The organism is Rhizobium sp. S163 (assembly GCF_030380805.1).
Lineage (GTDB): Bacteria > Pseudomonadota > Alphaproteobacteria > Rhizobiales > Rhizobiaceae > Rhizobium.
Genome location: NZ_JAUDSA010000038.1, coordinates 1 through 57,671, shown reverse-complemented (window position 1 = coordinate 57,671; position 57,671 = coordinate 1). Strand labels below are relative to the sequence as shown.

The 57,671-nt window shown below is 62.5% G+C and carries 47 protein-coding genes and 1 tRNA gene; 29 read left to right on the top strand and 19 right to left on the bottom strand.

Annotated features, from left to right (window positions below):
• Nucleotides 1-15: 15 nt before the first annotated feature.
• The 5 genes from prfA (at nt 16) to QTL96_RS29195 (ending at nt 6,500) form a co-directional block, all read left to right on the top strand.
• Entirely contained in the window at nt 16-1,098 is a 1,083-nt protein-coding gene (prfA, locus tag QTL96_RS29215) for a peptide chain release factor 1 (RefSeq protein WP_289730210.1), read from the top strand.
• On the top strand, nt 1,095-1,976 hold the full coding sequence (prmC, locus tag QTL96_RS29210; RefSeq protein WP_289730209.1) for a peptide chain release factor N(5)-glutamine methyltransferase: 882 nt from the start codon (nt 1,095-1,097) through the stop codon (nt 1,974-1,976). Before prfA ends, prmC begins: the two co-directional genes overlap by 4 nt.
• A gap of 343 nt (nt 1,977-2,319) precedes the next feature.
• Nucleotides 2,320-3,228 (top strand): DUF4167 domain-containing protein, encoded by a 909-nt coding sequence (locus QTL96_RS29205; RefSeq protein WP_289730208.1) that lies wholly within the window; start codon nt 2,320-2,322, stop codon nt 3,226-3,228.
• A 325-nt stretch (nt 3,229-3,553) separates the two neighbouring features.
• Nucleotides 3,554-5,311 carry a PAS domain-containing methyl-accepting chemotaxis protein gene (locus tag QTL96_RS29200; protein ID WP_018901549.1) on the top strand — a complete coding sequence of 586 codons (1,758 nt, stop codon included), beginning with the start codon at nt 3,554-3,556 and terminating at the stop codon, nt 5,309-5,311.
• Nucleotides 5,312-5,768: 457 nt separating this feature from the next.
• The gene (locus tag QTL96_RS29195) at nt 5,769-6,500 is read left to right on the top strand and encodes a hypothetical protein (protein ID WP_113009455.1); all 732 of its coding nucleotides are present in this window, start codon (nt 5,769-5,771) and stop codon (nt 6,498-6,500) included.
• Nucleotides 6,501-6,706: 206 nt separating this feature from the next.
• Here the strand turns inward: QTL96_RS29195 and QTL96_RS29190 are convergent, their stop codons facing one another.
• The gene (locus tag QTL96_RS29190) at nt 6,707-7,483 is read right to left on the bottom strand and encodes a DUF3108 domain-containing protein (RefSeq protein WP_209191818.1); all 777 of its coding nucleotides are present in this window, start codon (nt 7,481-7,483) and stop codon (nt 6,707-6,709) included.
• Between the two features lie 259 nt (nt 7,484-7,742).
• On the opposite strand from QTL96_RS29190, the gene rpmB reads away from it, so the two are divergent.
• Both rpmB and QTL96_RS29180 read left to right on the top strand, forming a co-directional pair.
• Entirely contained in the window at nt 7,743-8,042 is a 300-nt protein-coding gene (gene rpmB / locus QTL96_RS29185) for a 50S ribosomal protein L28 (RefSeq protein ID WP_026283561.1), read from the top strand.
• 114 nt (nt 8,043-8,156) lie between these two features.
• Nucleotides 8,157-8,795: a queuosine precursor transporter gene (locus QTL96_RS29180; protein ID WP_289730207.1), complete on the top strand. Its 639-nt coding sequence runs from the start codon at nt 8,157-8,159 to the stop codon at nt 8,793-8,795.
• Between the two features lie 30 nt (nt 8,796-8,825).
• Here QTL96_RS29180 and QTL96_RS29175 read toward each other — a convergent pair whose 3' ends face one another.
• Nucleotides 8,826-9,758: an AraC family transcriptional regulator gene (locus QTL96_RS29175; protein WP_289730206.1), complete on the bottom strand. Its 933-nt coding sequence runs from the start codon at nt 9,756-9,758 to the stop codon at nt 8,826-8,828.
• Nucleotides 9,759-9,884: 126 nt separating this feature from the next.
• Here QTL96_RS29175 and QTL96_RS29170 point away from each other — a divergent pair, with 126 nt between their 5' ends.
• Nucleotides 9,885-10,775, top strand: a complete 891-nt coding sequence (locus QTL96_RS29170; protein ID WP_289730205.1) for an SDR family oxidoreductase — start codon at nt 9,885-9,887, stop codon at nt 10,773-10,775.
• Nucleotides 10,776-10,784: 9 nt separating this feature from the next.
• Here QTL96_RS29170 and QTL96_RS29165 read toward each other — a convergent pair whose 3' ends face one another.
• The 4 genes from QTL96_RS29165 to QTL96_RS29150 form a co-directional block, all read right to left on the bottom strand.
• Nucleotides 10,785-11,792 (bottom strand): esterase-like activity of phytase family protein, encoded by a 1,008-nt coding sequence (locus QTL96_RS29165; RefSeq protein WP_289730204.1) that lies wholly within the window; start codon nt 11,790-11,792, stop codon nt 10,785-10,787.
• 54 nt (nt 11,793-11,846) lie between these two features.
• Nucleotides 11,847-13,748, bottom strand: a complete 1,902-nt coding sequence (gene cobT / locus QTL96_RS29160) for a cobaltochelatase subunit CobT (protein WP_018901557.1) — start codon at nt 13,746-13,748, stop codon at nt 11,847-11,849.
• 12 nt (nt 13,749-13,760) lie between these two features.
• Nucleotides 13,761-14,753, bottom strand: coding sequence for a cobaltochelatase subunit CobS (gene cobS, locus QTL96_RS29155; protein WP_018901558.1), 993 nt, complete (start codon nt 14,751-14,753; stop codon nt 13,761-13,763).
• Nucleotides 14,754-15,061: 308 nt separating this feature from the next.
• Complete coding sequence (locus QTL96_RS29150; protein WP_289730203.1) at nt 15,062-15,676, bottom strand: J domain-containing protein; 615 nt, start codon at nt 15,674-15,676, stop codon at nt 15,062-15,064.
• Nucleotides 15,677-15,781: 105 nt separating this feature from the next.
• Between QTL96_RS29150 and QTL96_RS29145 the strand changes: the two genes are divergently transcribed.
• Nucleotides 15,782-16,063 (top strand): BolA family protein, encoded by a 282-nt coding sequence (locus QTL96_RS29145; protein ID WP_289730202.1) that lies wholly within the window; start codon nt 15,782-15,784, stop codon nt 16,061-16,063.
• A gap of 58 nt (nt 16,064-16,121) precedes the next feature.
• On the opposite strand, the gene QTL96_RS29140 is transcribed toward QTL96_RS29145, so the two are convergent.
• From QTL96_RS29140 to QTL96_RS29125, 4 genes are all read right to left on the bottom strand, one after another.
• Nucleotides 16,122-16,595 carry a DUF2938 domain-containing protein gene (locus QTL96_RS29140; protein WP_018901561.1) on the bottom strand — a complete coding sequence of 158 codons (474 nt, stop codon included), beginning with the start codon at nt 16,593-16,595 and terminating at the stop codon, nt 16,122-16,124.
• 73 nt (nt 16,596-16,668) lie between these two features.
• Nucleotides 16,669-17,979 (bottom strand): HlyC/CorC family transporter, encoded by a 1,311-nt coding sequence (locus tag QTL96_RS29135; RefSeq protein ID WP_018901562.1) that lies wholly within the window; start codon nt 17,977-17,979, stop codon nt 16,669-16,671.
• Nucleotides 17,976-19,106 (bottom strand): 3-dehydroquinate synthase, encoded by a 1,131-nt coding sequence (gene aroB / locus QTL96_RS29130; RefSeq protein ID WP_289730201.1) that lies wholly within the window; start codon nt 19,104-19,106, stop codon nt 17,976-17,978. The genes QTL96_RS29135 and aroB overlap by 4 nt, the downstream gene beginning before the upstream one ends.
• Complete coding sequence (locus QTL96_RS29125) at nt 19,106-19,693, bottom strand: shikimate kinase (RefSeq protein WP_289730200.1); 588 nt, start codon at nt 19,691-19,693, stop codon at nt 19,106-19,108. The genes aroB and QTL96_RS29125 overlap by 1 nt, the downstream gene beginning before the upstream one ends.
• Nucleotides 19,694-19,839: 146 nt before the next feature.
• Here QTL96_RS29125 and QTL96_RS29120 point away from each other — a divergent pair, with 146 nt between their 5' ends.
• From QTL96_RS29120 to QTL96_RS29100, 5 genes are all read left to right on the top strand, one after another.
• Nucleotides 19,840-20,016, top strand: a complete 177-nt coding sequence (locus tag QTL96_RS29120; protein WP_018901565.1) for a hypothetical protein — start codon at nt 19,840-19,842, stop codon at nt 20,014-20,016.
• Between the two features lie 4 nt (nt 20,017-20,020).
• Nucleotides 20,021-20,974 carry a site-specific tyrosine recombinase XerD gene (gene xerD, locus QTL96_RS29115; RefSeq protein ID WP_289730199.1) on the top strand — a complete coding sequence of 318 codons (954 nt, stop codon included), beginning with the start codon at nt 20,021-20,023 and terminating at the stop codon, nt 20,972-20,974.
• A gap of 62 nt (nt 20,975-21,036) precedes the next feature.
• Nucleotides 21,037-21,990, top strand: coding sequence for an acetyl-CoA carboxylase carboxyltransferase subunit alpha (locus QTL96_RS29110; protein ID WP_018901567.1), 954 nt, complete (start codon nt 21,037-21,039; stop codon nt 21,988-21,990).
• A 206-nt stretch (nt 21,991-22,196) separates the two neighbouring features.
• A complete protein-coding gene (locus tag QTL96_RS29105; RefSeq protein ID WP_112982372.1) occupies nt 22,197-23,444 on the top strand; it encodes a murein L,D-transpeptidase family protein in 1,248 nt (415 codons plus the stop codon).
• A 6-nt stretch (nt 23,445-23,450) separates the two neighbouring features.
• On the top strand, nt 23,451-23,675 hold the full coding sequence (locus tag QTL96_RS29100) for a sulfurtransferase TusA family protein (protein WP_018901569.1): 225 nt from the start codon (nt 23,451-23,453) through the stop codon (nt 23,673-23,675).
• 27 nt (nt 23,676-23,702) lie between these two features.
• On the opposite strand, the gene QTL96_RS29095 is transcribed toward QTL96_RS29100, so the two are convergent.
• Both QTL96_RS29095 and QTL96_RS29090 read right to left on the bottom strand, forming a co-directional pair.
• A complete protein-coding gene (locus QTL96_RS29095) occupies nt 23,703-24,899 on the bottom strand; it encodes a GTP-binding protein (protein ID WP_289730198.1) in 1,197 nt (398 codons plus the stop codon).
• Nucleotides 24,900-24,944: 45 nt separating this feature from the next.
• A complete protein-coding gene (locus tag QTL96_RS29090) occupies nt 24,945-26,069 on the bottom strand; it encodes a D-alanyl-D-alanine carboxypeptidase family protein (RefSeq protein ID WP_289730197.1) in 1,125 nt (374 codons plus the stop codon).
• A gap of 154 nt (nt 26,070-26,223) precedes the next feature.
• Between QTL96_RS29090 and QTL96_RS29085 the strand changes: the two genes are divergently transcribed.
• On the top strand, nt 26,224-27,387 hold the full coding sequence (locus tag QTL96_RS29085) for a M20 aminoacylase family protein (RefSeq protein ID WP_289730196.1): 1,164 nt from the start codon (nt 26,224-26,226) through the stop codon (nt 27,385-27,387).
• 105 nt (nt 27,388-27,492) lie between these two features.
• Here the strand turns inward: QTL96_RS29085 and QTL96_RS29080 are convergent.
• A tRNA-Arg gene (locus tag QTL96_RS29080) sits at nt 27,493-27,569 on the bottom strand.
• Between the two features lie 311 nt (nt 27,570-27,880).
• Between QTL96_RS29080 and QTL96_RS29075 the strand changes: the two genes are divergently transcribed.
• The 6 genes from QTL96_RS29075 (at nt 27,881) to QTL96_RS29050 (ending at nt 34,135) form a co-directional block, all read left to right on the top strand.
• Nucleotides 27,881-29,653: a type I secretion system permease/ATPase gene (locus QTL96_RS29075; RefSeq protein ID WP_289730195.1), complete on the top strand. Its 1,773-nt coding sequence runs from the start codon at nt 27,881-27,883 to the stop codon at nt 29,651-29,653.
• On the top strand, nt 29,650-30,969 hold the full coding sequence (locus QTL96_RS29070) for an HlyD family type I secretion periplasmic adaptor subunit (protein WP_289730194.1): 1,320 nt from the start codon (nt 29,650-29,652) through the stop codon (nt 30,967-30,969). The genes QTL96_RS29075 and QTL96_RS29070 overlap by 4 nt, the downstream gene beginning before the upstream one ends.
• A gap of 143 nt (nt 30,970-31,112) precedes the next feature.
• On the top strand, nt 31,113-32,546 hold the full coding sequence (locus tag QTL96_RS29065; protein WP_289730193.1) for a family 16 glycosylhydrolase: 1,434 nt from the start codon (nt 31,113-31,115) through the stop codon (nt 32,544-32,546).
• 130 nt (nt 32,547-32,676) lie between these two features.
• Entirely contained in the window at nt 32,677-33,030 is a 354-nt protein-coding gene (locus tag QTL96_RS29060) for a hypothetical protein (RefSeq protein WP_289730192.1), read from the top strand.
• A 302-nt stretch (nt 33,031-33,332) separates the two neighbouring features.
• Nucleotides 33,333-33,845 (top strand): DUF992 domain-containing protein, encoded by a 513-nt coding sequence (locus QTL96_RS29055; RefSeq protein ID WP_018901578.1) that lies wholly within the window; start codon nt 33,333-33,335, stop codon nt 33,843-33,845.
• Between the two features lie 140 nt (nt 33,846-33,985).
• Nucleotides 33,986-34,135, top strand: coding sequence for a hypothetical protein (locus QTL96_RS29050; RefSeq protein ID WP_183795259.1), 150 nt, complete (start codon nt 33,986-33,988; stop codon nt 34,133-34,135).
• Between the two features lie 3 nt (nt 34,136-34,138).
• On the opposite strand, the gene QTL96_RS29045 is transcribed toward QTL96_RS29050, so the two are convergent.
• Together QTL96_RS29045 and QTL96_RS29040 are read right to left on the bottom strand one after the other, a co-directional pair.
• Nucleotides 34,139-34,426: a BON domain-containing protein gene (locus QTL96_RS29045; RefSeq protein WP_289730191.1), complete on the bottom strand. Its 288-nt coding sequence runs from the start codon at nt 34,424-34,426 to the stop codon at nt 34,139-34,141.
• Nucleotides 34,427-34,479: 53 nt separating this feature from the next.
• Nucleotides 34,480-35,130, bottom strand: a complete 651-nt coding sequence (locus QTL96_RS29040; protein ID WP_289730190.1) for a hypothetical protein — start codon at nt 35,128-35,130, stop codon at nt 34,480-34,482.
• Nucleotides 35,131-35,486: 356 nt separating this feature from the next.
• On the opposite strand from QTL96_RS29040, the gene dxr reads away from it, so the two are divergent.
• Nucleotides 35,487-36,662 (top strand): 1-deoxy-D-xylulose-5-phosphate reductoisomerase, encoded by a 1,176-nt coding sequence (gene dxr / locus QTL96_RS29035; protein WP_289730189.1) that lies wholly within the window; start codon nt 35,487-35,489, stop codon nt 36,660-36,662.
• A 22-nt stretch (nt 36,663-36,684) separates the two neighbouring features.
• Here the strand turns inward: dxr and hemA are convergent, their stop codons facing one another.
• Nucleotides 36,685-37,899, bottom strand: coding sequence for a 5-aminolevulinate synthase (hemA, locus tag QTL96_RS29030; RefSeq protein WP_018901583.1), 1,215 nt, complete (start codon nt 37,897-37,899; stop codon nt 36,685-36,687).
• 348 nt (nt 37,900-38,247) lie between these two features.
• On the opposite strand from hemA, the gene QTL96_RS29025 reads away from it, so the two are divergent.
• The 3 genes from QTL96_RS29025 (at nt 38,248) to QTL96_RS29015 (ending at nt 46,781) form a co-directional block, all read left to right on the top strand.
• On the top strand, nt 38,248-38,505 hold the full coding sequence (locus QTL96_RS29025) for a YMGG-like glycine zipper-containing protein (protein ID WP_113239255.1): 258 nt from the start codon (nt 38,248-38,250) through the stop codon (nt 38,503-38,505).
• Nucleotides 38,506-38,677: 172 nt separating this feature from the next.
• Nucleotides 38,678-40,606 (top strand): autotransporter assembly complex family protein, encoded by a 1,929-nt coding sequence (locus QTL96_RS29020; protein ID WP_289730188.1) that lies wholly within the window; start codon nt 38,678-38,680, stop codon nt 40,604-40,606.
• A gap of 64 nt (nt 40,607-40,670) precedes the next feature.
• On the top strand, nt 40,671-46,781 hold the full coding sequence (locus tag QTL96_RS29015; protein WP_289730187.1) for a translocation/assembly module TamB domain-containing protein: 6,111 nt from the start codon (nt 40,671-40,673) through the stop codon (nt 46,779-46,781).
• 22 nt (nt 46,782-46,803) lie between these two features.
• On the opposite strand, the gene QTL96_RS29010 is transcribed toward QTL96_RS29015, so the two are convergent.
• Both QTL96_RS29010 and QTL96_RS29005 read right to left on the bottom strand, forming a co-directional pair.
• On the bottom strand, nt 46,804-48,510 hold the full coding sequence (locus QTL96_RS29010; RefSeq protein ID WP_289730186.1) for an adenylate/guanylate cyclase domain-containing protein: 1,707 nt from the start codon (nt 48,508-48,510) through the stop codon (nt 46,804-46,806).
• Between the two features lie 134 nt (nt 48,511-48,644).
• Entirely contained in the window at nt 48,645-49,073 is a 429-nt protein-coding gene (locus QTL96_RS29005; RefSeq protein ID WP_047508503.1) for an Lrp/AsnC family transcriptional regulator, read from the bottom strand.
• 147 nt (nt 49,074-49,220) lie between these two features.
• Here QTL96_RS29005 and rocF point away from each other — a divergent pair, with 147 nt between their 5' ends.
• The 4 genes from rocF (at nt 49,221) to clpB (ending at nt 55,004) form a co-directional block, all read left to right on the top strand.
• Nucleotides 49,221-50,156 carry an arginase gene (rocF, locus tag QTL96_RS29000; protein ID WP_289730185.1) on the top strand — a complete coding sequence of 312 codons (936 nt, stop codon included), beginning with the start codon at nt 49,221-49,223 and terminating at the stop codon, nt 50,154-50,156.
• A gap of 34 nt (nt 50,157-50,190) precedes the next feature.
• Complete coding sequence (gene rocD / locus QTL96_RS28995) at nt 50,191-51,390, top strand: ornithine--oxo-acid transaminase (protein WP_289730184.1); 1,200 nt, start codon at nt 50,191-50,193, stop codon at nt 51,388-51,390.
• A gap of 245 nt (nt 51,391-51,635) precedes the next feature.
• On the top strand, nt 51,636-52,115 hold the full coding sequence (locus QTL96_RS28990) for a chemotaxis protein CheW (protein ID WP_047508497.1): 480 nt from the start codon (nt 51,636-51,638) through the stop codon (nt 52,113-52,115).
• 291 nt (nt 52,116-52,406) lie between these two features.
• Nucleotides 52,407-55,004 carry an ATP-dependent chaperone ClpB gene (gene clpB, locus QTL96_RS28985; protein WP_289730183.1) on the top strand — a complete coding sequence of 866 codons (2,598 nt, stop codon included), beginning with the start codon at nt 52,407-52,409 and terminating at the stop codon, nt 55,002-55,004.
• A 271-nt stretch (nt 55,005-55,275) separates the two neighbouring features.
• Here clpB and QTL96_RS28980 read toward each other — a convergent pair whose 3' ends face one another.
• Complete coding sequence (locus QTL96_RS28980) at nt 55,276-57,216, bottom strand: M23 family metallopeptidase (RefSeq protein WP_289730182.1); 1,941 nt, start codon at nt 57,214-57,216, stop codon at nt 55,276-55,278.
• Nucleotides 57,217-57,671 lie beyond the last annotated feature (455 nt).

Sequence of the window (57,671 nt, the reverse complement as noted above, 5' to 3'; positions counted from 1 at the left end):
AGAATTGGAGTGAGGGTGGCGAAGCTTCCCGTTGAAAAGATGCGCGAGCTGGAACGCCGCTTCGGCGAGATCGAAGCGCGCATGTCGGCCGGCCCTTCGGCCGACGTCTACGTCAAGCTTGCCTCCGAATATGCCGAGCTGCAGCCCGTCGTGACCAAGATCCGCGCCTATGAAAAGGCGTTGTCGGAGCTTGCCGATCTCGAGACGCTGCTCGATGACAAGACCGTCGACCGCGAGATGCGGGATATGGCCGAGATGGAGCTTCCGGAGGTCAAGGAGCGGATCGAGGCGCTGGAACAGGAAATCCAGATCCTGCTGCTGCCCAAGGACGCGGCCGACGAGAAGAGCGCCATCCTCGAAATCCGCGCCGGCACCGGCGGCTCGGAGGCGGCGCTATTCGCGGGCGACCTGTTTCGCATGTACGAGCGCTATGCGGCGGCACATGGCTGGAAGGTCGAGGTTCTCTCTTCCAGCGAGGGTGAAGCCGGCGGTTTCAAGGAAATCATCGCGACGATCACCGGCAAGGGCGTGTTCGCCAAGCTGAAGTTCGAATCCGGCGTGCACCGCGTTCAGCGCGTGCCGGAGACGGAAGCGGGCGGGCGTATCCATACGTCGGCTGCGACGGTTGCCGTGCTGCCGGAGGCCGAGGAGATCGACATCGAGATCCGCGCCGAAGACATTCGCATCGACACGATGCGCTCGTCGGGCGCCGGTGGTCAGCACGTCAACACGACCGACTCGGCCGTGCGCATCACCCACTTGCCGACGGGCATCGTCGTCACGAGCTCCGAGAAATCGCAGCACCAGAACCGCGCCAAGGCGATGCAGGTTCTTCGCTCGCGTCTCTACGACGCCGAGCGCCAGCGCGCCGACAGCGAGCGCTCCGCCGACCGCAAGAGCCAGGTCGGCTCCGGCGACCGCTCCGAGCGTATCCGCACCTATAATTTCCCGCAGGGCCGCGTCACCGACCACCGCATCAACCTGACGCTCTACAAGCTCGACCGGATGATGGTCGGCGAAATCGACGAGATCGTGGATGCGCTGATGGCCGACTACCAGGCGAGCCAGCTGTCGCAGCTCGGCGAACAGTCGCTATGAGTGATCAAGGGAAACAGGTCGGCGCGACGGTTTCCCAGCTTCTGGCCGAGGCGCGGCGACGCTTCACCGCGGCCGGCGTGGCCGATCCGGCCGCCGACGCGCGCGTTTTGATTTCGGGGCTGCTCAGGCTGACGACGACCGAGATGCTGACGCGGGGTGGTGATGTGGTCGAGGACGCGGCTGCCGTGCGCATCGAGGACGCGATCACCCGCAGACTGGCGCATGAGCCGGTGCATCGAATCTTGGGCGAGCGCGAGTTCTACGGCCTGCCTTTGTCGCTTTCTGCGGAAACGCTGGAGCCCAGACCGGATACCGAAATCCTCGTCGATACCATGCTTCCTTATATGAGAGACCTTGCGGGTAAGCATGGTAATCTCCATATACTGGATATGGGAACGGGAACCGGGGCGATATGCCTCGCGCTGCTCAAGGAATGTCCCGAGGCATCGGGCATCGGCAGCGACATCTCCGTCGACGCGCTGAAGACGGCGCAATCCAACGCGGAAAGAAACGGGCTGCAGCAGCGCTTCAAGGCGGTGCAATCCAGCTGGTTTCAGGCCATAGATGGGAAGTTTCACGCTATTGTCTCAAATCCGCCCTATATAGCGTCCAGTGTCGTTGACACTCTTGCTCCCGAAGTGACAAAATTTGATCCGGCCGCCGCACTGGATGGCGGCATGGATGGGCTTGACGCCTACCGTTCCATTGCCAAGGATGCCGCAAGGTTCATGCATCCAGACGGTGTTATAGGGCTCGAGATAGGCTACGATCAGCGAACGGAAGTGACCGAAGTTTTTGAGGCTGAAGGCTTCAAATGCTTGGAATCGGTGAAGGATTACGGCCACAACGACCGTGTGCTCGTGTTCGCCCGTAGCTGATCGGCAACAAGCGGCTGAATAGACTAGTCCATTGGTGTCATTGCGAAGAAAAGGCTTGGATTTAAACGGGAAGCAATATAGGTTGCCCCCACGTATTGGAGAGATAGGTCAGAACGATTGTTCGTTCGAAGCTAGCTCGGCCTCGGGGGTCCACTCTCTTAAACGAGAGTTTCAAAGGTTGAAGACGACCCAATGCGTGAATCAGTCAAACTGACTTGAGAACAAGCGGCAGGTTGGCGCAAAGGCGCATTATGCTTGCGGCACGAATACCCTGAGTCGGACGAACGACCACGGTTGACGGTGCCATCACTCCACACAAACAGAGAATTCAGGTGAACGATCGATGAGGCCAGGACAGCAGAACAAACGCGGTCGCGGGCGTACCAACAATAACGGCGGCGGCGGCGGCGGAAATAACAATAACAATAACAACAATTTCAACCGCAAGGGCGGCAATCCGCTGACGCGGACCTACGACAGCTCCGGCCCAGACGTGAAGATCCGCGGCACCGCGCAGCATATCGCTGAAAAATACTCGCAGCTCGGTCGCGACGCGCAGAGCTCCGGCGACCGTGTCATGGCTGAAAACTACCTGCAGCACGCCGAACACTACTACCGCATCATTGCCGCCGCACAGGCGCAGATGCAGGAACGCTTCCAGCGCGACGACCGCGGCGAATTCGATCGCGACGGCAGTGAGCGTGATGGCGACGATATGGATGGTGGCGACAATGACGACGTCGTGGTCGTTCAGCCTCCGCGCCAGCAGCAGGAACACCAGCAGCGTCGCAACAACGATGAGCAGCCGCGCCGTCAGAATGACGAGCAGCAGGGCCGCCGTTCGGACGAACGCCGCTTCAACAACGAGCAGCGCCAGCGCCGCGACGAAGAGCAGCCACGCCGTCAGAACGACGAGCAGCCGCGCAGCGAAGAGCAGCCGCAGCCGCGCGCCGAGGAGCAGCCCCGCGAAGAGCGTCCGGCTCGCCAGCCGCGCCGTCGCGAAGAGCGTCCGGCACCGGTTGCAGTCGCTGCCCAGCCCGAAGTGATCGACGGTACCGGCCCGCAGCCGGAGATCGAAGGCATTCCGGCCGAGGTGTCGATGGACGAGGAAAGCGGTGCGGCAACGACCCGCCAGCCGCGTCGTCGTGCAGCAACCCCGCGTCCGCGCCGTCCGCGTCGCGCTGAAGGCGAAGCGGCAGCCGAAGGCGATGCCGGCGAAGCGCCAGCTTTGGCCGATGCGGCTTCGGAATAAGCCGTTACGGCTTGAAAGAAGACATGTTCAAAAGGGCGTCCCTCGGGGCGCCCTTTTTCATTGGGCGGTCGCGCGGTCCCTGAAATATAAGAAATACACTATGAGTTTTCGCAGGGTTGCGACCTTAAATTAGATATTGGTTGTATACCTGACGTTAACTCTCGCGGCTTGATCATCGGTTGTGAGAGCTTCGGTGGATGCGATCTGAGATAGTTGTTACTTGCTGTCAGGATTTGCCCCATAGATCTTCGAAGGAACGCGTTCCCGATGCCTCTCCTAACAACGCGCAACGCCAATGGCTGGCGTCGCAGGCAAGGGGATGGGAATGTTCGGTCTGGCATCTGATGCGGGATATATCCTCGGTGCGATTGCAAAATCGCAAGCAATCATCGAGTTCGATCTGAAAGGCAATGTGCTGAAGGCGAACGAGAATTTCTGCAATGCTCTCGGCTACAGCCTTTCCGACATTGTCGGCAAGCACCACAGCATGTTCTGCGAGCCGGCGCTCGCGGCATCGCAGGAGTATCGCGATTTTTGGGCCCGGCTTGGCCGGGGCGAATATGATGCCGGCGCCTACAAGCGGCTGGCGAAGGGCGGCCGTGAGATCTGGATCCAGGCCTCCTACAACCCGGTTTTCAAACACGGCAAACCGTTCAAGGTGGTGAAGCTCGCGTCCGACATCACGGATGCCAAGAACAAGGCGGTCGAGGACGCCGGCAAGCTGGACGCGATCTCGCGTTCGCAGGCGGTCATCGAATTCAAGCCGACAGGCGAGATCATCACGGCCAACGAAAACTTCTGCAACGGCCTCGGCTATTCGCTGAATGAGATCGTCGGCAAGCATCACAGCATGTTCTGCGAGCCCTCCTACGCGCGCACCGAGGAATACGCCAACTTCTGGCGCCGGCTGGCGGCTGGCGAGTTCATCGCCAACGAGTTCGTTCGCTATGGCAAGGGCGGCAAGGAGATCTGGATCCAGGCGGCCTATAATCCGATCACGGATGCCAATGGCCGGGTCTACAAGGTGGTCAAGTTCGCCACCGACGTGACGCAGCGCATGAGCGCCATCAGCCTGCTTGGGCAGGCGCTGCGCGGGCTTTCCGAGGGCGACCTGACGAAGACCGTGGAGACCGCCTTCGTGCCCTCGATGGAGCAGCTGCGGCATGACTTCAACGCGACGATCGCGCGGCTCTCCGAGACCATGAAGACCGTCGGCGAAAACGCGCATGCGATCGCGGCCGGTTCCCGCGAGATCGGCTCGACGGCCGACTCATTCTCGAAGCGCACGGAACAGCAGGCGGCCTCCGTCGAGGAGACGGCTGCGGCGCTGGAGGAGATCACCACCACGGTCAACGATTCCAGCCATCGCGCCGACGAGGCCGGCAAGCTGGTTTCCCAGACCAAGAAGGGGGCGGAGCAATCCGGCCAGGTCGTTCGCAGCGCCGTGGCGGCAATGGACCAGATCGAGCAGTCGTCCCGCGAGATCACCAATATCATCGGCGTGATCGACGACATCGCGTTCCAGACCAATCTTCTGGCGCTGAACGCCGGTGTCGAGGCGGCGCGGGCGGGCGAGGCGGGCAAGGGCTTCGCGGTGGTGGCGCAAGAGGTGCGCGAACTGGCGCAGCGCTCCGCAAGTGCGGCCAAGGAGATCAAGTCTCTGATCACCAAGTCAAGCGAGCTGGTGCGCAACGGGGTCGATCTGGTCGGGCAGACGGGAAAGGCGCTGGAGACCATCGTCAGCCAGGTCAACGACATCAATGTCAATGTCGTGGCGATTGTCGAGGGCTCGAAGGAGCAGGCGACGGGGCTGAAGGAGATCAATCAGGCGGTCAACCAGCTCGACCAATCCACGCAGCAGAACGCGGCCATGGTCGAGGAGAGCACGGCGGCGAGCCACAAGCTGGCGGCCGAGGCCGAGGCGCTGCGCGGGCTGATCGCGCAGTTCAAGCTCAGCGAGGCCTATGCCATCAGGCCACCGTCCAGGGCGGCGCAGAGCTCGCCCGCGCTGCATCTGGTTTCGCGCGTGGCAAGAGCCCACGGCATGGCGGCGCCGGTGGCGGACAGCTGGGAAGAATTCTGATCGTCATATCAGAATGATCGAGGCGGCCGGTATCGCTTGAATGCGGTGCCGGCCGTTTCATTTTGGCGCGCGAGGTAAACGATGGAATGCGTATCATTGATTGTATAAATCGGCGCTTATATTCCAGAACGGGTACACATCGCACGCCCCTGTTTCGCCTTATTCCACCTGGCCGTCTCATCCTACTGCAATCCGTCCCATTTAAGGAGGCATATGTCTCCGGTTGTGCATGTATTTTGCATTAGCTATTCATAATATGTTATCCGTCTTGCGAGGCTTACAAAACCTATACGCGAAACACATTGAAATGTTAGAATTTACGCATATTCTTGTTTTCATGTAGAGGCGGGCTGGCTTCCACTCTTGGTTACAGACCGCCGCTTCGGGAATGCGCGCTTCCCTTCATTGGTTTCGACTGCCTGGGCATTGGGCCCGGCAGCATCTCGTGGAGGTTGGAATGAACTTTAATGCATCGAAATACGCTGTTCTGGCCGTAAGTTGCGCCGCTTTGCTGGCTCCGCTGCCCGCGAGCGCCTTTGACGTCGGCGGCAGCAACGGTCTCAGCATCGGGACCACCAATGGGCTCAGCGTATCGCTCGGCGGCGCCAATGGCGTCAATGCGAATGTCGGCGGAAACGGTAATGTTGCAACCGCATCGGTCGGCGGCGCCAGCGGCGTCAATGCAAACGTCGGTAGCAACTCAAGCGGCGGCCTCGGCGTTTCGGCGTCGGTCGGTGGGTCCAGCGGCGTCGGCACGAACACCTCTATAGGTGGTGGAAGCGGTGGCGGCCTCGGCGTCAGCAACACCGCGAGCGTCGGCGGATCGCGCGGGCTCAACACGGGCGTGAACGCCAATGTCGGCGGCTCCAGCCTGCTGGGGGCGAAAGCCAAGGTAGCGCTCGGCACCAACACGCTGCTGAACCTCAATCTCGGCCTGCCGGGAACCGATGATCCGCAGAACCCGAACGACCCGACCAACGGCAACAATGGTACCAACGGCACCAATGGAACCAACGGGCGCAACAGCCTCAACAACATGAACAGCCGGCAGCTCCAGGCCTTTAACGACATGTCATCAGGTGACCGGGCGAAGATGAAGGTGCGTTGCAAGGATATCCTTGCCGGTGGCGGTGGCGGCTTCGATGGCAGCCTCGTCAAGCTCTGCAAGATGGTCATCGCGATGCGCTAATCGGGCCTCGCCCGGCGATCCGGTTGCGAGATGTCTCCCAAGCAGCGAGTATCGCGCCGCCTAATCACCAACAGGCAGGCGTGCGCGATACGCCTGCTGGGTTCCGCAAGTTCGGGACGTCGGGATCAAAGTGAGAAATACGGGTGCGGCATGATTGCCGCACTTTTCATTTGTGGGGCGCACTTAACGCGGTCCAAGCCGCTCCGTCAGCTTGCGCTGTACTTCACCGCCGTGATGGTGACCGGCCCGTATTGGGTCGGGATACGAACGAAAACGGGCGCTATGACGTTGGCTGCGTCGGCCTTGGCAAACCAGATTTCCATGCGGCTGCTCTTGCTCAGATACTCGATGTCGCTGCGGCCCTTCTTGTAGCCCGAGCGCGGCACGAAGCGCACGTTGCAGACGGTGGCCTTGCCGGTGAAGCCCTGCGTGGAGAAATCCTTCGATCCGCTGGGCGACAGCACGAGATCCATGCGCATCTCGCCGTCATAGATTGGCAGTTTCTGCGCGCAGACATTGGTGTCGGCGGGGAAGATCAGGCCGGAAATGGGATCGAGCACGGCGCGCATGTCCGAGGCGGGAACATCGACCCAATTCTGCGGCGGCTTGCGCGGGGGCTTAACGGTCGTGGAGGTGATGTTGCCGTTGGAGTAGCGGACATCATAGGTGCGGGCGCGCTTGCCGCTCTTGTAGTAGAGCAGATAATGGTCCGCCTGCATGCGGTTGCCGCGCAGCCGACCATCGACGCTGGTCTTGGCCGATATGGTGGTGACAAGATCGGCGAGGCCGGCCGAGCTGATGTCGCCGGAGACACGGTAGGTCTTGTCGTCCTCGATGCGGGTCATGAAGGCGGCGCGCGCGATGGTGATGATGCCGAGCGCAACCTTGTATTCGGTATGATGCACGACTTCAGCCGCGCCTGCCGGAATGGCCATCAGGCCCGCCAAGGCGGAAATGAAAATACGTTTGCCCCAATGAGCCATGAATTGAACCTTGTTCGGTGCGCTGGTCAGGTCGCGAGATACGGTCTATACGCCTGTCGTGGCCTTTAGAGAACAAAAGCTTTTTGACGGAATTGCGAGGCTTTTGGACTGAATCGCCGGAAAGGCCAAGGTTTGGCTTGACGCGCACGGTCTGTCTGATTATAGAACCGCAACTTTCCAATCATGGCCTGATGGATTGCAAGCTCGACTTTGCGCGGGTCGGCAATCGATGGCCGAGAAAAACAAGAATAGGTGTCCCATGTCCCGCATGTGCGAATTGACCGGCAAGGCAGTCCTCGTTGGCAACAATGTCAGCCATGCCAACAACAAGACCAAGCGCCGGTTCCTCCCGAACCTGTGCCAGGTTACGCTGATCTCCGACGCGCTCGGCCAGCGTTACCGTCTTCGCGTTTCGGCTGCTGCTCTGCGTACCGTCGAGCATCGCGGTGGTCTCGATGCTTTCCTGATCAAGGCAAGCGAAAACGAACTGTCGATGCGCGCTCGTCTGCTGCGCCGCCAGATCGTCAAGAAGACCGCTGAAACGGCTGTTGCTGCCTAAGCAATAACCGACGTTTAGCTATACGGCTTCAAAAGGCTTGCACGGTAATCCCGTTCAAGCCTTTTGCTTTGCCGGACTGTTCCTCCAACTGGTGGCATACCCCAGGATAAAAAAATGCTTCAGACGCGCTATACCCTTATCTACGTCGCCCTGATGACGCTCGTCGTCGTCTCGTCGAACTTCCTCGTGCAGTTCCCGCTGAACGTCACGTTCGCAGGCGTCAATCTCGCCGATCTGCTCACCTGGGGTGCCTTCACCTATCCGGTCGCCTTCCTGATCACCGATCTCACCAACCGTCAGTTCGGGCCGCAGGCGGCGCGCAAGGTGGTGTTTGCCGGCTTCCTCGTTGGCGTGGCGCTCTCCTTCTTCACATCGGTGCCGCGTATCGCGATCGCTTCCGGTACGGCGTATCTCGCCGGTCAGCTGCTCGATATCGCGCTGTTCAACCGGCTGCGCCGGCAGGCCTGGTGGCGCGCGCCGTTGGTCGGCTCGGTGCTGGGCTCCATGCTCGATACGGTGATCTTCTTTTCGCTGTCTTTCGCGGCCTTCTTCGTCTTCCTCGGGCCGAACGAGCCGTTCGCGCTTGAGGCGTCGCCTGTGCTCGGCGTTTTCGCCGCCGAGGCGCCGCGCTGGATTTCCTGGGCGATCGGCGATTTCTGGGTGAAGTTGCTGGTCGGCCTCGTGATGCTTCTGCCCTATGGCGCGCTGATGAGCGTGCTCAGGCCGATGCAGGGCGCACGCGCGGCCAGCTGATCCTTCATAAAGTCTAACGGCGGCGCTTCATCATGAAAGCGCCGTCGCCATTTTGGGGCGGTCGCGGACATATTGCCGGGGCGAGCATCCCATGATCCGCTTGAATGCGGTGCTGAAGGCCGCCTCGGACTCGTAGCCGAGCGACGGCGCGATGACCGAGATCGGGTCGCGCGAGTTCTCCAGCCGGTTGCCTGCCAGCAGCATGCGCCATTGCGCCAGATACTCCATCGGCGATGTGCCGACCGTTTCCCTGAATTTCTGCGCGAATGTGGAGCGCGACATGCCGGCGCGCGAAGCAAGCGCCTGCAGCGTCCAGCGTTCGGCCGGGCTGTCGTGGATCGCCGATATCGCAGCACTCATCTGCCTGTCGGCCAGCGCGAAGAGCCAGCCAACGCCGGTGTTCGAGCGATCCGCCAGATGCAGCCGCAAGGCCTGCACGAGGATCATGTGCGCGAGGTGCTCGACGATCAGGAAGCCGCCCGGCTGCGGTGCGCGTAGCTCCTGCATCATCTGCTCGACAGCAAAGCGCAGCGCCGCCTGGCTCTGCTCGTCGCGCAGGAGCACGATGGGCGGCAGCATTTTCAGCAGGATGTCGGCATGACTGCCGGCAAGGCCGAAGCGGCAGCTGACGATCGAGAAGTCGCGGCCATCGTTAAGCGAGACGATGCCATCCTTGCGTGGGCCGAGGAAGATGGCGGCGGCCGGGAGCGGTTCTAGCGAGAGATCGGTCGCAAGCCTGAACGGCCGCCCGCGCGGGAGCAGAAAGCTGTCGCCGGGGCGCAGATGTACCGGATCATCAATACCCTCGACACTGAGCCAGCAGGAGCCCGACACGATGGCGCCGCACTTGATGCCGCCATTCTGGTCTGGAAACTGGATCGCCCAATCGCCGCCCGCCTCCAGGCCGGCGGAGAGGTAGTTTTGCGGCTTCAGTAGCGAGAGCACGTTTGACAGAGGGTCCATTGAAAACTCCGGACGATCGCGAAGATATTCCGGACAATATAGCATGGTCCGTATCGGCTCAAGGCCCTAGCTTCTCTTCGACACGTCCGCATCGGCGGGCGCGTCGCAGCAAGCAAGGAGATGACCATGCGCGTTTTCGTTACCGGTGCCACCGGCTTTGTCGGCTCGGCCGTCGTTCAGGATCTCATTCAGGCCGGCCATCAGGTGCTCGGTCTCGCCCGCTCGGATGCTTCGGCCGCGTCGCTTGAAGCCACAGGGGCTGAGGTTCATCGCGGCGATCTCGAGGATCTCGACAGTCTGCGCCGGGGGGCTGATGCCTGCGACGGCGTGATCCATACGGGCTTCATCCACGACTTCTCCAAGTTCAAGGAAAATTGCGAGATCGACGGGCGCGCCATCGAGGCGATGGGCAGGGTGCTCTCGGGCACCGGCCGGCACATGGTCGTGACCTCGGGCACGGGTCTGCTGGCGCCGGGCGCTGTCGCCACGGAAGAGATGGTGGCCCCCTCGTCGTCGGCCATTCCGCGCGTCTCGGAGAAGGCCGCGCTGTCAATGGTGCCGGATGGCCTCAGCGCCTCGGTGGTCCGCCTTCCGCCCTCGGTGCATGGCGATGGCGACCATGGCTTCGTGCCCATCGTTATCGGCCTCGCGCGCGAGAAAGGCGCCTCGGCCCATATTGGCGACGGCATGAACCATTGGCCGGCGGTGCATCGTCTCGATACCGGCAGCCTCTATAGGTTGGCGCTGGAGAAGGCGCAGGCGGGGGCGCGCTACCATGGCGTGGCGGAGGAGGGGATCCCGTTTCGCGAGATCGCCGGCGTCATCGGCAAGCGGCTGGGCCTGCCTGTCGTCTCAAAGTCGACTGAAGAGGCGGCGGAGCATTTCGGCTGGTTCACGCATTTCGCGTCAATCAACAACCGGGCGTCCAGCGCCTGGACGCGGGAAACGCTCGGCTGGGAGCCCAAGCATCAGGGGCTGATCGCCGATCTTGACCGACATGCTTACTTCGAGGGCTGACGCGCCCTGTCAATGCGAGGCGGCGGTGTCGGCCGATGGGCCGGGCCGCCGCTCGTTCAGCTTGAATTCCAGCATCAGGTTGCGCTGGAGGATCGAGTGGTTGTCGTCGGAGACGAGGATGACATGGGTGCTGCCGTCGGCGGCGGTGAAGGTGTCGAGGCCTTCCATGTTGTCGATCTGGTAGCCGAAATCACCCTCTATCAATATCTCGCCATCCATGACGCTGCCGGGCTTGATATCGGCCGACTTGATGCGGCGGATGCGCATGCCGATGCCTTCAGCCATGTTGAAGCGGCGCTCCAGCAGCAGGAGGTCGCCATTCGGCAGGAAGGCGCCGTCGGTGGCGTCGAAGTCGCCGTAATGGGCAAGCGCCAGCTTACCTTTCAGCGGTCCGTCCAGGATCGCGGCATAGGCGTTGCCGTCATCGTCAAGGCTGCGCTCGGCGACGATCAGCGTGCCGCCTTTGAGCGGGCTTGATGGCGGCGAGACGGCGATCGTCTCGAAGCCGCGATTGGCGCGCAGTTGCTTCTTCTCGAAGGGGATCGGCAGCGTGTCGAGCGCGCGCGAGGTCTCGAATCCGGGATCGGGATAGAGATCGACGCGGTGAAACTGCTCATATGAGACCAGCACCTTGCCGTCCTTCAGCGCGACACCCTCGGCATCCATCAATGCCTTGCCCTCGAGGATCTTGCCGACGCGGTCGCGCATCGGCGTGATCTCGACATCGGCAAGCCCACTTAGGCTGCCATCCGCACCGCGCTCGATGCGGCCGGTCATCCAGTGGCCGGTATCGAGTACGCCGACGAAATGCTTCTGGTCATCGCGGAAGCGGATGGACGACAGCGAACCGAAGAGGCGCTTGGGGGAGACCATTTCCAGGCCGCCGACGAATTCGAAGGGCCCGAAACGCTTCTCGTCGGAGCCGATCTTGAAGTTTGAGATGATGCTGCTTCTCACTTCCGCCGCCGGCGTTTCGGCAAGGGCGGATGTGCCGGCCGCAAGGGAGGCGGCCAGCAAAAGGGCTCCAGCGAAACGGGTTCGGAACACCGGAGCCGATAGCTTCATGGGCGATCAGCCGGCGCGGCGGGCGCGTCCGCCGCGCGGTTGCGCCGCCTGGTCCTCGAAGAGCGAGGCCAGCTGTTCGGTCATGGCGCCTGCCAGCTCGTCGGCATCGACGATGGTGACGGCGCGGCGATAGTAGCGCGTGACGTCGTGGCCGATGCCGATGGCAAGGAGCTCGACCGGAGAGCGGGTCTCGATGCGTTCGATGACCGCGCGCAGGTGGCGCTCCAGGTAGTTGCCCGGATTGACGGACAGCGTCGAATCGTCGACCGGCGCGCCGTCGGAAATCATCATCAGGATCTTGCGCTGCTCACGCCGCGCGATCAGGCGGTTATGCGCCCACATCAGCGCTTCGCCGTCGATGTTTTCCTTGAGCAGGCCTTCGCGCATCATCAGGCCGAGATTGGTACGCGAGCGGCGCCATGGGGCGTCGGCGGACTTGTAGATGATGTGACGCAGATCGTTGAGGCGGCCCGGCGTCTGCGGCTTGCCGTTGGCGAGCCACTGTTCGCGCGCCTGTCCGCCCTTCCAGGCCTTGGTGGTGAAGCCCAAGATTTCGACCTTGACGCCGCAGCGCTCCAGCGTGCGGGCGAGAATGTCGGCGCAGGTTGCGGCAACCGTGATCGGGCGACCGCGCATGGAGCCGGAATTGTCGATCAGCAGCGTCACGACCGTATCGCGGAACTGCGTGTCGCGCTCCTTCTTGAAGGAGAGCGCCTGGGTGGGATCGATGATCAGGCGCGTCAGGCGGGCCGGATCGAGATAGCCTTCTTCCAGGTCGAAGTCCCAGGAGCGATTCTGCTGCGCCATCAGGCGGCGCTGCAGGCGGTTGGCGAGACGGCCGACGGCGCCCTGGAGATGGGCGAGCTGCTTGTCGAGGAAGGCGCGCAGGCGCTCCAGCTCGGCGGCGTCGCACAGTTCCTCGGCGGTGATCGTCTCGTCGAACTCCTCGGTGAAGACGTGGTAGTCGACCTTCTCGTTGAAATCGTCGAAGGGCGTGTTGGGACGGCGGGTTTCGCCTGGCGTCTCCGAGTCGTCCTCGCCCTCTTCCTGCATGTCGTCGTCGGAGATCTCGGCGCCTTCGGTCTCGCCGTCCTCCATCTGCTCGTCGGCGACTTCGCTGTCCTCGACGGGGGCGGCATCCGAGCCGGCATCGTCCTCGACATCGTCGTCGTTCTGGTCTTCGCCGCTCGGCTTGTCTTCCTCGTCCTGCTGGTCGTCAGAATCGGGATCGCTGTCGTCGTCGCCATACTCCTCGGCCATTTCCATGGCCGTGAGCATGTTGCGGATGACCTTGGAGAAGGCCTGCTGGTCGTTGATGACACCGGTCAGGTTCTCGAGATCCTTGCCGGCCTTGTCCTCGATGAAGGAGCGCCAGAGATCGAGCACCTTGCCGGCGGATTCCGGCGGCTTTTCGCCTGTCAGCTTCTCGCGCACCATCATGGCGACGGCTTCGCCGACGGGCGCGTCTTCCTGGCGTTCGATGCCGGAGAAATTGGCCTTGGCGTACTTTTCCGTCGTCATCGAGCGCAGATTGCTGGCGACGCCTTCCATGCGCAGCGCGCCGATCGATTCCACGCGCGCCTGCTCGACGGCGTCGAAGATGGCGCGGGCGTCGGAGCCCTGCGGCGCCATCGTCGCGTGCACCTTCTCGTCATGGCAGGCGAGACGCAGCGCCATCGAATCGCCGAGCCCGCGGGTCACCGCCAGCTCGTGCATCGTCGGGCGCTTGGACAGTTCCGGCAGGCGGATGCGCTCGGCGGTCATGCCCGGCCGCTCGTTGGCGAAGGTCACCTCGACCTCGCCGTCGCCGGCGATCGCGCGCACGCTGCCGGTTATCGCCCGGCGCAGCGGCTCCACGTCGACGGGTGCACCGGGCTTTGCTTTCGAATTGTCACCACGCGCTGCCATGATCCGTTAGCCTCAGGCCTCCAGGACGATGTTGGCGGCGCTTTCCTTCAGCTCGACGCCGAAGGCGCGCTGATAGTGCTCGGCAACCAGCGGACGCTCCAGTTCGTCACACTTGTTGAGGAAGGTAACGCGGAAGGCGAAGGCGAGGTCGCCGAAGATCTCGGCATTCTCGGCCCAGGTGATGACGGTACGTGGGCTCATGACGGTCGAGAGGTCGCCGTTCATGAAGGAGGCGCGGGTCAGATCGGCAACGCGGACCATCTTGGATACGGTATCGCGGCCGTTCTTGTCCTTGCCGAAGCTCTTCACCTTGGCGGCGACGATGTTCACTTCGTGCTCGTGCGGCAGATAGTTCAACGTCGAGATGATCGACCAGCGGTCCATCTGCGCCTGGTTGATCTGCTGCGTGCCGTGATAGAGGCCGGTGGTGTCGCCGAGGCCGATCGTGTTCGCCGTTGCGAACAGGCGGAAGGCCGGGTGCGGGCGGATGACGCGGCTCTGGTCGAGCAGCGTCAGGCGGCCGGAGGATTCCAGAACGCGTTGAATGACGAACATGACGTCAGGGCGGCCGGCGTCGTATTCGTCGAAGACGAGCGCGACATTGTGCTGGTAGGCCCAGGGCAGGATGCCGTCCTTGAATTCGGTGACCTGCAGGCCGTCCTTGACGACGATGGCGTCCTTGCCGACGAGATCGATACGGCTGACGTGGCTGTCGAGGTTGATACGGACGCACGGCCAGTTCAGGCGGGCGGCGACCTGCTCGATATGCGAGGACTTGCCGGTGCCGTGGTAGCCGGAGATCATCACGCGTCGGTTATGAGCGAAGCCGGCAATGATGGCGAGCGTGGTTTCGCGATCGAAGAGATAGTCGGGATCGAGATCCGGAACATAGGCGCTGCCCTGGCTGTAGGCCGGAACGCGGATGTCGGAATCGATGCCGAAGACCTCCCTGACCGAAACGGTGGTGTCCGGAAGTTCCGAGATATCAAGGTCAATCTTGCTCATCATGTCTCCAAGGCGGGTGGCCGACACCCTGCCATACTGTCTCAGCTCGTTTCGCGATCATGGCGTTGTGGTATCCCACGCGCTCATGTCTGAACGTCGGCGATGCTTCTCCGGGACTGAAACGAAACCTCGGGGGCGATCAAATCACCGCCTGCGAGCATTCTTGACGATAGTCCCGGACAAGAAACGCCGCGTCCGGAAGTGGCCGAGGCGCCTGTGAGACGAACGCGGAAAAAGGTGCCGCGGTTGCCTGCGGCCTCAGCCGATTTGGACCATACCCGATTGAAGACCAAGAGCAAGGACGGGAATTAACAAAAACCGTTCTGCTTCAATAATTGATAGGCCTGGATCACGGCGCGGAAGCGCTCTTCGGAACCACGGTCGCCGCCGTTTGCGTCGGGATGGTGCTTCTTCACCAGTTCCTTGTAGCGGCTCTTGATCTCGGCCGATGTGGCGTTGGCCGCCAGGTTCATCGTGTCGAAGGCCTTGGCTTCCAGGCTCTTCAGCTTGCGCTGCTCGGGAAAGCGCGGGCCGCTGCTCTTGTTTTCCTTGACGAAGCCGAAGGGATCGCGAACCCGCGTATAGGCGCCGGAGCGGATATCCGACTGGATCGGGCTATCCTTGGCCGACTTGTTGACGCCGACCGTCCAGGTCGGGCGGTGGCCCGTGATCGCTTCCTTCTGGTAGCGCGCGATCTCGCCGTCCGAGAGGCCGGAGAAATAGTTGTATCCCTTGTTGTACTCTTTGACGTGCTCGAAGCAGAAGAGAAAGAACTGCCCTTCGGCATTGCGTCCGACGGGAGCGCGATGCACGCCTTTCTTGTCGCAGCCGTCCCACTGACAGGACGGGGGAGCCTGTTCGGGTTCCTGCTCGCGTTTGCGGCGGGTGCGGATGCGATCGAAATATTTGGAATCAAGTCTCATGACGGCGCTAATTATGGGGCTCAGAATGGGTGAGGACAAGAATTGACAAACGGGAATGTTGCTGGCTTGGTGGGAACCTTTTTCTCAAGGCAGCAAGATCGGCTCATGACAGTTCAATCCTCCATCGAAGAGAAGCTCACCGCGGCGTTCGCGCCGGAGCGGCTTGATGTCATCAACGAAAGCCATCTTCATGCCGGCCATCACCCCGACGTTACAGGGGAAGGCGAGACCCATATGCGGGTCAGGATCGTCTCCGCGTCGTTTGTCGGCATGACACGGCTGGCGCGTCACCGGGCGATCACGGAGCTTCTGAAACCTGAACTGGATGCGGGGTTGCATGCGCTGGCGGTGGAGCCGGCGGCGCCCGGAGAGCCGGTGCGCTGGTAAGCCGACACCGCGTCATATGGGCGCGGTGCGGCGGTTTCGCAAGGATGGGCGATAGCTTCTAACGAATCAGAAGTGCCGTCGCATAGAGGCCGAAGCCGAAGACGGTGTGGGCGACGAGGCCGAGGAAGCGAACCTTGTTGGGGTTCGGCGTCTTGGACGCCGCCCAGCCGATGCCGAGGCCCGGCTGCAGCAGGAACCAGCCGCCGGCGATGGTGACGATGCCCCAGATCCAGGCGGGCAGGAAGGTCGGCGCGATCAGCCAGTATGGGCCGGTCAGGATCACCAGCATGATGCCGTAGATGATGCCGACGGCGTAGTGGAAGACCCAGCCGAGCGCGACTTCATGCTTGTAGGGTTCGGCCTTGCCGATATCGTCGTGGAAGACGGTGCCCTTGGCGAAGAGATGCCAGAGCCAGCGGCCGGGCGGTCCCCAGTTCGGTATTGCGCCCTTGGCAAGCGCGATAGACCAGATGTCCATGAGAATGGTGGCGCCGATGCCGATGGCGATCGAGCGCCAGAGAAGATCAAACATATCAAATCCATAATGATGCTGCTCGCCGGGCTCCTCCCGCAGCGCGCAATGGGTGACAAGGGGTCAGAGGAAATCAGGCGGGGTTGTTTTCGTTCTCCTCCGCCGGGCGGATACGCAGTCTGGTGATGCGGTTCTTATCGCGTTTCATGACGATGAAGCGCTTGCCGTAGAAGGTGAAGGCCTGGCGCTCTTCGGGAATGGTCATGGATTCATGGATGACGAGACCGGCGATCGTCGTCGCTTCCTCGTCGGGAAGCTGCCAGTCGAGCGCGCGGTTGAGATCGCGGATCGGCACGTTGCCATCGACCACCACCGAGCCGTCCGCCTCCTGGCGCACACCCTGCATTTCGATGTCGTGCTCGTCGGAGATATCGCCGACGATCTCCTCTAGGATATCTTCCAGCGTGACGATGCCCTGCACCTCGCCATATTCGTCGACCACGACGGCGAAGTGCTGCTTGCGGCGCAGGAAGGCATTGAGCTGTGCCTCGAGATTGGTGCTGTCAGGCACGAACCAGGGTTTCTGGGCGATCTTGATGATGTCGAGCTGCTCAGGCTCGGCGTTGCGTTCGGCCAGTGCCCTCAGCAGGTCCTTGGAATGCACGACGCCGATGATGTTGTCGGTCGTGCCGCGCCAGAGGGGCATGCGGGTAAACGGGCTGTCGAGAATGGTGCGGACGACCACTTCGGGCGGATCGTCGGCGTTGATGCAGCGCATGGCCATGCGGTGGACCATGATGTCGGAGAGCTCGAGTTCGCCAAGATCGAGCACGCCGCCGAGGCGGTCGCGGTCGGCCTTCACCACCGATCCCTCGCGATGCAATAGATCGACGGCGCCGCGCAGTTCCTCGTGCGCCGACAGCATGGAGACTTCGCGCGACAGATTGATGCCGAAGCGGGCGAGGATCCAGCGGACGATGAGATTGACGAAGGAGGAGACCGGGCCGACGATGAAGACGAAGGCCTTGACGGCCTTGGCGACGGCGAGCGCGAAACGTTCGGGGATCGAGATCGCCCAGCTCTTCGGCAGCACTTCGGCGAAGATGACGAGGATGACCGTCATCGCAAGCGTCGCCAACGCCACGCCGGAGTTGCCGAACAGGCCGAGAAAGACGCTGGTAGCGATCGAGGACGACAGGATGTTGGCGAGGTTGTTGCCGATCAAAAGCGCGCCGATCAGCCGGTCGCGGCGTTCGATCAGTTCGCGGACGATGCCGGCGCGTTCCTCGCCGTTTGCCTCAAGCGTGTGGATGCGGCTGCGCGATACGGCGGTCAGCGCCGTCTCGGAGCCGGAGAAGAAGGCGGACATGAGGACGAGGGCCACGATGGAAACGATTTCCGGCCAATATGCGGAAAGAAATGCCAGCGTGCCTTCGAGGGTCATTGCGGGTGTTTTTCCTTGAGGAAGCTCAACACTTCGGATGCCGGGACGTCGTTGGCGACGAAGGACTGGCCGATGCCGCGGGTGAGGATGAAGGTGAGCTTGCCGCTCTTGACCTTCTTGTCCTGCGCGATCGCGTCCATCAGCACTTCGGCCGGCGGCAGCGTGCCCGGGATTTGGGACATGCGGGTCGGGAGGCCTACTTCCTTCAAATGATGCTCGACGCGCTTTGCATCGTCAGGGCTTGCGAGGTTCATGCGGGCCGAGAATTCGTGGGCGAGCACCATGCCGATCGCAACGCCTTCGCCATGAACGAGACGGCTGCTGTCATAGGCGGTGGCGGCTTCCAGCGCGTGGCCGAAGGTGTGGCCGAGATTGAGCAAAGCGCGCTGGCCGTTTTCGTGCTCGTCGGCGACGACCACGTCCGATTTCGCCTGACAGCTTGCGGCGATCGCCTCGATGCGGGCGGCGCCGCCGGAGAAGACGGACTGCCAGTTGTTTTCAAGCCACGTGAAGAAATCGGGCTTGTCGATCAGGCCGTATTTGGCGACTTCGGCGTAACCGGCGCGGAATTCGCGTTCGGAGAGTGTGTTCAGCACATCGCTATCGGCCAGCACGAGGTCGGGCTGGTGGAAGACGCCGATCAGGTTCTTGCCGTGGCGGCTGTTGATGCCGGTCTTGCCGCCGACGGAACTGTCGACCTGCGACAGCAGCGATGTCGGGATCTGCACGAAGCGCACGCCACGTCTGATAATGCCGGCAACGAAGCCGGAGAGGTCACCGATGACGCCGCCACCGAGCGCGATCACGTAATCGTTACGCTCGACGCGGGCTTCCAGAACCTTGTCGCAGGCGGTGATCAGATGCTCGAAGCTCTTGGTCTTTTCGCCGGCCGGCAAGACCAGCGAAGACGAGGCGATGCCCGATGCCGTCAGGCTCTCGACGAGGGCGCTCAGATAAAGCGGCGCGACGTTCTCGTCGGTGATGATGGCGGCCTTGCGGCCCTTGAGACGGGCGGCGATCTCGGCGCCGGCGCGCGCGATCAGGCCGGGGCCGATCAGGATGTCGTAGGCGCGGTCGCCCAGCGGCACGTGAACCTTGCATTCGGCAGAGGCGGCAATCGCATTCATCAGGCTGCACTTTCGGTTCTGCTGTCGATCACGGCTTTCAGCACTTCGTCGGCCATCACTTCCTTGCGCACATCGCGCGACAAGACGGTGAGGTCTGCCTGCTCGTAGATCGGGTATCTAGCGTTCATCAGGTTTTCGAGCGTCTGCCTGGGATTTTCAGTCTTCAGCAGCGGGCGGGTGTCGCGCTTGTTGACGCGCTGCCAGAGCACGTCGAGATCGGCCTTCAGCCAGACCGACAGGCCGCCTCTCTTGATATGTTTGCGGGTACGGTCGTTGATGAAGGCGCCGCCGCCGGTGGAGACGAGGCGCGGGCCGCCCTTCAGCAGCCGCTTCATCACCCGGCCCTCCAACGCGCGGAACTCGTCCTCGCCGTAGGCTGCGAAAAGCTCGCTGATCGACATGCGCGACACGCGCTCGATTTCCGCATCGCTGTCGATGAAGGGGATGCCCAGCTGGGTGGCGACGATGCGGCCCACCGACGATTTGCCGGCGCCCATCAGACCAACGAGGATCAGATTGCGCGAACCGAGCGCAGCACGAGCTCTGTCCCTCAGGCTATCGGCAACGATCAGAACTGGGTCGTTCATTGGTCCATTCACACTTTGTTTGCGAACGGTATCAACAAATGCAGGTGTAGCGTCAAGTCAGAGGTAAGGGAATCATGGTTCAAAAGCTGCTTCTTGCACTTGCAAACGCGCTTCTTCATAAAGAAGCAAAGCCATGGAGTTGTTGAATGCCGAGCCTGTTCCGATTTCTCGCCATATTGGCGGTCATCGCCGGAGCGATATACGGAACGATGTGGGCGCTCGTGACTTTCGTCGAGCCGAAGGAGCGCGACGTGACGATCCGCATTCCATCCGAGCGGATCAATCCGCCCGCCACCGGCGCGATCAGCCCGGCGAAGAAGTGACGCGATGAGGGATCTCAGCCGCGTTCAGGTCGAGTCCTTTCTCGAAATGATGAGCGCCGAGCGGGGTGCCGCGGCCAATACGCTTTCCTCTTACGAACGCGATCTCGACGACCTGCATTCCTTCCTGAACGCCAGAAGCGTGCGGCTGACCGAGGCCGCGTCCGCCGATCTCTCCGCCTATCTGGCATCGCTCGCCGCGCAGGGATTCAAGCCCTCGTCGCAGGCGAGGCGGCTGGCAGCGATGCGGCAGTTCTACAAGTTCCTCTATGCCGAGGGGCTGCGCACCGACGATCCGACCGGCATTCTCGACGCGCCGAAGAAGGGGCGGGCGCTGCCGAAGACGATGGGTGTCGACGAAGTCGGCCGGCTTTTGGAGAAGGCAGAGGAGGAGGCGCAGGACGAGGCGCCCGGGCAATTGCAGCGGCTGCGCATGCTGGCGCTGCTGGAGCTGCTTTACGCCACCGGCATGCGCGTCAGCGAGCTGGTATCGCTTCCTGCCCGTGTGCTCGACCAGGAAGGGCGCTTTCTGATCATCCGCGGCAAGGGCAACAAGGAGCGGCTGGTGCCGCTGTCGCAATCGGCGATCGCTGCACTGAAGCTCTATGGCCGGAAGCTGGCTGAAGAGGCGGCAAAAGCCGAAAATCCACAGGAAAGCCCGTGGCTGTTTCCGGCGGCCTCGAAAGAGGGGTATCTCGCCCGGCAGGTCTTTGCCCGCGACCTCAAGAACCTGGCGATCCGGGCGGGGCTTACCCCATCGATGATCTCGCCGCACGTGATGCGGCACGCCTTTGCCAGCCATCTGCTGGCCAACGGCGCCGATCTGCGCGTGGTGCAGGAACTGCTTGGCCATTCGGACATTTCCACCACGCAAATCTACACGCATGTGCTGGAAGAAAGGCTCCAGCAACTGGTCCAAACGCATCACCCCCTTGCCAAACAGGCGAAAAAGCAGGATTAGGACCGGCGACAAGGGCAGCCAAAAGACAAATGCCCCGGGCACAAGGAACGGAAACGCACCTCATGCACAATTATCTCGACTTCGAAAAGCCGATCTCCGACCTCGAAGGCAAGATCATCGAATTGAAGAAGATTGCCTCGGAAGACGAGAGCATCGACACATCCGATGAAATCGGCAGGCTCGAAGTTCGTGTTCGCGAAGCGACGGTCGAAATCTATTCGAAGCTCAACGCCTGGCAGAAGACCCAGGTCGCGCGTCATCCGCAGCGGCCGCACTTCGTCGATTATGCCAAGACGCTGTTCCAGGAATTCACGCCGCTGGCCGGCGACCGCAAGTTTTCCGAGGATGCCGCGATCCAGGCGGGCCTCGCACGCTTCCGCGGCCAGCCTGTTGCCGTCATCGGCCAGGAAAAGGGCAACGACACGAAGAGCCGCCTGAAGCACAATTTCGGCAGCGCGCGCCCCGAGGGCTACCGCAAGGCGATCCGCGTGCTCGAGATGGCCGACCGCTTCGGTCTGCCCGTCATCACGCTGGTCGATACGGCTGGTGCCTATCCCGGCGTCGGCGCCGAAGAGCGCGGACAGGCGGAAGCCATCGCCCGCTCGACGGAAATGTGCCTCGGCCTCAAGGTTCCGATCATCTCCGTCGTTATCGGCGAAGGCGGTTCGGGCGGTGCTATCGCGATCGCCACCGGCAACCGGGTCTACATGCTCGAGCATGCGATCTACAGCGTGATCTCGCCTGAAGGTGCGGCCTCCATCCTGTGGCGCGATTCCGCGCGCGCCAAGGAAGCGGCCACCAACATGAAGATCACGTCCGACGACCTGAAAGCGCTCGGGATCATCGACGGCATCATCGGTGAACCGCTCGGCGGCGCGCATCGCGATCCTGACAGCGTGATCGCGTCGACCGGCGATGTCATTGCCAATGCGCTCGGCGAAATGGCGAGCCGCACCGGCGAGCAGATCCGCAACGATCGCCGCCAGAAGTTCCTGAACATGGGTCGCAACCTGTAACAGGGTTGCGAAGCAGGCTTGGGGGAGGCCGCGGATTGCGGCCAAACCTTGGCCACATTAGTGTTATCAATAGCTTTTGTGCTTGCGGGGGTCGTGGGTGCGCGGCATGGTCGTTAAGGTTTTATAAACCAGATTGGGCCAATGATTCGCTTCACTTCGAACCCGTTCAACGGATTGGGTCGCATCTCGTAATTGGGCTAGATTGAATGCGCTTTCGTCATTTTGCCTATGTTTCCCTGATGGCGCTGGCCTTGGCCGGCTGCAACGACGCGTTGGAAACCACGCAGATCGACCTGTCCAAGGTCAAGAACAAGGTCGAACAGCCGCTTCCGCCGCGCATCCTCAACGAAATGGCCGCGAAGAGCATGGATCGCAATTCGCCGATCCTGATCCGCATCTTCAAGGAAGAAGGCCAGCTCGAGATCTGGAAGGCGAAGACGGACAACCGTTACGACAAGATCGCCAGCTACAAGATCTGCGCCTGGTCGGGCCGTCTCGGTCCCAAGGTGAAACAGGGTGACCGGCAGGCGCCGGAAGGTTTCTACAACCTGACCAAGGCGAACCTGAACCCGAACTCGAAATATTATCTCGCCATCAATACCGGCTTTCCGAACCGCTATGACGCCGTCAACGGCCGCACCGGCACGGATCTGATGATCCACGGCGCTTGCTCGTCGTCGGGCTGCTATTCGATGACGGACGAGCAGGTGCTCGAGATCTACGCATTCGCGCGCGATGCCTTCAAGGGCGGCCAGACGGGCGTGCAGCTGCAGGCCTTCCCGTTCCGGATGACGGCCGAGAACATGTTCAAGCACCGGATGAACGAGAACTTCGACTTCTGGAAGATGCTGAAGGTCGGCTACGACAATTTCGAAGTCACCAAGCGTCCGCCGGAAGTGAATTTCTGCGAGAAGAAATACGTCTTCAACCAGCAGTCCTCCGGTGCGTTCAATCCCGGCGGCAAGTGCCCCGAGATGTCGACGCCGCCGGCGCTGACGGCAGCGCTCGCCTCCTACGACAAGACCTATGAGCTGGCCTACACCAAGGCGTCGAAGGAATTCGACGGCATGGCGTGGTACGATCCTTCGGAAGCCGAGCGCAAGGCCGTCGTTGCCAAGCAGCGCAAGGGCCGCGAGCTCGCCTATGCGCCGACCGGCACCTCGCTCGAGGCCGGCAAGATGATGAAGGTCGCCGATCTCGAAGGCATGGCTGCCGCCAAGACGGCGACCACGGTTGCGGCCAACACGGTGACCGGCTCGACACCTTCAGATGCCACCGCTGGCGTGAAGACGGCGGATGCCGCGATCGTCAACCCGGCATCCGTGCCGGTGCCGACGCCGAACCCGATGGAATCCGCTCCCACCACCGCGACGGCTTTCGCGCCTGTCGAGCAGCCGGAATCGGTCGAGGTCGCCTCCAAGAAGCCTTTCTGGAAGTTCTGGGGCCGGGATTAATCGCGCGTGAGCGCTATCTCCTATGATCTGCGCGGGCTGAAATGCCCGCTGCCCGTCATCAAGACACGCAAGAAGATGTCGTCGCTGCCATCAGGTGCGACGATCCGTGTCGAGACGACCGATCCCTTGGCGGGGATCGATATTCCGCATTTCTGCCACGAGGATGGTCACGAGCTGATCGAGACCGAGAAGACCGAGAGCGGTCACCGTTTCCTGATCCGCAAGCGATAGCTCTAAAAACGCATTCCAGCGGAATGGTTAAAAGCGCATTCCTGGGATTGCCAGCGGGTTGTCGTTGAGGGCCGTGCGGTCGGCGGTGTCGATGCGCGGCTTGCCGAGGAAGGCGTCGAACAGGTCCTTGACGAAGGCTTCCGGCAGATCCTTGGTGATCAGCACCATGCGGGTGCGCCGGTCTTCGGGATCAGGCCATGCCGGCAGGCGGATCGGCGGGTGGAAAATGCTCTGCACGCCATGCAGCACCAGCGGCCGGTCGGGACGATCCGACATCGCAACGATCGCCTTCATCCGCAACAGCTTTTCGCCATGGGCCGAGCGCAGGAGATCGACGAACATGTCGAGCGCCATCGGGTCGATCGGCTTGTCCTCGACGATCGAGAAGGAGCGGATCGAGGCGTCGTGACGGTTCACGTCGTGCGCGTGCTGATGGTCGTGGTGATGGTGGTGATCATGATCATGGTGGTGATGCCCATGATCGTGGTCGTGGTGACCATGATGATGATGGCCGTGATCGTGCCCATGGTGATGATCATGATCGTGGGCGTCTTCGTCACGCAGCCAGCGGCCGACATCGGCGCTCTTGGTGGCGGGATCATAAATGCCGTTGACGAGGGTGGCGGCGGTGCCGGTTTCGGCGTCGTCGGCATCCATCAGCGCGGCGCGCGGGTTGAGTGCACGCAGGCGAGCTTCAAGCTTTTCCAAGATAGCGGGGGAAGCCAGCGTCTTCTTCGATATGATAAGGCGATCGGCGACGGCGGCCTGCTTGACGGCTTCCACGTGGTTGTCGAGCGTCTGCAGACCGTTGGCGGCGTCGACGACGGTGACGACGCCATCGAGCGAGAAGCTTTCGGCGATGATCGGATTGCCCATGATCGCCTGCATGACCGGCGCCGGATCGGCGAGACCCGTGGTCTCGACGACGACGCGCTTCACCGGCTTGACGCGGCCGGTCTGGATCGCGTCCATCAGGTTGGCGAGCGTATCGACCAGTTCACCGCGCACGGTGCAGCACAGGCAGCCATCCGACAGCTCGATGATCGCATCGCCGGAGCTTTCGACAAGCAAATGGTCGATGCCGACATCGCCGAACTCGTTGATGATCACGGCGGCGTCCTTCATGGCCGGATCCTTGAGGATGCGGTTCAGAAGGGTCGATTTGCCCGCGCCGAGAAAGCCGGTGAGGATGGTGACCGGAATGCGATCCGCGACTGCGCTCATGCCTGTATGCCTTGGATATGTTTATGCTTTGGAGGTCTGCAAGCCTTAGAAGCCAGAGGTGGGGCGCGGGGTCGGGATCGGCACATTGGCGATGTCGCCGACGCCGGCGGCCGTCGCCAGCTTGTCGGGCTGCGGGTCGTTCTGACCGGGGATCAGGCCGGCATAAACGAAGTTCGGCTCATGATCCATTTCCTGGATATAGGGCGAATGGATCTTCATGCGGCCCACCTCGTCGCGCGTTTCGCTGCGGATCTTGGCGCCCTTGGCGCTGCAGATCTCGGCCGTGAGGTCGGCGACTTCCTGGGTTTCGCCATAGGGCTTCAGCGAGCCCAGCGTATCGTTGCCTGTCGGCTGCGTGGTGAAGCCGCGCTGCAGCATGTCGGCGGAAGCGTCGGCACGGGCGGCGAGGCTGTCTGTGCCGAGCACGACGGAAACCAGCGTGCGGCCGTTGCGGGTGGCCGAACTGATCTGGTTGAAGCCCGATGCGCAGATAAAGCCGGTTTTCATGCCATCGGCGCCGGCGAAGCGGCCGATCAGCATGTTGATGGCGGGGATGTTCTGCTTGCCCGTGGTGATCCCCTCCAGCGAGAAGTAGCTCGCATATTGCGGGAAATCGCGGCGCAGCGCGACCGACAGGATCGCGAGATCGCGCGCCGTCGTGTACTGGCCCTTTCCGGGCAGGCCGTTTGGATTGACGAAGTGGGTGTCGTTCATGCCGAGCTTGGCGGCTTCGGCGTTCATTCTGAGAACAAAAGCGTCCTGCGTGCCGCCGACTGCTTCGGCCACGGCAACCGCGATATCATTGGCGGACTTGACGATCAGGATCTTCAGCGCGCTGTCGAGCGTCAGCTTCTGGCCCGGCTTGAAATACATCTTGGCCGGCGGCTGGGCGGCGGCGGTCTTGCTCATGACGATCGGCGTATCGACGCTGATCTGGCCGGAGCGGATCGCATCGAAGGTGGTGTAGATGGTCATCAGCTTGGTGAGCGAGGCCGGATACCACTTGCGGAAGGCATCCTCATGCTCAAGCACGCGGCCGCTCTGCACATCGACCAGGATATGCGGATTGGCATAGGCCTGCGTCGTCGCGGAAAAAGCGATGGCGGCTGCGGAAGCGGCGATGGTGATCGGCCGCAAGGCGGCAAGCAGGCGTTTCTGGCGCGTCGACACGGTTTGTCCTTAAAGATGTCCTGATGTCTCGAAAGTTTCCCCTATTTAACGTATATGGCCATGACATGGCAAAGGTCATTGTCTAACTTATTTGCGAGCCGTGGTATCAATCCCGTTATTGCCGCCGTTTTCGATTTTCAGCAGGGAAGCAAGCATGCCGATTTTGAACAGAGCCGCCGAACTTCAGGACGAAGTGACCGAGTGGCGCCGGCACATCCATGAGCGGCCGGGCCTGCTCTATGCGGTGGAAGAGACAGCCGCCTTCGTGGCCGAGAAGCTCAAGGAATTCGGCGTCGACGAGATCGTCACCGGCATCGGTCGCACCGGCGTCGTCGGGCTGATCAAGGGCAATGGCGCGGGATCGCGCACGATCGGCCTGCGCGCCGACATGGATGCGCTGCCGCTGACCGAGATTTCGGGCAAGCCATGGGCATCGAAGATAGAGGGCAAGATGCACGCCTGCGGCCATGATGGCCACACGGCGATGCTGCTCGGGGCCGCGAAGTATCTGGCCGAGACCCGCAATTTCAACGGCAATGTCGCTGTCATCTTCCAGCCGGCCGAAGAAGGCGGCGCCGGCGGCGACCTGATGGTCAAGGATGGCATGATGGAGCGCTTCGGCATCCAGGAGGTCTATGGCATGCACAACATGCCCGGCCTTCCCGTCGGCCATTTCGCCATCCGCAAGGGGCCGATCATGGCCGCGACCGACGAGTTTACCGTCACGGTCAAGGGGCGCGGTGGCCATGCGGCGCAGCCGAACCGCACGATCGATCCGATCGCGATCGGCACCCAAATCATCACCAACCTGCAGATGATCGCATCCCGCAATGTCGATCCGCTGCGCTCGGTCGTGGTGTCGGTCACCAAGTTCAATGCCGGCTTCGCGCATAACGTCATTCCCAACGAGGCGACGTTTGCCGGAACCGTGCGCACGCTCGACGAGGCCGTGCGCGATCTCGCCGAAAAGCGCTTCCGGCAGATCGTTGCCGGCGTGGCCGAGGCGCATGACGCGGTGGCGGATGTCCATTTTCAGCGCAACTATCCCGTCACATCCAATCACGCGAGTGAGACGGAGCATGCGACGGCGGTGGCGACGGATATTGCGGGTGCCGGCAACGTCGATGTCGATATCGATCCGATGATGGGCGGCGAGGATTTCTCCTATATGCTGAACGCCCGCCCGGGCGCCTTCATCTTCATCGGCAATGGCGACACGGCCGGCCTGCACAATCCGGCCTACGACTTCAACGACGACGTCATCAGCCACGGCATTTCGTACTGGGTGCGTCTGGCCGAGCAACGGCTGGGCGAATGATCGGCTGATATCGGAGACCCGGGCTGCCCGGGTCTTCCCCGCATCGCGCATGACGCGATGGAGCCCGGCCAAGGCCGTGCCAAAACGATCGAACTTGCAGGAAAATGGTGTCCACGAGAGGATTCGAACCTCCGACCCCAGGATTAGGAATCCTGTGCTCTATCCTGCTGAGCTACGTGGACAACGTCCCCTGCATAGCTTGACTGTCCCTGTCGATCAATAAGCTTTTGACGACATTCTCCTCTTCGCCGTGACCCGCCTGTTCAATCCTGCGCTGGCCCGTTCGGTGTCATCGACACGAGCGATGTCGGGCAAACGCAAATTTTGGGCAGTTGTCTCATAGGGGTACGGTGTTGCGTCATGGCGGGACAGGGTCATGTTGCGATGCAAAACTCGCGTTAACAGTGAGATTTATTAGTTTTGCACAACCATAGAAAGAGCAAGCTCTCGTCACTGTTGTGATCCATGTTCGGGACATCACTGCCCCAGTTTCATGCGATCGAGAGGCCATTTGTCCCAATTCAAGGCGAAAACATCCGCGCCGTTCCTGATATCAGCCGTCTCGTCTGTGCGGGGTACGCTGGTTGGGATCGGAATGACGAGCTGCTTCATCAATATCCTGGCGTTGACCGGCTCGTTCTTCATGCTGCAGGTCTATGACCGCGTCATTCCCGCCCGCAGCCTTCCGACGCTTGTCGGGCTCGGCATCATCACGCTGACGCTCTTCGCCTTCCTGGGGCTGCTCGAACTTTTGCGGTCGCTGGTGCTGGCGCGGCTGGGGCAGTCGGTCGACGAGCGCTTCGGGCCGATCGTCTTCCGCTCCTTCGCCACCGCGCCGTCGCGGCGCAGCGTCGAGGAAAACGGGCTGCAGCCGATGCGCGATATCGACATGGTGCGCGGCTTTCTCTCCGGGCCGGGGCCGACGGCGCTGTTCGATCTTCCCTGGATGCCGTTCTATCTCGGTCTCTGCTTCCTGTTTCATGTCTGGATCGGCATGGTGGCGTTGGCGGGCGCGCTTGTTCTTATCGGCCTTACGATCATCGCCGAGATCCGAACGCGGGCGCCGACGCAGGCTGCGGCCAGGATCGGGCTGGAGCGAACGGCACTTGCCGAAGCCACCCGCCGCAATGCCGAGACGGTGGCGTCGATGGGGTTTGCGCGGCGGCTGGAGGAGCGCTGGTCGGCGATCAATCTGCGCTACCGTGACACGCAGTTCAAGGCGACGGGGATCACCGTGTCGCTGTCGACACTGTCACGCGTCGTGCGGCTGGTGTTGCAGTCGGGCGTGCTGGCTGTCGGGGCCGTTCTCGTCATTCGCCAGGAGGCGACGGGCGGGATCATGATCGCGAGCTCGATCCTGATCAGCCGGGCGCTGGCGCCTGTCGAACTGGCGATCGGGCAATGGCGGGGCTTTGCGGCGGCGCGCCAGAGCTGGGCGCGGCTTCTTCGCTTGAGCGAGGCGGATGAGGTCGTCGACCCGGACGTGCGGCTGCCTGCGCCGGTAAACGGCCTGAAGGTGGAGAACCTGCATCTTTCAGCACCCGGCTCGGTCGTGCCACTGCTGCGCGGGATCTCGTTTGAAGCCAAGGCGGGCGATGCGATCGGGGTCGTCGGGCCAAGCGCGTCGGGCAAGTCGTCGCTGGCGCGCGGGCTGGTTGGGATATGGGCGGCGCGCATGGGGGCTGTGCGGCTTGACGATGCGTCGTTGTCGCAATGGGAGCCGGAGGCACTCGGGCGGCATATCGGCTACTTGCCGCAGGAGATCGGGCTGTTCGACGGAACGATCGCCGACAATATCGCGCGGTTTGATCCTGCGGCGTCGTCGGATGCGGTGATCGCGGCTGCGAGGGCGGCCGGCATCTATGAGATGATCGTGCGGATGCCAGAGGGTTTCGATACCGAGATCGGCGAGGAGGGGGCTGTTCTCTCCGCCGGCCAGCGGCAGCGGCTGGCATTGGCGCGCGCGCTTTACGGAGATCCCTTCCTGGTCGTGCTCGACGAACCGAACGCCAATCTCGATGCCGAGGGCGATGCGGCGCTGACCCGCGCCATTGAGGGCGTGCGTGAGCGCGGCGGGGTGGCGATCGTCATCGCGCACAGGCCGAGCGCGCTTGCCGGTATCGACAAGGTGCTGGTGCTGGCCGAGGGCCAGGTGCGCGGCTTCGGGCCGAAGGAAGACGTGCTTGGGAGGCCGGTGGCGGCGGTCTCGGCTGCATTCTCGCCGGTGCGTTTCGGGCGGGTGGGCGAGGGGAGGGCGGCGCGATGAAGCCTCTTGCAAATGGTGTGGGCGCACCGATCGCCGAACGGGCCATCCGGCGGCTGGCGCTTGTGGCGCTGGCGGCGGTTCTCGTTCTCGTCGGTGTGCTCGGCAGCCTCGCGGCGACCATCCATCTCAACGGCGCGGTGATCGCCTCTGGCACACTCGTCGTCGACAGCTATGTGAAGCCGATCCAGCATCTGAAGGGCGGGACGGTCGGCGAGATCCTCGTTCGCAATGGCGACAAGGTGGAAGCGGGGCAGGTGCTGCTGCGGCTCGACGATACGCAGGCGCAGGCGACGGTTTCGATCGTCTCGCGGCGATTGCGGCAGCTGGCTGCACGAACGGCACGGCTTTCGGCCGAGCGGGACGGGCGGGAGGCGTTTACGTTTCCCGATCTTGTGAAGCGAGCGCCCCCCGAGGAGCGGGAGACGCTGATGCAGGGCGAGCAGCGGCTGTTCGAAGACCGGCGGGCTTCGCTTCGCGGGCAGGTGGCGCAGCTGCGCGAGCGCATTCACCAGCTCGGGCAACAGGCGGGCGGACTGGTGGCGCAGCAGGATGGCAAGCGGCAGGCGATCGAGATCATCGGCAAGGAGCTGGCGAGCCTCGAGCCGCTGTTGAAGCAGGGCATCATTCCGGCAACACGGGTCTACGCCCTGCAGCGCGACGCGGCTGATCTGACCGGCGAGCTCGGTAATCTCGTGGCATCGGCGGCCGAGGTGAAGGGCAAGATCGCGGAGACGGAATTGCAGATCATCCAGCTTGGCGACGACAGGCGGAGCGAAGTCTCGGACCAGCTGCGTCAGGCGCAAAGCGATACCGGCGAGTATGCCGAGCGGCTGGTCGCGGTCGAGGACGATCTCAAGCATATCGACATTCGCGCACCGCAGGCGGGCATCGTGCACCAGTTGTCGGTGCATGCGGCGGGGGCCGTGGTGCAGGCCGGAGCGGCGATCATGGAGATCGTGCCGGATGGCGATGCGCTGACGCCGGATCTCAGGCTCTCGCCGCAGGATATCGATCAGGTCGCGGTGGGCCAGGCGGTGGTGCTGCGCCTGTCGGCCTTCAACCAGCGCACCACCATGGAGCTCAATGGCCGGGTAGAGCGCATCGCGGCCGATCTCACCACCGATCAGAAAACCGGCCAGAGCTACTACGGCGTGCGCGTTCATATCGAGGACGGCGAATGGCGCAGGCTTGGAAAGCTGACGCCGGTGGCCGGCATGCCGGTGGAGGCCTTCATCGAAACGGGGGAGCGGACGGCGCTGGCCTATCTCGCCAAGCCGTTCACCGATCAGGCGGCTCGTGCCTTTAGGGAGGAATAAGGGCTTTTAGGGAGGAATAAGAGGCCTGTGCCTGATGGCGCCTGGAGGAGGCGCGTCGGGCAAGGGAGGAGCGTTCGGCCATCAGGGCATCGTGTGGATGCCCTTGGCAATGTTTCAATCACGAAAACCCTAGGAGATGAACCATGCCACAGTCGATTCAGAACGCAGTCGGCACAAGCCTGTTCTATAGCGGCGCTTCAACCGCCTGGCTGTCGGCGACAGGATCCGGACCCGTGCTCAACGGCACAGCCGGCAATGACAGCATATGGGGTGACAGCTCGGTCAACGTGACCATGCACGGGGGTACGGGTGACGATATCTATTATCTCTACTCCGCCATCAACCGCGCGGTCGAAGAGCCGGGTGGCGGGATCGATACGATCAACACCTGGATGAGCTACACGCTGCCCGAAAACTTCGAGAACCTTACGGTGACGGGCGCCGGGCGTTATGCCTTCGGCAACAGCGCCGAGAACATCATCTCCGGTGCCGCGGGCAGCCAGACGATCGATGGCGGCGCGGGCAACGACGTGCTGATCGGTGGCGGCGGGGCCGATACATTTCTCTTCACGCGCGGCAATGGCAGCGACCTTATCGTCGATTTCAGCAGCGACGACACGATCCGCTTCAACGGTTACTCGCTGACGAGTTTCGATCAGGTCGTCAGCCACTCGACACAGGAAGGCGCCAATCTCAGGATCGATCTCGGCGGTGGCGAAAGCCTCGTGCTGGCCAATACGACGGCCTCGGCGCTGCACGCCGATCAGTTCCAGCTGACGCTCGATCGCTCGGCGCTGACGATGACCTTCGCCGACGAGTTCGACAGCCTGTCGCTCCATAGCGGCGGCCAGGGAACCTGGGATGCGAAGTTCTGGTGGGCGGCCGAAAAGGGGAGCACGCTGCCCGACAATGCCGAGGAGCAATGGTACATCAACCCGTCTTATGCCGGCACGGCGTCGGTCAATCCGTTCTCCGTTCATGACGGCGTGCTGACGATTACGGCGGCGCAAACGCCGGCGGCGCTGGCAGGCCAGCTCGAGGGCTTCGACTATACGTCGGGGATGCTCAACACCCACTCGACCTTCGCCCAAACCTACGGGTACTTCGAGATCCGCGCCGATATGCCGACGGACCAAGGCGTCTGGCCGGCCTTCTGGTTGCTGCCCGAGGATGGCTCCTGGCCGCCGGAACTCGACGTGGTGGAAATGCGCGGGCAGGATCCCAACACCGTTCACGTGACGGCGCATTCGGCGGCGAGCGGCAGCCACACGATGGACCAGACGGCCGTCAGCGTCGCAAGCACCGAGGGCTTCCATACCTATGGGGTGCTCTGGGACCAGGACCAGATCGTCTGGTACTTCGATGACGTGGCAATCGCACATGCGGATACGCCCGATGACATGCACGATCCTATGTACATGATCGTCAATCTCGCCGTCGGGGGCATTGCCGGTTCGCCGACGAATGGCCTGCCCAACGGCTCGGAAATGAAGATCGACTATATCCACGCGTATTCGCTGGCCGACAGCCCGGTTGCTTCAACCGCGCACACGTCGACGGACGACTGGCAGACCTGAGGCAGTCCTGTCGGATGCTTTCGGATACGGGCGCTTGAGATGCGCCCGTATTTTTTTGGTCCGCTTTTTTGGGAACGATGAAAGCCCTCTGTCGTTGACCCCATGTCGATACGAAAGAAGGAGAAGCATCATGAAAGCGAAACTGATCGCGGCATCGATCCTGGCACTTGGTCTGGCAACAGGCGGGGCGATGGCCCAGTCCAACCCGAGCCCGGCTGGATCGACGATCGGCAACAGCACGGTCGATAGCGGCGGTGGCGCAAACGCGGATGCTCCGAACACGACTGGAACATCGCCAATGGTGGTCGATCCGAACGCCACCTACAGCACCACCCCCGGCACGATGAGCACGGGGCCGAACACCAATACGACAGGAACCGTCGACCGCACGCGCTGCCCGGCGCAGCCGATGCCGGGTGCGACAGCCGCCCAGGGCGGCAATAGCGGCGCTTCCGAGAGCGAGGCATGCCCTGACTTCAAGTAATCATCGCATTGCGATCAAGGATCCCGGCGCAGCCCGGGGTCCTTTTTTGTGCGCGGAAACCACCAATTCGTCGCGCCTCAGAAGACAAGAACGCGTGATGACGGTGGAACAACAGGCGATCACAGGGATTTATTCAGGCGCCGCCTGATTGACGCCCGAAATCAGCCTGAAATCGGGATGCATGTAGCGAATCAAACCCCACACATTTGCTTTTGAGCATTTGTTAATTTTGTTCATACAGCCGGGGTTGGTAAGTTATAACAAGGCACTATGTTTTTCGTCAGGATACTAAGGAGACCACAATGAACAAGACAATCGCATCGATCGTCGCAGCAGCCTCGCTGGCTCAAGTCTTCGCTACTTCGGTAGCGGCAGCGGATCTCGTGACGACTTATGAAGAGCCGGATCAGCGCGATGGCGTCAAGATCGGCGTTCTGACCTGCGACGTCGGCGGCGGTGTCGGCTACGTCTTGGGTTCGGCGAAGTCCGTCGATTGCGTCTTCAACGGTACGCGCGGCTCCGTCGATCACTACAGCGGCACCATCCGCAAGATGGGCGTCGACCTCGGCTTCACCACGCGCGGCCGTCTCGTCTGGGCTGTCTTTGCTCCGACCGCAGGCTATCACCGCGGTTCGCTCGGCGGCCTCTACCAGGGCATCACCGCTGAGGCCACACTTGCAGGTGGCGTCGGCGCCAACGTGCTGTTCGGCGGCACGGCCGGATCGATCCAGCTGCAGACCATCAGCGTCACCGGCCAGCTTGGCCTTAACGTTGCTGCAACCGGCACCTCGGTCACGCTGACGCCGGCCGGCTGATTTTATCATATGATTTCAATGGAAAAGCCGTCCCGTCAGGGGCGGCTTTTTCGTTTCATGGGTGCCGTGTGGGTGGCCCATTTCGGGAAGGGAACCTACGGCCAGCCGTTGCGTTGTTCTGGTCAAAGGAGACCAAGCTCATGACCATGAAACTCTCGATGCTCGCGGTTGCCTATCTCTTGATCGGTGGCCTTCTCATCGCCGTCAGCTACCAGCCGAGTGGCCCCGTCACGACGCAGAAGACGGATCGCGTCGCCTCGGGCTTCCTGATGGAACGCTTTGCAGGTTGATCCTCAGACCGCTTCGCCGAGGTTGTCGAGCACGGATTGCGCGACGACGATGCGATTGCGGACCGTGTGATCGCTCGCCGTAGTCTCGGCGACGATGATGGCGCTGGCGAGGTCTGCCTTGGTCGCGACCAGTCCGGTCAGCACGATCTCGTCTTGCTCGACCGACACCGCGATGTGCGAGGCATCGAAGCCGCTCGCAGTTGCCAATGCGGTGGATACATCCGCCTTCAAGGCGGCCTCTTCCTTCAGGTCCGTCTTTCGTGCGGACGGTGATATTTCGTAACTTGCCATGTCATGCCTTCCTTCCTCCCATTCGATTGCGAAATCCGATGCCTCTTGCGCGGTCACCAGCTGACCCGGTAGTTCAGGTTGATGCTTCCCGAGCGGGTGGAAGATCCAGGATTGCTGATTGTTGCGCTCAAATTAAGGTCGGGGAGGATTAACTGGTTCAGCGCCAGCGAACTCGTCACATCGCCATTGAAGCCCGACACGGTGGCGGCCGCCGAGAGCGAGGTGCCAGTCCAGGGCTGGATCAGCTTCAGTGCCTGCGAGGTATCGACGGATGTCTGACGGGTGTCGACGGCGTCATAGCGAACCTGCACGAAGCGGGTCGAGACCATGTCCAGCGAGTCGGAGAAGATCCAGCTGCGGGAACGGCTGAGCATCAGCGCGCCGCTGCCCCTCAAGGTATCGACGCGCACGCTGGCTGAGCGCTCGGCGCGGGCCGCGGGCGTGACGCTGACCTTGGTGATCTTGCCCCAGAGCGAGGCCTGTTCTGAGCCGCCGAGCAGCACGCCGCCCTTCGATGCCGCAAGGCCGATATCTGCGCCGGCGCTGGTTTCCCATTCGGCGGGCAGGCGAAAGCCCAGCGTTGCCTTGTAGGATCGTTCGGACACTTTCACGGGTGTCCAGATGACGAGGTTTTCTGCGTGGACGCGCGGTGCGAATGAAATGAGCGCGGCGGGCAGAAGCAATAAACTGCTTGTCGCTTTCATGGCCATGTGTCCCTTCGTAACGATGAGGGTCTTCTGGTCGATGCGGGCTTGAAGCGGAAACGCACGGAAGCGCGCAGGATTTCGCCTTGCAAACCCGACATCTCGTTCTGGTTTTTATCGCGTCCGGCCTTTGGCGCGGATACGGAAGCGGGCGCGAAATTTGCGCCGCCGGAGCTTGAAAATTGCAACCGATACGATTGCCAATGCTCCTATCCCTGAGGATTGTTGTCAGGATCACATCGACCGGCGGGGATGTAAACCCCTTAGGCCCAAAAATCTGCTGCACTGCACACTTGCCGCTCATTCCAATCCCCTGTAGAGCCGAGGGAAATGACGGAACGCAGGCAAAATCGCGCATGATCACGGGCAGAAACGGGCCTCGGCGCCTCTCCATCTTCGGTTCGACCGGCTCGATCGGGCAGAACACGCTCGATGTGGTGAAGCATCTCGGCGGTCTCGAAAACTTCGAAATCTCCGTGCTGACGGGCAACGAGAACGTCGATCTGCTGGCAAAGCAGGCGCGCGCGGCCGGTGCCAAACTCGCCGTGACGGCGAGTGACAGCCATTACGAGGCGCTGAAGAGCGCGCTTGATGGAAGCGGGATCGCGGTTGCCGCCGGCCAATCCGGACTGATGGAAGCAGCCGACCTCGAGGCCGAATGGGTGATGGCGGCGATCGTAGGCACAGCGGGCCTTGCGCCGACGCTGGCCGCGGCCCGCAAGGGCGCCGATATCGCGCTCGCCAACAAGGAATGCCTGGTCTCCGCCGGTGATCTCTTCGTGCAGTCCGTGCGCCGCGGTGGCGGCAAGCTCTTGCCCGTCGACAGCGAACACAATGCGATCTTCCAGGTGCTGGAAGAGAACCAGCGCCACGCCGTCGAGCGCATCATCCTGACGGCGTCTGGCGGACCGTTCCGCAATGCCTCGCTCGAGGAGATGGCCGGCGTGACCGTCGAGACGGCGCGCGCGCATCCGAACTGGTCGATGGGCCTGAAGATCTCGATCGACAGCGCCTCGATGTTCAACAAGGCGCTCGAGATGATCGAGGCCAAGCACTTGTTCGGGCTGACGCCTGAGCAGATTGAGGTCATCGTGCATCCGCAATCGGTGATCCATTCGATGGTGGGTTATACCGATGGTTCGGTGCTGGCCCAGCTCGGCGCGCCCGATATGCGCACCGCGATCGGCTACGCGCTGGCGCATCCGCGCCGTCCGAACCTACCAATCGAACGGCTCGATTTCGCCAAACTGGCGCGGCTGGATTTCGAGGCACCCGACGAGACGCGCTTCCCGGCGCTTCGGCTCGCCCGGCTCGCGATGACGCGCGGCGGCGTGCAAGGCGCGGTTTTGAATGCGGCCAAGGAAGTGGCGCTTGAGGCTTTCATCGCCGGTCGCCTGTTGTTCCTCGCCATGGCCGATGTGACTGAAACGGTGATGGACCAGCTGGCACATCTGCCGGAGGCCGCGACGATGGACGACGTGTTCGCCGTCGACAAGGAAGCCCGGCAGCGGGCTGCCGGGCTTATCAACTAAGCAGAGATATTTTTGAGTCTGGTCAGGCGACGTGCCGGGCCAGTGCGCAGCGCGACCAAAGCGAATGCAGCGCTTCCACCAGGTGCTCGATGTCGGCATCGGTGTGCAGCGGCGTGGGCGTGATGCGCAGGCGTTCGGTCTTGACCGGAACCGTCGGGTAATTGATCGGCTGGACGTAGACGTTGCAGTTGTCGAGCAGCAGGTCCGAAATCCACTTGCACTTGGCGGCGTCGCCGACCATGACCGGGACGATGTGGCTCGGGTTCGGCATGTGCGGGATGCCGGCCTTGTCGAGCTGGGCGCGGAGCAGGCGAACGCGATCTTGGTGACGGGCGCGCTCGAAGGGGCTGACCTTCAGGTGCTGGATCGAGGCGACCGCGCCGGCTGCGAGCGTCGGCGGCAGCGCCGTGGTGAAGATGAAGCCGGATGCGAAGGAGCGGATGAAGTCGCAAAGTGCTGTGGATGCCGCGATATAGCCGCCCATGACGCCGAAGGCCTTGCCGAGCGTGCCTTCGATCACCGTCAGGCGGTCCATCAGGCCTTCGCGCTCAGCGATACCACCGCCGCGCGGGCCGTACATGCCGACAGCGTGGACTTCGTCGAGATAGGTCATGGCGCCGTACTTGTCGGCGAGGTCGCAGATTTCCTTGATCGGCGCGATATCGCCATCCATCGAGTAGACGCTCTCGAAGGCGATCATCTTCGGCGCCTTCGGATCGGCGGCGGCGAGCTTCGCTTCCAGATCCTGCAGGTCGTTGTGCTTCCAGATGACGCGATCGCACTTGGCGTAGCGAATGCCCTCGATCATCGAGGCGTGGTTCAGCGCATCCGAGAAGATGATCATGCCGGGGATTTTGGCGCCGAGCGTGCCCAGCGCCGCCCAGTTGGAGACGTAGCCCGAGGTGAAGACGAGGGCCGATTCCTTGCCGTGCAGATCTGCGAGTTCGCGCTCAAGGAGAACGTGGTAGTGCGTGGTGCCAGAAATATTCCGGGTGCCTCCCGCACCCGCGCCACAGTGATCAATGGCGTTCTTCATCGCCTCGATCACCTTGGGGTTCTGGCCCATGCCGAGATAGTCGTTGGAACACCAGACGGTCACATCCTTCGGCCCCTCGGGGGTGTGGCGCGTGGCACGCGGGAAATTGCCGCGGTGACGCTCAAGATCGGCGAACACGCGGTAACGACCTTCGTTGTGAAGGCCTTCCAGCTCGTTCTTGAAGAATGCTTCGAAATCCATCTCATGCTCCAGTATCGTGCAGGCGTTCTCCGCCCAATGACGACTGCACGTCAACCCATTTGGTCCGATTTAGCACCATGTGCGTCAATTGGCCCCTAGTTTCGAATTACTTTAATTTGAAATTGGCGTCCTTGGCCAGATCAATCGCGCATTGCAGCTCTGCGCGCGGTGCTTCGCATGGTTCTTGGTGACCGATTTGCCAGTCGATTTTCGTGGCTGCTTACCAATTGAAATCGATTGGAGCGGTTGCTTGCCCCTTTTTGCGCCATAGTTTGCAGTCTAGGTTACAAAAAAGACAGGAATCAGGGACGGCCACCGCCCGCTTGGGCGACCAATCAGGAGTTATTGATGAAAAAGATTATTGCGCTCGCCTTTATCGGCCTATCGATTGCAAGCTGCACGCCGACACAACAGGGTGCGGGCATCGGTGCGGCATCCGGCGCCATCATCGGCGGCGCGGTTACGGGCAATGTTCGTGGTGCGGCTGTGGGTGCTGCCGTCGGCGGCGTGTCCGGCGCGCTGATCGGCCGCGTATCCGAACAGCCCGGCCAGTGCTACTACCGCGACGAATATGGTCGCCGCTATATCGACGATTGCCGCGGCTGATCCTTCGCCAAAACCTTTCAAATCCCGGGTCTCTGGCCCGGGATTTTTGTTTTTTTCCGCTAAATCAGCAATCATGCGGTTTAAAACGGTACAACAAAATGAATTTTGCCGCTAAGGTCGCATCAGGCCGGGGGGCGCAGAGCTTAAATCCAGTGTAACCAAAAAGCGGCGGATGCAGATTAGACGGAAGGCACCGAAACCGGGTATTGCGTATCGGCGAGCAGGCATCGTGACAATGGTCGCGGTGGCGACTGCGTTGTCACCGGCACTCGTGTCGAATGCTTACGCCTTCAAGCTTTTCGGGATCAACTTCTTCGGCAAGGACGATACGGACGCCAATCAGGTGCCCGACCCCGTTCGCTATGAGGTGACGCTGACATCGGATGCCGATGATCCCGATCTCAAGGAGGCGCTTGAGAACAGCTCGCGCCTGGTCGGAGACAAGGAGCAGCCGGTTTCGGGTGATCTCGGTGTCGTCGTCAAGGCGCGCGACGATCGCGAACGGCTGATCGCGGCTCTCTATGAAAAGGCGCGCTATGGCGGGGTGGTGACCATCACCGTCGATGGGCGCAATATCGACGACCTGCCGCCGAACCCCACTTTCAATCGCTCGCGGCCGGTGCCCGTCAATGTCAGCGTTGCGGCCGGGCCGGTGTTTCATGTGCGTGAAGTGCAATTCGGCGGCGACGCGGCCAACCGCAATCCCGCCGATTACGATCTTGGGTCGGGCGCTTCGGCCGGATCGCTGACGATCATCAAGGCCGGCGACAAGATCGTCGAGCAGTTGAAGAGCGAGGGGCGGCCGCTGGCGAAGCTGACCACGCGCAAGGTGGTGGCCGATCACAAGACCGATACAGTCGACGTCGTGCTCGCCGCAGAGGGCGGGCCGGTCGCGCCGATCGGAACAGTGGGCGTCACCGGCGCCAAGGCCGTGCGGTCCGATTTCATCGAGCGCTATTCGCGTATCAACAAGGGCGATCGCTATTCTCCGGAAGCGCTGAAGAAGGCCGGAGAGCGGCTGCGGGCGCTTGGCGTGTTCTCAAGCGTTACCATTCATGAGGGCGACCAGCTGGCCGGCGACGGCAGCCTGCCGATGATCATCGAAGTGTCGGAGGGCAAGCAGCGCTATTTCGGCGTCGGCGCGCAGTATTCGACGATCGACGGTTTCGGCGTCAATGGCTACTGGGGCCATCGCAATCTGTTTGGAGGCGCGGAAGGGCTGCGCGTCGAGGGCGCGGTCGGGCGGCTCGGGGATGCGACGGCTCTGGGCGATCTCGATTTCTCGGCGGGCATCACCTTCACCAAGCCCGGCGCCTTCGTGCCGTCAGGCACGTTGATCGCCAGCATTCTCGCCAAGACCGAAAATCCCGATGCCTACAGCGCCAAGCTGGTGACGGCATCGCTCGGCTATTCCTACGAACTCAACGATACCGATACCTTTACCGGCGCCGGCGAAGTCAGCTGGGAAAAGGATGACGACGCGTTCGGGAACAATACCTACCTGACCTTCGCGGCGCCCCTCCAGTTCGATCGCGACGCGCGCGACAACAAGCTCGATCCGACGTCCGGCTACCGGCTGATGGGCAAGGTGACGCCGAGCTATGAGGCCTATAACGGCACGTTCTTCTCCGCTTTCGAGGGATCGGTTTCCGGTTATTACGGCCTCGGCGCCGAAGACCGGATCGTGCTGGCCGGCAAGCTTTCGGCCGGGTTCCTGCTTGGCGCCGACGATCTCGTGAATATTCCCGCCACCCGCCGCTTCTTTGCCGGCGGCGGTGGGTCGGTGCGCGGTTACGGCTACCAGGAGATTTCTCCCTATAACGCCGCCAACGAGGCGACCGGTGGGGCTTCCTTCATGACGGCGTCGTTCGAGACGCGCGTGAAGATCACCGACACGATCGGCATCGTGCCGTTTATCGATGTCGGGGTTGTCTCCGCCGATGTTGCGCCCGATTTTTCGGATATCAGGGCGGGTGCCGGTATCGGCCTGCGCTACGCCACCCCATTCGGGCCGATCCGGCTTGATTTCGCCGTTCCCCTCAACAAGTTCGAGGGTGGAACGGATTACGGCATTTACGCTGGCATCGGTCAGTCGTTCTAACGAGGTTCACAGGCTCGCAGCGAGATTGCGATAGCCGCGCAGAAAACGGGATAGCTCCGGGTCCATGCTTACGCTGACGAACATCTTCAAGTGGATTGCACGACTGCTCGGTTACGGAGCCGGCGTTCTCGTCATCCTGCTTGCCGTGGCCATCGGCATCTTCGGCTTCACCGGCTTCGGCGCCCGCATTCTGGTCGACAAGGTGACGTCGACTATCTCCAACCGCGACATGACCATTCGGGTGATGGACCCGCAGGGGCTGCTGACCGGCGGCCTTGGCGCCACCCGCATCGTGCTCTCGGATACGCGCGGAACGTTTGCCGATGTCGACGGCCTGTCGATCAACTGGAATCCTTTGGCGCTGTTCACCGGGCGCTTCCATGCGACGCGCCTGGAGGCAAATGCCATCCGTGTTCTGCGTAAGCCGGTCCGCACATTGCCGTCGCGGCCGGCCGCGGAAGGGGACGCAGGCGGTGGGTTCTCGCTGCCGATCAAGATCGATATCGATCAGATCTCGCTGCCGAAGATCAGCCTTTCGCAGCCGCTGATCGGGCGCGCCTTCACGCTGTCGGCCGATGGCAGCGTACGCGCCGATTCAAAGGGTGGCGATGCCAATATCACGGTTCACCGCCACGACGTGCCGGATGCGAAGCTGGCGGCCGATGTCGCGTTCCTGCCTGAAAACAGCCAGCTTACGGTCAAGGCCAAGCTCAACGAACCCAAGGGCGGGTTGCTCGCCGGCGTGCTTGCCTTGCCGAACAATCCGGCCGTAGAGATCAGCCTCAATGGCGATGGCCCGATCTCCGACTGGAAAGCCAAGTTGCAGGCCTCGCTCGATGGCCAGCAGCGCGCCGCGATCGAGGCGCATCACACGCTGACGCCGGACCAGGCTCTGCATCATGTCGAGATCAAGGGCGGCGGCGATCTGAGCTCGCTGATGCCGGCGGCGTTCCGGCCGCTCTTTGCCGGGCAGACGAACATCGATCTCGCGGCGAACTTCGACAATGCCGGCAAGATCGATATCCAGACCGGCAACGTGGCGACCGGCGCCGTCGTCATCGCCGCCTCCGGCACGCTGGACCCGAAGGGCAAGAACAGCCTGAACGCCAATCTGCTCGGGACATCCGGCCCTGTCGATTTCCGCTGGCCGCTGGCGGAAGGCGAAGCGCGGTTCATGATCACGGGCGTCAACCTGGCGCTGACGGGGGACGCCAAGGCGTCGCGGCTCAATGCCAGCGCGTCGCTCGATACCGCCGTGCTGCCGCAGGCGACGATCGGCAATGTGAAGCTGACCGCCAAGAGCGACAACTTCAATCTTAGCGGCAGCTCCGGCGCCGTGCAGATTCGCCTCGTCGCCGGCGACATGACCTTCGCCAATCCCGATATCAACCGGGCGGTTCAGGGGCCGGTGACGATCGTGCTGCCGCTGCAGATTTCGCCGGCGGCGATCGGCTTCAATGGCGCGACGATCGAAAGCGCCTCGGCGAATGCCAGCCTTAACGGTGCGTATCAGCTGACCGACAATTCGCTCACGGGTAATGCCAAGCTGACCGTCGAGCCGCCGGCCATGCCGCCGGCCGTCGCGGCGCGGTTCAAGACGCCTGTTACGATCGAGACACAGGTGGCGGGTACCATTCCCGACAAGATCAACCTGTCGAACCTCAGCATCAAGTCCGACCTCACGGTCGCGACGGGCAATATCGTCCTCGACGGAACGACGCTCGATGCGACGCTTGCCGGTCGCGTACCTGACATCAAGCCGCTGCTCGACACCGCCTCGGGCGCTGTGACCTACAGCCTGAAGGCCGGCGGCGATCTCTCCGCGCTGGCGCTTTCGGCCAATCTCAACGCTCCGGCGATCGACATGGCCGGGCGCGGGCTGAGCGATCTCGCTGTGGCATTGACCGCAACCGCCGATCCGAAGGCGCCCAAGGCGCAGGTGAAGGCGACCGGCAAGATCGATGGCCAGGCGATCGATATCAGCACCGACGTGTTGTCCGAGGGCGGGCAGACGACGCTGCCGTCGATCAAGGCCAATGTCGGCAACAACAGCCTGACGGGTCACGTCGCGCTGTCCGAGAGCTTCGCGCCGACAGGCGCGCTGACATTCGACCTGCCTGACCTCAGCCTGATTGCGGCGCTGGCCGGCCAGAAGGCGGAGGGCGATCTCAAGGGATCGGTCGACATTACAGACGATGCCGGCAAGATCGGCCTGAAGGTCGCGGCGACGGGCAGTGGCCTGAAGCAGGGCAACTTCGCGATCGTCAGCCCCAATGTCGATGTCACCGTCACCGATCTCTCGGCGTTTGCGGCAACGGGGGCGATCAAGGCCGACGAGGTCGCCTCCGGCACCAACAAGATCGACAGCCTGGCGGTGAACTTCACGCAGCTCGGGAACCGCACGAATTTCAGCCTCGACGGCTATTACGACAACCATCCGCTGGTGGCGGGCGGCGGTGTTGAAACCAATGCCGGCACGACGCTCGTTCAGCTCGATCGTTTCTCGGCCAAGCCGCACGATATTGCGGTGGATCTCGCCGCGCCATCGCAGCTGTCGATCACTGACGGTACGGTGACGCTCGATGGTCTCGAGATAAAGACCGGTGACGGCGCGATCAACGTGACCGGCTCGGCCGGCCAAGCGCTCGATATCAATGCCGTGGTCAAGCAATTGCCGGCAAGCCTTGCCAACAGCTTCGTGCCCGATCTCGATGCCGCGGGCGCGATCTCGGGCAAGGTCGCGGTGTCGGGTACGCCGGCAGCACCGGTGGCCGATTTCACGCTCGATTGGAAGAACGCCGCGACCAGCCAGACGAAGGGGGCCGGGCTTTCCGCGCTCGCGATCGGCGCGGATGGCAAGTTCGCGGACAACAAGCTCGATTTCAAAACGGATCTGAGCGGCAAGGGCGGCGTTTCGCTGAAGGCTGCCGGCAATTTCGTCACCGCAGGGCCGAATGCGCAGTCGCTGCAGGTCGATGCCGATATCGTCAACATTCCGGCCGGATTGGCCAATGCCTTCGTGCCCGGGCTGAACGCCGAAGGCTCCATTACCGGCAGCGTCACCGCTTCGGGCAAGCTGCCGGCGCCGGCGCTCGATTTCAAGCTGAACTGGAAGAATGCGGCCACCAGCCAGACCAAGGTCGCCAAGCTCTCCTCGCTCGGGCTGACGGCGAGCGGTAAGCTGGAAAACAATATCCTCAATTTCAATGCGAATGCCGGCGGCAGTGGCGGGTTTGCGATCAAGGCTGACGGCAGCTTCGTCGTCACCGGCAATGACGCGCAGACGCTGAAGGTGGATGGGACGCTTGCCAATATTCCAGCGGCGCTCGCCAACGCCTTCATGCCCGATCTGGCCGCGCAGGGCATGATATCGGGAAGCTTCGGCGCATCCGGCAAGCTGCCGATGCCGGCCGCGCAGTTCCGGCTGGATTGGAAGAACGCCTCGACCAGCCAGATCAAGGCGGCCGGCCTTTCGGGCGTCGGTGCTTCCGTGAACGGGACGTTCACGGACAATACGCTCACCTTCGACAGCAACGTCTCGGCCACCGGCGGCATGTCGGTTAAGGCGGCGGGCAATCTCAAGCTTCAAGATTCGGCGATCGGCGATCTCAAGGTCGATGCGACGTTGAGCGGAGTTCCGGCCGGCCTCGCCAACGGTTTCGTCGATGGCCTCGGCGCCAGCGGCACGATTTCCGGCACCGCTTCGGCAGCCGGCACGCTGCAGCAGCCGAAGGCCAGCTTCGATCTCGCTTGGGCCGATGTCGCGACCAGCCAGACGAAGGCGGCGAAGCTGCCGGCCATGGCGCTGGCGCTGAAGGGAATGTTGCAGGATAAGGCGCTCGATTTCACGACGAAGCTCGACGGTCAGGACGGTGCGGCGCTGGAGGCGGCGGGCAAGGTCGGGATCGAGGGGACCAAGCCGACGACGATCGAGGCGAATGCGACGCTCAACAACCTGCCGGCAGCGCTTGTCAGCAGCTTCGTGCCCGATCTCGATGCCGGCGGCATGATCTCGGGGACGGCCAAGGTTTCCGGCGCATTGCCGCTGCCATCCGTCGATTTCAAGCTCAACTGGGCGAATGCGACCACGCGGCAGACCAAGAGCGCCAACCTTTCGGCGCTCAGCCTCGACGCGACTGGCAAGTTCGCCGACAACAAGATGAATTTCGACGCCAATCTGGCCAGCAACAGCAAGACATTGCTGCAGGCGAAGGGGACGGCGGCGCTCGTTGGGGCCAATATCCAAGGGCTTTCCATTGATGCCGATATTACCGACCTGCCGGCGAGCCTCGCCAATGGTTTCGTGCCTGGCCTTGGCGCCGAGGGCACGATTTCGGGTCGAGCAAAGACATCGGGGACGCCCGCCAATCCCGTCATCGACTTCAACCTCGATTGGAAGAACGCGGCGACGACGCAGACGCGGGCCGCTGGCGTCGGCTCGCTGTCGGCCAATGCCAACGGCAAGCTCGCCGACAACAAGCTCGACTTCACCACCAATCTCACCGGTAACAACGTGGCGCTGAAGGCGGCGGGCAATTTCGTCGTCGCCGGCGCCAATGCGCAATCTCTTGCCGTGAAGGCCGACATATCGAACCTGCCGGCGGGCCTCGCTAACGCCTTCGTTCCGGGGCTGGCCGCAGAGGGCAATATCTCGGGCACGGTCGCTGCGTCAGGCAAGCTGCCGATGCCGGATGTCGATTTCAAGCTCGATTGGCGCAATGCCGCGACCAGCCAGACGCGCGGCGCCGGCGTCTCGCCGCTTGCGATCGGTGCGAACGGCAAGCTCGCTTCGAGCCGGCTCACCATCGACACGACGGTTACCGGCGATGCCGGCCTGTCGCTGCGGGGCGGCGGCAATCTCGCCATTTCAGGGAACCGGGCGCTCGACATGCGTTTCTCCGGCAACCTGCCGTTTGCCGTTCTCGGCGCGCAACTCGCGGCGCAAGGTTTTGTTGCGGAAGGTAACGCCAACTTCAATCTGCAGGTCGGCGGCACGGCCGCTGCACCCGTGATCAACGGAACGGTCGCCACCAGCGGCGCCAAGGTCATCGACGTCCGGCGCAATCTGGAGATCAACAGCCTGACGGCCGATATCCGCTTCGACGGGCAGCGCGCGGTGATCTCGCGCCTGACCGGGCAGCTTGCGAGCGGCGGCAACATCGCGGTGACCGGCGATGTCGGTATCCAGCCGGCGGCGAACTTCCCCGCGAATATCGATGTCAGGCTCAACAAGGCCGTCTATGTCGACGGAACGCTCGTCGTTGCCACGGTTGACGGCACGATCGGCCTGCGCGGACCGCTTCTTGCCAATCCGACGCTGAACGGCAAGCTCACGCTCGAAAAGGCCTCGATCACCGTTCCGGAGAAGCTGCCGACATCGCTGCGCGAGATCGACATCCGCCACAAGAACGCGCCGAAAGCCGTTCTCGCCCAGATGCGCGACACGACGCAGGAAGGCGCCAGGGGCAAGTCGAGCACGCTCAATCTCGATATCCAGGTCGATGCGCCCTCGCAGATCTTCGTGCGCGGACGCGGGATCGATGCTGAGCTCGGCGGCAGCGTGACCATTCGCGGCACGGCGTCCGTGCCTGTGGTTTCCGGCGGCTTCACCATGCGGCGCGGGCGTCTCACCATTCTCAACCGTCGTCTCGATTTCTCCGACAAGAGCCGGATCACCTTCGCCGGCGACCTGACGCCGGCGCTGCAGATGGCGGCGACCTCGACGTCAGGCACGACGACGCTTACCGTCGATGTGGCGGGGCTGGCGACCGATCCGGCCATCACCTTCTCTTCCTCGCCGGCGTTGCCGCAGGATGAAGTGCTGGCACAGCTGATCTTCGGGCAGTCGATGTCGAAGCTCTCGGCGATCCAGATCGCCCAGCTCGCCGATGCCGTCAGCCAGCTTGCGGGCGGTCGCTCGACCTCGCTGTTCCAGGGATTGCGCAACCAGCTGGGCGTCGACGATTTCGATATCAGCACCGATGCCAACGGCCAGACCAATGTCGGTGTCGGCCGCTATCTCAACGAACGCACCTATATCGAGCTGCAGCAGAACACCAAGGACGGCGCCAAGGCGATCATCAACCTCGATGTCGGGCGCGGCGTGAAGCTGCGCGGGGCGGCCGGTGCCAATGGCGCCGGCGAGGCGGGCGTGGTGTACGAGAAGGAATATTGAGGGTGGGGCGTGGGCCCCGCTTTCACCTCTCCGGCAGGCCGGCTTTCCGGAAGCCATCGGCGAAGTGGTCTCCCACATCTGTGTCGCGGAGCGGCTGGGAGTTGAGCCAATGGTCGATCGTGAAATGGGGATGGGCGATCAGGAACAATTCTGCTTCCCGGTGCGCTTCCTCGTCGTCGCCCAACTGCGCAAGCGTCGCGGCCAGGAATTTGCGTGAGTTTGTACGATAGGTCTCCTCCCTGCGCAGGGTAACCTTCGCTGCCTGATAATCGTGTGCGGCGTACTGCGCCTGCCCGAGATGACAAAGGTACCAGCAGGCTGGATAGGGATTGAGCCGCAGTGCTTTTTCGATCTGCGCCAGGCCGGCGGCAACCTTGCCATCAAGCACGGACATATCCGACATGGCGGCCCAGGTGTCGGCGTGGTTGGGGTCCAACTCCAGGGCCTTGGTGAAGGCTCCCTCCGATTCTTCCCATCGCCGCTCATAGGCCATGATGGTCCCCAGAATGTATCGGCAGCCTGCGTCGTTGGGATCCAGGTCGACCGCTTTCTGCGCCAACGTCACTGCCATCGCCCGGTTTGGATCTTCGGGCTCGCCGAAATGAGTCCAGGCAAGCCAACGGTTATATGCGAGCAGACCGAGGGCCTCGGCATATGACGGTTCAAGTTGAACGGCGCGCTGGAGCAGCATATGTGCCTCACGTTCAGTCTGAGGTGACTCTTCCGTCAGGAGGCGGGCGCGGACACACAGGTCGTATGCCTCGACGTTCTTCGGGCGATTGCGTTGCGCCGGGGCGGTCAGGCGGCCAACGAGGGCTTCGACGATCTTGGCGTTGACTTCGTCCTGCAGCTCGAAAACATCTTCCACCGTCCTGTCAAACCGGTCGGCCCACAGGTGCTTGCCGCCAAGCGCGTCGAACAATTGCGCATTGATGCGGACACGCCCCATCGCGCGTCTGGCGCTCCCCTCGAGGACGTAGCGGACGCCGAGTTCCTGGGCGACCAGCCGTACGTCGACCGCTTTGCCCTTGTAAACGTAGACGGAATTGCGCGCTATGACGAACAGGCCAGCCGTACGGGACAGGTCGGTGATCAAGTCTTCGGTCAAGCCGTCGACAAAATGCGTGTCCGCTTCATCCCCGCTCATATTGGTGAACGGCAAGACGGCGATCGACGGCCCTTCGGGCAACTGCAATATGCTCTGCAGCGCATCCGGCCAATGCCACACATGGACCGGGCGGGTCAGGTTCTTCAGGTAGCGCTCGCCGGCATCGAAGAACCGCTCGTTGATCTTGCCGACGATTTCGCCGTGGACGCCGGCTGAAATGCAGATGCCTCCCGATGCGGCTTGCGTCTGAAGGCGCGCAGCGACGTTTACGCCGTCGCCGAGGATGTCCGAGCCGTCGCCAATGACATCTCCGACATTGACGCCGACGCGCAAAAGCAGGCGTCGGTCTCCCGGGGGCTCGGTGGCAGTGGTGGCCCGTTGTATTTCCAGCGCTGCCTTGACCGCATCCAATGCGCTAGCGAATTCGATTAGGAAGCCGTCGCCCACGATCTTGAAGATTCGACCGTTGTGGAACGTCACGGCGGGCTCGATAACGCCGGAACGGAGCACCCGGAGGTTCTCCACCGTCGCGACTTCATCAGCCTCCATCAGGCGAGAATATCCCACCACATCGGCAACGACGATGGCGGCAAGACGCCGCTGAAGAGATGGATCTGTCATCTGAGGACAAGCCTAACGACTGAACTCGCAGGGTATTGTTCGCCCTTGGGTGAGTCAACAAGTCGTCAGAGGTTCAATGGTCACCATCGGCCTCCAGCGCACGAAATAGGTGCCACCTCTCCGCGCTTTCCCCTTTAAAAGCTGGTCTTCCTCGTCTTCAGCAATATGTTTGTCTCAGTCGTGTTGATGCCGTCGATCAGTCTTATGCGGCGCAGGGTTTCGTCGAAGGAGACGAGGTCGCGGTCTTCGAGTTCGGCGATGAAGTCCCATTTGCCGTTGGTGCTGTGGAGCGCGCGCACCTGCGGCAGGCCGCGCAGCTGGTCGGCGACCTTGTCGGCGAGTTTGCCGAGTACTTCGATCATGACGATGGCGCGCACGCCGGCGGCGCGGGTCTCGTGGCCGGTGCGGATGGTGAAGGCAGCGATGGTGCCGTTGGCGACCAATCTGTCGATGCGCGCGGCGACGGTGGCGCGTGAGGCGCCGGTCATGGCGGCAAGCGAGGAGACGGGGGTGCGGGCATTGTGGCGCAGGGCGCTCAGAAGTTCCTGATCGAGGTCGTCCATGGTCTTACTTTGCAGGAGAGGGGGTTTCACTTTGTATGGTCGGACTTGGCAAACTGTCAAATCATGCTGTGAAACTGGCACTTTTTCATCTTTTTGTCGCCGTGGCGATGTCAGATATCCAACCGAAGCAGTGAGCAGGAGAACAAGATGCAGGCACAGTCGCGATCGGTCACCCTTATCGGTGCGCCTTTGGAAGAGGGCTCCGGCCGCAGGGGGGCCGCGATGGGCCCGACGGCGCTTCGTATCGCCGGCGTCGACCGCGCGCTTGTCGACCTCGGCCATGATGTCGCTGACGCCGGAGACGTGCAGATCGTGCCGGCCCGCGACCTGCCGAACAATCCGAAGGCGCACAATCTGCGCACCGTCGGCGCCTTCACGCGGGCGCTTGACGCCGGCGTTTTCGAGATCGCCGATGCCGGCCGTTTCCCGATCATTCTCGGCGGCGACCACAGCCTGTCGATGGGCACGGTATCGGGCATGGCGCGCTATGCCGCCAAGCAGAAGCGACCGCTTTTCGTGCTCTGGCTCGATGCGCATTCGGATTTCAACACGCCGGAGACATCGCCTTCGGGCAATATTCACGGCATGCCCGTCGCCTATTATTGCGGCCAGGCCGATCTCTCCGACATCCTGCCGCGCGACCGGCCGCTGGTCGATCCGAAGAATGTCTTCCAGGTCGGGATACGCTCGGTCGACGCTCCGGAGCGCGAGCTGATCAAGGAACACGGCGTCAACGTCTTCGACATGCGCTCGATCGACGAGCAGGGGGTCGCGGCGATCATGCGCGACATTCTCTCCAAGGTCGAAGCGGCGAACGCGCTGTTTCATGTCAGCCTCGATGTCGATTTCCTCGATCCTGACGTCGCGCCCGGCGTCGGCACGACGGTGCCCGGTGGAGCGACCTTCCGCGAGGCGCATCTGATCATGGAGATGCTCTGCGACAGCGGGCTCGTCTCCTCTCTCGATCTGGTCGAGCTCAACCCGTTTCTCGATGATCGCGGCAAGAGCGCCCGCGTTCTCGTCGAGCTGACGGCAAGCCTGTTCGGCCGCCGCATCTTCGACCGCCCGACCCGCGCCGCATAAGAAACCCGTGCCGCATAACAAAAAGGGGACGACCATGAGCAGTTCAGCCAGATTGATCGATACGGAGCAGCGCCTCGGCGCCCATAACTACAAGCCGCTCGACGTCGTCCTGACGCGCGGCGAGGGGGTGTACGTCTGGGATACGGATGGCAAGCGCTATCTCGATTGCCTGTCCGCCTATTCGGCCGTCAACCAGGGGCATTGCCACCCGAAGATTCTTTCGGCCTTGGTCGAGCAGGCTGGCAAGCTGACGCTGACCTCCCGCGCCTTCCGCAACGACCAGCTGGCGCATCTCTACGAGGAGCTCGCGGCGCTGACAGGATCGCACAAGATACTGCCGATGAATTCCGGCGCCGAGGCGGTCGAGACCGCGATCAAGGCCGTGCGCAAATGGGGATACGAGGTAAAGGGCGTGCCCGAGGGCAAGGCCGAGATCATCGTCTGCTCCGATAACTTCCATGGCCGGACGCTGAGCATCATCAGTTTCTCCACCGATCCGGATGCGCGCTCAGGCTTCGGCCCCTATACGCCGGGCTTCCGCACCGTTCCCTTCGGTGACGCGGAGGCGTTCGCGGCGGCGATCAACGAGAACACGGTGGCGGCGCTGATCGAGCCGATCCAGGGCGAGGCGGGCGTCATCATTCCGCAGCCGGGCTATTTCAGAAAAGTGCGCCAGCTCTGCACCGACAACAAGGTCACGCTCATCCTCGACGAGATCCAGACCGGGCTCGGGCGCACCGGCAAGCTGCTGGCCGAAGAGCATGAGGGTATCGAGGCCGACGTGACGCTGATCGGCAAGGCGCTGTCGGGCGGCTTCTATCCTGTTTCCGCCGTGCTTTCGAACTCCGAGGTGCTGGGCGTCTTGAAGCCCGGCCAGCACGGCTCGACCTTCGGCGGCAATCCGCTTGCCTGCGCCGTGGCGCGCGCGGCGCTGAAGGTGCTGACGGAAGAGGACATGATCGGCAATGCCGAGCGGATGGGGAATTACTTCCTCGAGGGGCTGCGCTCGATCCGCTCGAACATCGTGAAAGAGGTGCGCGGTCGCGGGCTGATGATGGCGGTCGAGCTGGTGCCGGAAGCCGGCGGCGCGCGGCAATATTGCTACGCGCTCAAGGACCTCGGCCTTCTCGCCAAGGACACCCACGAAAACACCATCCGCCTGGCGCCACCGCTTGTCATCACCAAGGACCAGGTCGATTGGGCGGTGGAGCAGATCGAGAAGACCATCGTCTGAGGCTTGGCCGCGTTGAACGAGTCCGTGATCCGTTCAACGCATCCCTCCGCTGCACTCCCCCACTCACCGGGCGAAAAATCCTGCCGGTCGGTTTAGATTTGGGAAACACTCTTTCTTTACAGTCCTCAGTAACCGTAACGGTACTCTTCATATTCAGAGAACTGGCGGCTTGAAGGCAAAGTGCATCGACGCCAATGGTGGCGTGGTTGCTTCTGCCCTGGCTTTCGACAGTTGGGACATTTTTAATGACGACGATCAATTCTCCGAGCTTCAGTGGCGACACGCTTGAGATCATTGCCTTCCGCCTGCACGACCAGGAATTCTGCGTGAAGACGACGACCATCCGCGAAATCCGCGGCTGGGCGCCTTCGACGCCGATCCCGCATTCGCCGGCCGACGTCATCGGCGTCATGAACCTGCGCGGCTCTGTCATTCCGATCATCGATCTCGCCTTCAAGCTCGGCATGAAGAGCACCGTCGCCAATGAGCGCAGCGCCATCGTCGTCGCCGAAGTGCACAACATGGTCATCGGCATGCTGGTTGATCGCGTCTCCGACATCCTGACGATTTCGGCCGATCAGGTGCAGCCGGTTCCCGAGGTTACCGCATCCTTCGACCGCGCCTTCTGCGAAGGCATCATCGCGTCCGAAAACGGCATGATCTGCTTCCTGAACCTCGCCAAGATGTTCAAGGAAAACGAGACGGACGATCTGGTCGCCGCATAAGCGCCATTCGATACAATTCGATCCCGCCCCGCCCGAGCAGCCCTCCGGCGGGGCGATCTCGTTTTCGGCCCCTCGGTGGCCGTCCGCGCGCCGGCTGCGGCTTGCTCGCAGGCGTGGTTTTTTGGGCGCGCCACCTCTTTAAACTTTCGCGGCTTCCCACCATATCCTGAGCAAGTTCTTCGCCTCGGTTTCGGCCGCCGGCGAAGAGGCATGGCTCGCCTCTTGAGGGAGCTCAATCTCAGTCATCGGCCTGTGCCTTATGAGGGCAGGGCGATTTAAGGAGGTCTATTGATGAATATTGAAAAATACTCCGAGCGGGTGCGCGGTTTCATCCAGTCGGCGCAGACTTATGCGCTGGCCCAGGGTCACCAGCAGTTCTCGCCCGAGCATGTGCTGAAAGTGCTGCTCGACGACGACCAGGGCGTGGCCGCGTCTCTCATCGAGCGCGCCGGCGGCGACGCCAAGGCCGCCCGCCTTGCCAATGATGCCGCCCTTGCCAAGCTGCCGAAAGTCTCCGGCGGCAATGGCCAGATTTATCTTGCCGCACCGCTCGCCAAGGTTCTCTCGACCGCCGAGGAGGCATCGAAGAAGGCCGGCGACAGCTTCGTCACGGTCGAGCGTCTTCTGCAGGCGTTGGCGATGGAATCGTCCACCGCGATCACGCTGAAGAATGCCGGCGTGACGGCGGTGACGCTGAACCAGGTCATCAACGAAATCCGCAAGGGTCGCACGGCCGACAGCGCCAATGCCGAACAGGGCTTTGACGCGCTGAAGAAATTCGCCCGCGATCTGACGGCGGAAGCCCGCGATGGCCGGCTCGATCCCGTGATCGGCCGCGACGACGAAATCCGCCGCACCATCCAGGTGCTCTCGCGCCGTACCAAGAACAACCCCGTTCTCATCGGTGAGCCCGGCGTCGGCAAGACGGCGATCGCCGAAGGCCTGGCGTTGCGTATCGTCAATGGCGACGTGCCGGAATCGCTGAAAGACAAGAAGCTGATGGCGCTCGACATGGGCGCTCTGATTGCCGGCGCGAAATATCGCGGCGAGTTTGAAGAGCGGCTGAAGAGCGTGCTCAACGAGGTGCAGGCCGAAAACGGCGAGATCATCCTGTTCATCGACGAGATGCATACGCTCGTCGGTGCCGGCAAGGGTGACGGCGCGATGGATGCCTCGAACATCCTGAAGCCGGCGCTTGCGCGCGGCGAACTGCATTGCGTCGGCGCGACCACGCTCGACGAGTACCGCAAGCATGTCGAGAAAGACCCGGCGCTCGCCCGTCGTTTCCAGCCGATCGTCGTCGAAGAGCCGACGGTCGAGGATACGATCTCGATCCTGCGCGGCCTGAAAGAGAAGTACGAGCAGCACCACAAAGTCCGCATCTCGGATTCGTCACTTGTGGCGGCAGCTACGCTGTCGAACCGCTACATCACCGACCGCTTTTTGCCCGATAAAGCGATCGACCTGATGGACGAGGCGGCTGCGCGGCTGCGCATGCAGGTCGATTCCAAGCCGGAAGAGCTCGACGAACTCGATCGCCGCATCATGCAGCTGAAGATCGAGCGAGAAGCGCTGAAGAAGGAAACCGACGTTGCCTCGGCCGACCGGCTTGTCCGGCTGGAGACCGAGCTCACCGATCTGGAAGAAAGTGCCGATGCGCTGACGGCCCGCTGGCAGGCGGAAAAGCAGAAGCTCGGCCTTGCCGCTGATCTGAAGAAGGAACTCGACGATGCGCGCAACGATCTGGCAATCGCCCAGCGCAAGGGCGAGTTCCAGCGCGCCGGTGAGCTGACCTACGGCGTCATTCCGGAGCTTGAAAAGAAGCTGTCGGAAGCAGAAGCGCAGGACAATGATCGCAGCGCCATGGTGCAGGAGGTCGTGACCCCCGACAACATCGCGCATGTCGTCTCCCGCTGGACCGGCATTCCGGTCGAGAAGATGCTGGAAGGCGACCGCGAGAAGCTGCTGCGCATGGAAGATGAGCTGGCGAAGTCTGTCATCGGCCAGGGTGACGCGGTTCAGGCCGTGTCGCGGGCGGTGCGCCGTGCGCGCGCCGGGCTGCAGGATCCGAACCGGCCGCTCGGCTCGTTCATCTTCCTCGGCCCGACCGGCGTCGGCAAGACTGAGCTGACCAAGGCATTGGCCCGCTTCCTCTTCGACGACGAGACGGCGATGGTGCGCATGGATATGTCGGAATACATGGAGAAGCACTCCGTGGCCCGGCTGATCGGCGCCCCTCCCGGCTATGTCGGCTATGAGGAAGGCGGTTCGCTGACGGAAGCGGTGCGTCGCCGGCCCTATCAAGTCGTGCTGTTCGACGAGATCGAAAAGGCGCATCCTGATGTCTTCAACGTGCTCTTGCAGGTGCTCGACGACGGCCGTTTGACCGATGGCCAGGGCCGCACCGTCGACTTCCGCAACACGATGATCATCATGACGTCGAACCTGGGCGCCGAATATCTGACGCAGCTGAAGGACGGCGACGACAGCGATCTGGTGCGCGAGCAGGTGATGGAGATGGTGCGCGGCCACTTCCGGCCGGAGTTCCTGAACCGCATCGACGAGATCATCCTCTTCCACCGCCTGAAGCGGGACGAGATGGGCGCGATCGTCGACATCCAGCTGCAGCGTCTGGTCAAGCTCTTGGCCGAGCGCAAGATCACGATCGAGCTCGACGACGAGGCCACGCATTGGCTCGCCAACAAGGGCTACGATCCTGTCTACGGCGCGCGACCGCTGAAGCGGGTGATCCAGAAGTACGTCCAAGATCCGCTCGCCGAGCAGATCCTCGGCGGACAGGTGCCGGATGGTTCGACGGTGAAGATCACCGGCGGGACGGATCGGCTGCTGTTCCGCACTAGGAGTGCCGGTGCTAGCGAAGCGGCGTAAGCGGACTGGCGGGTGAGATTGGAAACGGCGGCTTCGGCCGCCGTTTTTCGTTTTGTCGGCGAAATCGCAAGCAGGAAGACCCCTCCCCAACCCCTCCCCACAAGGGGGAGGGGCTTGCTGGGCGCGATCTCGCCACTCGAATAGAAACCTCTCAACAGCCGCTGGCGGTAGGATCGGGCAGGCGAATGCCACGGGTTAGCCCCTCCCCCTTGTGGGGAGGGGTTGGGGAGGGGTCTTTAGAGACAACTGTCTGGAAGGTAGAGGCGAAGGCCTACTTGCTCGCCACCTGCGGCGGCGGCTGGTTGCCCAACAGCGTATCGATCCGCTTGCGCTCGTCTTCGAACTTGGCGAGCGCCGGACCGGCGAGCGACTTGCCGCCGGGAAGGCGAACACGCAACGGGTCGACCTTGGTGCCGTTGACGATCATCTCGTAATGCAGATGCGGGCCGGTGGATTCACCCGTTGTGCCGACCCAGCCGATCACCTGGCCCTGGCGCACCTTGGCGCCCGGGACGACGCCCTTGGCGATCGCGCTTTGGTGATTGTAGGAGGATTCGTAGCCATTGGCATGGCGCACGATCGTCTGGTTGCCGTAGCCGCCGCTATCCCAGCCGGCCTTTTCCACCGTGCCGTTGCCGACGGCGATGATCGCCGTGCCGCGCGGGGCGGCCCAATCGACGCCGGTGTGCATGCGGGCAAAGCCCAGGATCGGGTGGCGGCGCATGCCGAAGCCGGAGCGGAAGATGCCGTTCGGAACAGGGTTGCGCAGCAGGAACTGGCGAATGCTCTTGCCGTCCTGGTCGAAGTAATCGATCGAACCGTCTTCGGGATCCTGGAAACGGTAGAAACGCGTCTGGGTATCGCCGAAGCGGGCGTTGACATAGAGCAGCTCGGACTGATCCGTCGCCTGGCCGCTGGCATCGGCCACCGAGAAGAAGGCCTCGAGCGTGTCGGTCGGGCGCAACTCGGCCTGGAAGTCGACGCTGCTGGCCAAAAGCTTGATGATCAGCGCTGTCATGTCCTTGGTCATGCCATAGGAGAGGGCGGCGCGATAAATGCCGTCATAGACGCGCGGCAGATTCTGGTTCGATGGCGCGGTCATGGCGCTGTCGTCGAAGGCCGTGGCGATCGCATCGAGCTTCGGCGGCTCGCTGCCGGCGACATAGTGGTCCGTGTCGTCGAGCGCGACCGTGACGATATGGCGGGAGCCGCGATAGACACTGGCGCGGATGATCTTCGCTTGCTCACCCTTCTGCAGGATGCCGATGCGCAGCACGTCACCCTTCGACAGGTTCTCCGAGCCGAACAACGGCGACAGATAGGTGGAAAGACCCTTCGCCTGCGGCTCCGGATAGCCCGAATCCATCATGGCCTTGACGATCGGCGTGTCCTGGCGAACCGGCACGATATCGTCGGCGAATTCCTCCGTCTGCGGGGTGATGGATTCCGGCGCCGACACCGTCATGTTCTGTTCGAGCACGCGGGCGGTCAGACCCGATGCCAGGTCGACGTCGTTGTCGTCTGTCGAAAAGCGCTGCGGGTCGACATAATAGAGGGCGGCGACCTGAGAGGCGCCATCTGTGAGCACCGAGCCGTTGGAGCGGACGTTCTCCTCGATCTCGTCGAGCGACATGCCGGCGGCGATCTTCAGGTTGGAAGCCGATGCCGGATAGGCCTCGGTCTTCAGGCTGACTTCGGATTCGACGTCGGAGCCGTAGATCTGGCCGGTGCGCACGCCCGGCTGCGGTTCCGGCTCGTCGGCCGAGAAGATCGAGAGCGGGTTGAAGGCCGGGTAGTCCTCGGTGGCGACGTGATTGGCGGCAAGCGTCATCTTCACACGCGCGAAGGGCTGGCGACGCACCACCTCCTTGTCGCCTTCATGAACGACTGTCGATACTTCCATGATCTTGCGATCGGACGGCTTGGCGGCGATGGCTGGCGCGATCAGGCGGCCACCACGGGTGACGTCGGCGTCGGGATTGGCGGTGCCGGCAATACTGGCATAGGCCTCGGCGGGGATTGCCAGCTGCTGGCGGCCGTCGAGGGCGGCAAACAGCGCCACGCCCATCAATACGCTCGAGGTGATACCGGTCAGGAAGGTGCCGGATAGCCAGCGCAGCGAAACTTCGCGGCGGTCGGGCGCACGTCTGCCATCGGCGAGAAGGGCTGGCTCGTTGCCGAACGAGCGGATCATCATCTTCTCAGTTACCATGGCAAAGGCGTCCGCATCCTTTCAGCTGATCGGGTCAACCAGGCCCAGGGGGCATTTGGGTGGCCGGAAAAGTGCATAGTTTACATATGGGAGTCAAATGAGCGGACCCGAATGGACCGGCCACGACGTTCACGCTGCCCTTGAGACCACCTGATTGTGAAAATGTGAGGGCAGACGGCCTCGTCTCATGCTTTTGCAGTCCTATATAGAGGTGGATGCTTGCCGCAAGCCTGCGCCAACAGGGTGTGTTTCCGGCACTCAAATGAGCCTTCTGGAAATTCCCTAGCTAATTCAGTCAGTTGCCAGAAACTGCGATTTTTTGAAAAAGGCCTGTTGACTTGTTCGGCTCTGGGGCCTTATAAGCCGCTTCACAGAACGAGGGCGGCGGCGCTGCTGGCGACGGTGACTTTCGCTCTGGATTTCTTATGAATTGGCTGCGATGCTGATTGGTCCCG

Bases quoted from the DNA above. Each gene is read 5' to 3' on its own strand.
- prmC (WP_289730209.1), top strand. From the start codon at position 1,095: ATGAGTGATCAAGGGAAACAGGTCGGCGCGACGGTTTCCCAGCTTCTG.
- QTL96_RS29205 (WP_289730208.1), top strand. From the start codon at position 2,320: ATGAGGCCAGGACAGCAGAACAAACGCGGTCGCGGGCGTACCAACAAT.
- QTL96_RS29200 (WP_018901549.1), top strand. From the start codon at position 3,554: ATGTTCGGTCTGGCATCTGATGCGGGATATATCCTCGGTGCGATTGCA.
- QTL96_RS29195 (WP_113009455.1), top strand. From the start codon at position 5,769: ATGAACTTTAATGCATCGAAATACGCTGTTCTGGCCGTAAGTTGCGCC.
- QTL96_RS29190 (WP_209191818.1), bottom strand. From the start codon at position 7,483: ATGGCTCATTGGGGCAAACGTATTTTCATTTCCGCCTTGGCGGGCCTG.
- rpmB (WP_026283561.1), top strand. From the start codon at position 7,743: ATGTCCCGCATGTGCGAATTGACCGGCAAGGCAGTCCTCGTTGGCAAC.
- QTL96_RS29180 (WP_289730207.1), top strand. From the start codon at position 8,157: ATGCTTCAGACGCGCTATACCCTTATCTACGTCGCCCTGATGACGCTC.
- QTL96_RS29175 (WP_289730206.1), bottom strand. From the start codon at position 9,758: ATGGACCCTCTGTCAAACGTGCTCTCGCTACTGAAGCCGCAAAACTAC.
- QTL96_RS29170 (WP_289730205.1), top strand. From the start codon at position 9,885: ATGCGCGTTTTCGTTACCGGTGCCACCGGCTTTGTCGGCTCGGCCGTC.
- cobT (WP_018901557.1), bottom strand. From the start codon at position 13,748: ATGGCAGCGCGTGGTGACAATTCGAAAGCAAAGCCCGGTGCACCCGTC.
- cobS (WP_018901558.1), bottom strand. From the start codon at position 14,753: ATGAGCAAGATTGACCTTGATATCTCGGAACTTCCGGACACCACCGTT.
- QTL96_RS29150 (WP_289730203.1), bottom strand. From the start codon at position 15,676: ATGAGACTTGATTCCAAATATTTCGATCGCATCCGCACCCGCCGCAAA.
- QTL96_RS29145 (WP_289730202.1), top strand. From the start codon at position 15,782: ATGACAGTTCAATCCTCCATCGAAGAGAAGCTCACCGCGGCGTTCGCG.
- QTL96_RS29140 (WP_018901561.1), bottom strand. From the start codon at position 16,595: ATGTTTGATCTTCTCTGGCGCTCGATCGCCATCGGCATCGGCGCCACC.
- QTL96_RS29135 (WP_018901562.1), bottom strand. From the start codon at position 17,979: ATGACCCTCGAAGGCACGCTGGCATTTCTTTCCGCATATTGGCCGGAA.
- aroB (WP_289730201.1), bottom strand. From the start codon at position 19,106: ATGAATGCGATTGCCGCCTCTGCCGAATGCAAGGTTCACGTGCCGCTG.
- QTL96_RS29125 (WP_289730200.1), bottom strand. From the start codon at position 19,693: ATGAACGACCCAGTTCTGATCGTTGCCGATAGCCTGAGGGACAGAGCT.
- QTL96_RS29120 (WP_018901565.1), top strand. From the start codon at position 19,840: ATGCCGAGCCTGTTCCGATTTCTCGCCATATTGGCGGTCATCGCCGGA.
- xerD (WP_289730199.1), top strand. From the start codon at position 20,021: ATGAGGGATCTCAGCCGCGTTCAGGTCGAGTCCTTTCTCGAAATGATG.
- QTL96_RS29110 (WP_018901567.1), top strand. From the start codon at position 21,037: ATGCACAATTATCTCGACTTCGAAAAGCCGATCTCCGACCTCGAAGGC.
- QTL96_RS29105 (WP_112982372.1), top strand. From the start codon at position 22,197: ATGCGCTTTCGTCATTTTGCCTATGTTTCCCTGATGGCGCTGGCCTTG.
- QTL96_RS29095 (WP_289730198.1), bottom strand. From the start codon at position 24,899: ATGAGCGCAGTCGCGGATCGCATTCCGGTCACCATCCTCACCGGCTTT.
- QTL96_RS29085 (WP_289730196.1), top strand. From the start codon at position 26,224: ATGCCGATTTTGAACAGAGCCGCCGAACTTCAGGACGAAGTGACCGAG.
- QTL96_RS29075 (WP_289730195.1), top strand. From the start codon at position 27,881: ATGCGATCGAGAGGCCATTTGTCCCAATTCAAGGCGAAAACATCCGCG.
- QTL96_RS29070 (WP_289730194.1), top strand. From the start codon at position 29,650: ATGAAGCCTCTTGCAAATGGTGTGGGCGCACCGATCGCCGAACGGGCC.
- QTL96_RS29065 (WP_289730193.1), top strand. From the start codon at position 31,113: ATGCCACAGTCGATTCAGAACGCAGTCGGCACAAGCCTGTTCTATAGC.
- QTL96_RS29060 (WP_289730192.1), top strand. From the start codon at position 32,677: ATGAAAGCGAAACTGATCGCGGCATCGATCCTGGCACTTGGTCTGGCA.
- QTL96_RS29055 (WP_018901578.1), top strand. From the start codon at position 33,333: ATGAACAAGACAATCGCATCGATCGTCGCAGCAGCCTCGCTGGCTCAA.
- QTL96_RS29050 (WP_183795259.1), top strand. From the start codon at position 33,986: ATGACCATGAAACTCTCGATGCTCGCGGTTGCCTATCTCTTGATCGGT.
- QTL96_RS29045 (WP_289730191.1), bottom strand. From the start codon at position 34,426: ATGGCAAGTTACGAAATATCACCGTCCGCACGAAAGACGGACCTGAAG.
- QTL96_RS29040 (WP_289730190.1), bottom strand. From the start codon at position 35,130: ATGAAAGCGACAAGCAGTTTATTGCTTCTGCCCGCCGCGCTCATTTCA.
- dxr (WP_289730189.1), top strand. From the start codon at position 35,487: ATGATCACGGGCAGAAACGGGCCTCGGCGCCTCTCCATCTTCGGTTCG.
- hemA (WP_018901583.1), bottom strand. From the start codon at position 37,899: ATGGATTTCGAAGCATTCTTCAAGAACGAGCTGGAAGGCCTTCACAAC.
- QTL96_RS29025 (WP_113239255.1), top strand. From the start codon at position 38,248: ATGAAAAAGATTATTGCGCTCGCCTTTATCGGCCTATCGATTGCAAGC.
- QTL96_RS29020 (WP_289730188.1), top strand. From the start codon at position 38,678: ATGCAGATTAGACGGAAGGCACCGAAACCGGGTATTGCGTATCGGCGA.
- QTL96_RS29015 (WP_289730187.1), top strand. From the start codon at position 40,671: ATGCTTACGCTGACGAACATCTTCAAGTGGATTGCACGACTGCTCGGT.
- QTL96_RS29010 (WP_289730186.1), bottom strand. From the start codon at position 48,510: ATGACAGATCCATCTCTTCAGCGGCGTCTTGCCGCCATCGTCGTTGCC.
- QTL96_RS29005 (WP_047508503.1), bottom strand. From the start codon at position 49,073: ATGGACGACCTCGATCAGGAACTTCTGAGCGCCCTGCGCCACAATGCC.
- rocF (WP_289730185.1), top strand. From the start codon at position 49,221: ATGCAGGCACAGTCGCGATCGGTCACCCTTATCGGTGCGCCTTTGGAA.
- rocD (WP_289730184.1), top strand. From the start codon at position 50,191: ATGAGCAGTTCAGCCAGATTGATCGATACGGAGCAGCGCCTCGGCGCC.
- QTL96_RS28990 (WP_047508497.1), top strand. From the start codon at position 51,636: ATGACGACGATCAATTCTCCGAGCTTCAGTGGCGACACGCTTGAGATC.
- clpB (WP_289730183.1), top strand. From the start codon at position 52,407: ATGAATATTGAAAAATACTCCGAGCGGGTGCGCGGTTTCATCCAGTCG.
- QTL96_RS28980 (WP_289730182.1), bottom strand. From the start codon at position 57,216: ATGGTAACTGAGAAGATGATGATCCGCTCGTTCGGCAACGAGCCAGCC.